The following is a 57,671-nucleotide window of genomic DNA, read 5'->3' on the forward strand; positions in this document are numbered from 1 at the left end:
ATGCGCGGAATCAACCTGACCATTCCCCATAAGGTCGAGGCGCTGCGCTATCTGGACGAGCTGTCGGAAGCGGCGGAATTGATTGGCGCCGTCAATATGGTCGTGAACACGGACGGCAAGCTGTGGGGAGAGAATACCGACGGCAAGGGCTTCCTGACTTCACTGAGCAATGAAGGAATCACGGTTGAGGGGAAAACGGTCACGGTGCTCGGGGCGGGCGGCGCGGCGCGGGCCATCAGCGTGGAATGCGCGCTGGACGGCGCGGCCAAGGTAAATATCGCCAATCGCGGCGCCGAGCGAGGAACCGAGCTGGCCGCACTTATTAATGAACGCACCGGTGCGGACGCGGAGTATCTCTCTTGGGATACGGCGCTCAAGGTGCCGGCGGACACCGATATCTTGATCAACGCCACTTCGGTGGGGCTGTATCCGAACGTCAACGACAAGCCCGATGTGGACTACAATACGATCAAGCCTGAAATGACGGTCAGCGACGTGATCTTTAACGATCCCCACACCTTGTTCTTGTGGGAGGCGGAGCGGCGCGGGGCGAAGACGATCAACGGATTGGGCATGCTGGTCAATCAGGGGGCGCTTAATTTCACCTTGTGGACCGGCGTGGAGGCTCCCATTGATGTCATGACGCAGACGCTGAAAAATGAGTTTGGACTAAAATAAAATCATCGTGCCTATTATGAAAAGTGAAAATTGATGAGAAACCCGAGCGAGCCTAAACCAGCCTGCCCGGGTTTTTTTGGATAAATTATTGCATGAAAACGATTTCTTTGATATATTGTTACCATGAAGTTTACTAGCTGTTAAGTAAAATTATTAGTAAATAAAAGGGGTTGATGAGCAGGATGACAAGGATTAAGGATGTAGCCGAGTTCGCCAATGTCTCAACGGCCACAGTATCCAGAATATTGAACAATGATCCTTCCCTTTCAGTTTCCGGTGAAACGAGGAAAAGAGTTCTGGAAGTGGTAAATGAATTAAACTACAAGCCCGGAAGAAGAAAGAGGACCAAAGCGGTTCAGGACAAAGACTCCTACAACGTAGGCCTTGTTTTGACAAATGATGAAGCCATAGATCCTTATTTCATGTCCATCAGACAAGGCGTCGAGAGCGCATGCGATGAATATTCGGTGAAAATCGCCTCGGTGTTCAATATCGGCAAAAGTAATTTTTCCTCCGACAGCATGGCCCAGCTTGATGGCCTTATCGTTCTGGGTGATGTGAACAGCGAGGAACTTCAAGGCGTGTACAGCCACAACCCTAACATTGTTTTTGTTGATTTTTTACCCGAGGAAGTGAATGTGGATGTCGTGATTTCCGATTTTGAAACCGCAACCCGTAAGATTTTGGACCACCTGTTTAGTAACGGTCACAGTCAAATTGCGTACATCGGCGGAAAGGGTTTAATCCGGAGCATCCATAACGGAAGAACGATTGAGAAAGATGATATCCGGCTGAAAACCTATGAGAGAGTGATGAAAGAGAAGGGGCTTTTTGAAGCGGATAATGTTCTGGTAGGGGAATTCGGACCAATGAGCGGATATACCCTGATGAAACAGCTGATCGGCCAAAAATCCTTTCCGAGCGCGGTTGTGATTGCCAGCGATCCCATGGCGATTGGCGCCATGAAGGCGCTGCATGAGGCGGGCCTAAAGGTTCCCGGCGATATTTCCATTTTCAGCTTTGACGATATCGTGGCTTCCGCCTTTTTGAATCCGACGCTGTCTACGGTTAAAGTCCACACGGAAGAGATGGGAAGGACCGCAGTCAAGCTTTTGGTTGACCGGATGAAGAACGGCAGGGAGCTGCCGCTCAAAGTCATTTTGCCGACCGAACTCGTTGTGAGAGAAAGCAGCGGCCCCTTATCATAAAAATCCATTAGGAGTGATCTAGTCAATGGGAGTACAATTTGATGCAGAGAACAGACTCTTTCATTTGCAAGCCAAAGATACCAGTTATGTAATCGGCATTGTTCGGGATGAATACCTGCTGCACCTGTATTGGGGAAGAAAAATCGCCGTATATCATCATTCCAACCGGATTCAGCTGCTCGATCGGGGATTTTCTGGAAATCCGTATAAAGAAGACCGCGCTTTCTCGCTCGATACGCTTCCGCAGGAGTACCCTCAGTACGGAAATACCGATTACCGCAAGCCCGCCTATCAGGTTCAGCTGGAGAACGGATCGACAGTTTCCGATTTGCGCTACCGGTCGCATACTATTTTTAAAGGAAAACATGGGCTGGAAGGCCTTCCCTCCATTTACACAGAGGATGATCAGGAAGCGGAAACGCTTGAAATTGTCATGGAAGATCAAGTATCCGGATTGCAGGTGCTGTTAAGCTACACCGTGTTTGAGCAGTTCAATGTAATTACCAGATCCGTTCGCTTCGTGAATAAAGGGTCCGAGTCCCTGAAGCTGCTGAGAGCCTTAAGCTTAAGCGTGGATTTTCAGGATGCCGACTTCGATTTCCTTCATTTGTACGGGGCCCACGTGAAAGAGAGGCATATCGCAAGACAGCCGCTCAGACATGGAATCCAGTCCATTGAAAGCACAAGAGGCGCCAGCAGCCACCAGCATAACCCGTTCGTAGCCCTGCTGAGACAAGGCGCGAATGAAACCTCCGGCGAGGTCTATGCTTTTAACTTTGTGTACAGCGGAAATTTCCTGGCCCAGGCCGAAGTGGATCAATTCCGTAATACCAGAGTGACGATGGGGATTAATCCCTTCGACTTTAGCTGGAAGCTTGATCCCGGCGAAGAATTTCAGGCGCCCGAGGCAGTTATGGTCTACTCTTCGGAGGGCCTTGGGGAAATGTCGAGAACCTTCCATGATTTATACCGCACCCGGTTAACGAGAGGAAGCTACCGCGACAAAGAACGCCCTGTGCTGGTTAACAACTGGGAAGCGACTTATTTCGATTTCAACGCGGATAAAATACTCGATATTGCAAGCGCCGGCAAGGAACTCGGGATCGAGCTGTTTGTTCTTGACGATGGCTGGTTTGAAAAAAGAAATGGCGACAAGTCCTCGCTCGGCGACTGGTTCGTGGACCGCGACAAGCTGCCGGAAGGGCTGGACCATCTGGCAGAACGGGTAAATGAAATGGGGCTGCAGTTCGGGCTTTGGTTTGAGCCTGAAATGATCTCGGTGGATAGCGATTTATACCGTGAGCATCCGGATTGGTGTCTGCATGTGCCGAATCGTCCAAGGTCCGAGAGCCGCAATCAGCTCATTCTTGATTTTTCCCGGGAAGATGTATGTGAAGAAATTACCAAGAGGGTAAGCGCGATTCTGGAGACGGTTCCGGTGTCTTATGTGAAGTGGGATATGAACCGTCATATGACGGAGATCGGCTCCGCATCTCTGCCGGCGGACAGACAGAGAGAAACGGCGCATCGCTATATGCTTGGACTGTACAAAGTTATGGATGCGATCACCTCCTCTTTTCCCGAAGTGCTGTTTGAAAGCTGCTCCGGCGGGGGAGGAAGATTCGATCCCGGTATTCTCTACTACATGCCGCAGACGTGGACAAGCGATAACACAGACGCCGTTTCCCGTTTAAAAATCCAGTACGGCACAAGCCTCGTGTACCCGATTATTACAATGGGCTCCCATGTATCCGCAGTTCCGAATCACCAGGTTCACCGGATTACTTCGATGGAGATGCGGGGCGACGTGGCGATGTCCGGGAATTTGGGCTATGAGCTCGATTTGACTAAGCTTTCTGATGAGGAAAAAGAGACGGTCAAGCAGCAGGTAGCCAAGTACAAGGAGATCCGCAGGCTGATTCAATTCGGTGACTTCTACCGCTTGCTTAGCCCGTTTGAGGGCAATGAAACCGCATGGCTGTTCGCGGACAAAGAGAAGAAAGAAGTCATGGCCTTCTTCTTCAATGTGGTGGCCGAACCGGCGGCCCCGTTAAAATACCTGAAGCTGAACGGAATCGACGTGACCAAGAAATACCGTCTGGCGGGCACGGATGAGGTATACGGCGGAGACGAGCTTGCCTACGTCGGGTTGAGTGTTCCTGCTGAGGCGGAGCGGGATTTCCATAGTTACGTTTGGCATTTTACTGAAGCATAAATCGCATAGCGAAATCAATCTGCGGCCTTTCCCTTCTTGCGGGAGAGGCCGTTTCACTTTCATCAGATTGGGTAATTTAGTTAATAAATCAGTAAAATAATCGATAAAGTTATCCGTTTTTCTGATAATTCGCTTTATTGTCAAAAAAACCATTAACATTTTATAAAAAATGGGAAAAATCTAATTATTCTATTGAATGTATGCGTTATCTTTGGTATACTCGGTTTAGTAAATTAATCGACTAATTAACTAGTTAACTTTCGGAAAGTGTTTTACCTGGTAAGAAAAAAAAGAGCAAGTTAAGGAGGAAAATGAATTGAGAACGCTTAACAGAAATTATTGGATTTTTGGTGTTTTCTTTATGCTGTATTTCTTCATTTGGGCTGCTTCTACCATGTTTTTATCCTTATGGCTGACACAAGAGGGAGGCCTCAATTCCACCAAGACGGGTATTATCTTTTCGGCTATTTCCATCGCGGCGATGTGCTTTCAGCCTTTTTTCGGAATCGTGTCGGATAAGCTGGGACTCAAAAAGAGCCTGCTCTGGCTGTTTATTGGACTGCTGGTATTCATCGGGCCGTTCTTTGTCTACTTGTTTCCGGCTTTGCTGAAGACGAATATCATTCTGGCGGCTGTAATTGGCGGCGCTTACCTGGGAGCAATTTTCAATGGCGGCGTCGGCGCGATCGAAGCTTATATCGAAAGAGTCAGCCATTTGAACGGGTTTGAGTACGGACGGGTCAGAGTATTCGGGAACATTGGCGCCGCGGCAAGCACTTTTGTTACCGGGCATTTGTTTAATACCAATCCGGATCTCGTCTTCTGGATCGGTACAGGGATGGCGCTGCTGCTGGCTGTTGTGTTCTCCTTCGCCAAGATGGGGAACGCCCAGCCTAATGAAGCGCATGCGGGAAAAGAAACAGCACCGCCCAAAGGGTCAACCGCCGCTCTCTTCAAGAATAAGAAGTTCTGGATGTTTATGCTGTATGTGCTTGGAGTCGGCTGCGTGTACGATGTTTATGATCAGCAGTTTGCCGTATACTTCACCCATTTCTTTACCACACCGGAGGCGGGCACCAAGATGTTCGGCAATCTCGTAACCTTCCAAATCTTTTTGGAAGCGATTGTAATGATTCTGGCGCCGTTTATCATCAATAAAATCGGAGCGAAGAATGCGCTGTTATATGCCGGGTTCATCATGTCCTTCCGGATTCTGGGCTCCAGCCTGGCGGACGGACCGGTCGCGATCAGCTTGTTGAAATTAATGCACGCCCTGGAAGTTCCGATCCTGCTTGTGGCCATCTTCAAGTACATCTCGGCGAATTTCGATATGAGATTGTCGGCGACGATCTATCTGATCGGCTTCCAGTTCACGAAGCAGGTAGGAGCGATCTTCCTGTCGACCATCGCGGGGAATATGTATGATACGGTTGGATTTAAAAGCGCATACTTGCTGCTTGGCTCCATTGCTCTCATCTTTACCATGATTTCAATCTTTACATTATCCGGTAAAAAGTTGTTTGTTGTGAAAAATGTAAGCGCTCAAGAGGCGAGTTGAAAGAAAGACATGCGAGGCAATAGGAAGGTATAAAATGAAAGAACCCGGACAATCATTGTTCGGGTTCTTTGCTTTGCAGTGGAGGACATCTTTCGGCGAAAATGACTTTGAAGTTGCTGCAGCTATTCTATTTTTGCCGATTCAGCCTCACCCGACTTGCTGTTTGAGACTCAAGGTTACCTTATCGTATAACCGGAACGGCAGGGAGGAAATAACCTCCAGATGATCGGAGCCGCTACGGATATGATAGTGAAACTCACGGCCTTGGAACTGAATATTTACGATTTCTCCGCTTATTCCGGCTTGACTTTCCTGTGAAATAAGAAATTGATCGGGCCGGACCGGATAGATCCGATTGAGTTTAAAGCTGCTGCCCGCCCCTTCACCCGACCAGGAGGTATTGATGCTGTTTTCCGGAATAAACCGGTTGTTGATCCAGCGGCCTTTGACCAGATTGGCTTTCGAAACAAATTTGGCGACAAAAATGGTCTGCGGATGCAAATAAACCTCAGACGGAGTGCCGACCTGCTCAATCTTTCCATCCTTCATGACGATAATGCGGTCAGCCATAGCCAATGCCTCTCCCTGGTCATGGGTTACATATACAATCGATGAAGAGGTCCGGCGGTGAACATGCTGTATTTCACGGCGCATGTCCATGCGGAGCATGGCATCCAGGCTGCTGAGCGGTTCGTCCATGAGCAGCAGGGAAGGCTCCGAAGCAATGGCTCGCGCAATGGATACCCGCTGCTTCTGTCCGCCAGACAGCTCATGCGGCATACGGGAAGCAAGCGGGGCAAGACCAGCGAGATCAAGCACCTGCTCTACGCGTTCCCGCTCATTTCGTTTAATATGCTCGGGCGTTTCTTTATGCGCGCGAATCGGAAACCGGATATGCTCGGCTACGTTCATATGAGGCCATAAGGCGAAGGATTGAAAGACCATCCCGACTCTCCGTTTCTCCGGTGGCACCATGACGCCGCTGCCGGCAACAACGCGTCCATCGATGAGGATTTGCCCGGAGGTAGGCTGCTCAAATCCGGCCAGCATGCGCAGAAGTGTTGTTTTACCGCAGCCGGAAGGCCCTAGAATCGCCACAAACTCGCCTTCGCCAATGGTGAGATCGATGGAACGAACCGCTTCGAAGCTGCCGAACGATTTGCTGACTGCATTCAGTTCAATACTCATGTAATTGGCCCTCCTTGGCGCGAAGTCCATTTGTGGATGAGCAGCAGTACAGCTCCCCCCGCCCCGATGAGCGCGACGATCAGACTGGACAACGCGGTAGAATAAAGGGTATCCCCTGCCTGCTCAAAACTAAAAATCGTTACACCGATCGTCTGTGAGCCGGATGCGTACAGCAGCGCCGATACCGTGAGCTCCGTAAGCGCCGTAAGAAAGACCAGGATTCCTCCAGTCAGTAAACCCGGAAATACGAGCGGAAGCAGTATCGCTGTCCATCTTCGCCGGATGCCCGCTCCGGATACCCGGGCCGCCTCCTCTATGGAAGAATCAATCTGCATAAATGCAGTTACCCCCGAACGGATTTGCAGAATGAGGAACCTGCAGATATAAGCGATGAACAAGATCGACATGGTGCCGTAGATGCCGGGATTCCATCCGGGTATGGGCTCCATCCAGACGAGAATCATCGACAGAGCGAATACGATGCCCGGCAGAGTGTAGGGAACGGAAGCGGCAATTTCCACTGCTTTATTCAGGCCAGACGGCTTGCGGACACGAAGATAAGCGAATAAGGAGCCGGCAACGAGACAGACCAGCATGGTAACGAGTGAGAGTACAAGACTGTTCCGGATGGCCATCCACACCTGCGGATTCTCAAACAGAACGTAACGGTAGTTGTCGAAGGTTATATTGGAAGCCGTCAGGCCGAGGCCGTAGGCTCTCTTTAACGACATGGTTATCATTGAGGACAAAGGCACAACCGTTATCAGCAGCAAAAATATCCACAATGCGGCGGATACCGCTTTGCCGAATCTTCCAAGCGTGTAGCGCGGGACAAAGTCCGGTTGAACCGTATCCGACGCATGGTTTTTACGGAGCAGCATCCATTGAATCAAACTTCCCAACACCGCGGCTGCCCCAAGCAGTACGGAAAGGCAAGCGCCTCTAGCGAATGCCGATGGCCCGAATCCGATGATTTCTTCATAAATTAGCGTGCTAAGAACGGAAATATTCACTGGAGTTCCCAGAAAAGCCGGTATACCGAAGTTGTCCAGCGATGCAAGGAAGACCAGAAGACCGCCGGCGGTCAGACCCGGCAGCGCCAAAGGCAGCGTTATCCGGCAAAACGTTCTGAATGCTCCGGAACCTCCGGCTCTGGCCGCCCATTCCAGATCACGCGGGATTTTTCGGAACACTTCCAGCGTAAACATATAGACCAGCGGGAAGTGATGAATCCCCATAACGAAAATAATCCCGCCCATGCTGTACATGCTCCATGGAGCCAGTTCGGGATTAACCCATTGAAGAAGCTTGGCCGCCCAGCCCTGAGGCCCAATAAAAGAAGACCACGATAGGGTCAGTACATAAGAAGGCAAAATAAAGCACAATAAAATGGCCAGATGAAGCATTCTTTTTCGGCCGATATCCGTATAGGCGACCACCCAGGCGAACACGGTTCCGAGCAGCAGAGAAAGCGAAGTAGACCCTGCAACTACGGTGCCGGTATTGCGAAGCGTAGTCCAAAAACGTTCCTGATGCATCAGTTCGCGGTAATGCGCCAGCGTTAAGCCCGAATCGCTCTGGAAGCTGAGCAATATTAATTTGATAACCGGGAATACAAAGAGAAGCAGAACCGCCAGCATTCCCAGAAGCCCTGCGGCTCTGCTTCCCCGGAACCTGCGGAAAAACGGAGAAAGGATCTTTCGATCCTTTCCGTTTTGCGGTATGGAAATGGAATGCGGTCTTACTTCACTCATTTCAGTAGGCTCCAATCATTTATTTTCCGAACACGTCAATGAATTTCTGTTTGTCCGCTTCGCGTTCATCGGTCAGCTTGGCGAGGTCTCCGGAAATGATCTTCATCTCCGAAATGCTTTTTAGCCCTTCCGGAGCGGAAATTCCTTTGCGGATCGGAGAATATCCGATCTCTGCGGCAAGCTTCTGGCCGTCCTCGGAGAGGACGAAATCGACAAATGCCTGAGCTGCCGCCGTATTTTGCGCATCCTTCATAATGCCAATCGGCTCGGTAATAATCGGCACGCCCTCCTCCGGATAAGTCAGCTCCACAGGCGAGCCTTTGGCTTTTTCACGGGCAACCATGTAGTCGACGACCATACCGTAAGATTTTTCACCGCTGGCCACCGCCTTCATCACCGCTCCGTTGCCCTTGATGACGGCCATGCCGTTATCCTTCACGGCCTGCAGGAAATTCCATCCGAAGCCGTCAGTACGGCTGAATACGCCGATGTTATAGGCTGCCGCCCCCGAATAAAGCGGACTGGGCATGATTCCGGCATCCTTGGCTGCTGACTCCGTCAACACTTTCCACGAGGCAGGGGCAGTTTTCACCTTCCCGGTGTTGGTTGCAAGCACGGTCGCCATGACCTTCGTACCCGCATACATCCCGTCCGGGTCTGCCAGCTCGGCAGGGATTTGCCCAAGTTCCGGAGATTTGTACGCCTGCAGGAGATTCTGTCTCTTCAAGTTTTCGAAGGTGACCGAATCGGCGAGCAGCAGCACATCCGCCTGAATCTGGCCGGCCTGCTTCTCCGCTTGGAGCTTGGCCATCACTTCCTCGGTACCCGAACGATAGATCGCGACATTGACATCCGGATACTTCTTATTGAACGCAGCCGCGAGTTTGGTCGCATCCTCTTCAGGCTGTGAAGTATAGAAGGAGAGCTTCCCGGAAATTTTGGCACTGTTCTCACTGCCGTTCTCCACCGGCGAGGCCTGTCCTTTAGTGGAGCATCCGCTGAACACCAGCATGGCCGCCAGAGCGGAGAAGATTAAACCCTTCCTAACCGTTCTCAAAACTCATCTCTCCCTTTGTGTAATAATGATCCAGCCTAATTTGTTGGCAGCTTGTCGCGCCGCTGAAAAGAAATCCGAACAGTTACCATTGTGATTAATCTATGTTATTTGTGTGTCGGAATAATGTTAAAAGCCCATAAAAATGAGGAAGGCAATTTATGGTAATTGTTAGTTGTCTATTAAATTTACAATCTGATGATTTAGAAATAATAGAGTTTTTACAGTGTATTGTTACTTTAATAATTAGTGTTTGGAAAAAGGTGGGCATATGTTGGGCAGTTCATCATTGAAATACTATCAAGATTAATATGGAGAACGGAGAGTGCAAAGCCATTGAAAAGAAGAATGTTGAAAAAGCTGGCGTTACATGCGTCAATTGCCGGTTTGCTGTCTGGCTTGCTAACACCATACGGTGCGGGCAAGGTGAGTGCCAACGCGTTGGGGGAAGGGCTCGATTATACGAAAGTTCCCAAGCTGTTGATCACGGAGCTGGTGCCGGACAGTTCGAACGTTGCAGGTTCCGACGCTTATGAATTCATTGAAGTCTACAACAATTCAAGCCGGCCGGTTTCGCTGAAGGATTACAGTCTGGATTACCACTATCTGAATGCGAGCGGCTCAGATGTTGATGCGGTCTGGTCGTTGACTTCATTGGCCGACAATCCGGTAATCCCATCCAAACAATCGGTTGTGTTATGGGTGATGAACAGCGTAAATACGGGGCTTACCGCCGCCGATTTTAACGGCAATTACGGTACCTCGCTGGTTGAAGGAGGAAACCTGTTCCGTGTTTCAGGTGGAAATGGCATGCACAACAGCGCCGTACGGGATTTTTTTCTTAAAGACAGCTACGGGAAGGTCGTCGTTTCGGCGTCCTATCAGAATGATGATCAGACTAAGCCGGACAAAGGAATTTTTTATGCCTATCCGATGGGCGGAAGTACGGCTATGACGATGGTGGGAACGGGCGATTATGCGGCCGGACTGCATGGGGCGACGCCGGGAACGGTTGAAAGCCAATTTATGCCGGAACGCACATCCGATGATTCCGCCACTGAACTTGCCATTCAGCACGTCCCCGTTACTGAAGCTATCGATGACATCGATCTGAAGCTTACGGCCGGTGTGACGGCCAATGTATACGGCGACCCGACGAACGTAACCGCGGCCGTATACTACAAGCTGGACTCCGAGGCTGCGTATACCCGGCTTCCGATGAGCATTAACGCGGAGAGATCGGCGAACGATAATTTTGCTTTTGAGGCTTCGATTCCGAAGGAACGGCTGACGGAGGACAAGCTGCAGTATTACATAGAGGCTAACGACGGATGGGTCACGAAGAAGACCGAAGTCTACACCGTCCAGGTTAAAGTGCTCGACTTCGATCCGGCCAAGGTGCCTCCGCTGCTGGTCACCGAGCTGACTCCGAATACGACCAATGTCAACGGCGCGGACGGGTACGAATTTATCGAAATCTATAACAATACGGACAAGACCATCAATCTGAAGGATTACAAAATTTATTACCGGTACACGGACTCGGGACCGGATGCGGATCTCGTCTGGCGGACCGACCGGGAAGAGATGATGATTGGCCCGGGCAAGACGCTTGTCTTTTGGGTCATTAACAACGGCAATGGAAGCAAGAAGGTCGCCGACTTCAACGCGAATTTCCATACCCATCTGACAGAAAATCAGGATATCTATAAAATCTATTCGGACGGTATGGCCAATGGCTCCAAGCGCGGTGTAGCGATCGGCACCAACACGCATGCGGATATATCCGCAGCGTACTACGACGGAGCTTTGACCAATGAAACGCCCGATAACAAGGGGATTCAGTATAAGTATCCGGCCAACGGCAGCACGAACATGATTAAGTTGAGCTCCGGAACGGAACAAGCGTCCCCGGGCAGCGTTAATCCGGCTCAAGTGCCTCAAATCCTGGTATCGGTACCGGATGACAACGAGCCGCCGACGATTGCGGATATGACGGGAACGAGCAGCATCGACCAGTCTCAGAACCTTGCGATCGTGGGCGACGCCGGGGATAATCAAAGCGTCAAATCGGTGAAGCTCTATTATAAATCGGACCAGCTGAGTGAATATTCCAGCCGCTACCTGTACGTGGATTACAATGACACAATGTATCATTTTACCCTCTATTCTCCGGACTTGATCGGCAAGTCCTCCGTGCAATACTATTACGTGGTATCGGACGGAACACAGGAGGTCACCTCGGATATTTATAAAGTAAATATCACCGGCGGGCCGGACCGGAGTGCGCTTCGGCTCAATATCAAGGACGGCGATTTGATCCGCGGAACCAAGACGGTCAAGGGAACAGCGGAGCAGGCCGGGCCGGATACCCTTCGGCTTGACATCGACGGCAAGCCGCTGACAAGCGGAACGTATCATGCAGCCGAGAAGGACGCGTTCTTTGCTTTTGACGCCAATTCGGTCAACTATTATTTCAAGAACGGCGTAACGATCGGCAATGAAATTTTATATACGTTCATGGACCCGATCAACGCCTATACAACACTCTCCGTGCCGATTGCCGATACCCGGTTGAAGGCGGGCGACAATGTGATCTCGGTCCGCGCGGGAACGAAATCCTCGCCTTTCGATGATCGTCCGGAAGAGAATAAAGATGATTTTACCGTGAAGAATATCCGGCTTGTTTTTGCGGATGGAACGGTTGTTTATGATCCGGGATACGCAAATCCGGTTAAAGAAATCAAAATGGGAGACAGCGCAGGGAGATTCCCGGTTGTTGATTTCCATTTCAATCTGCCGGATGAACAGCTCAAATCCAAAGCCTATGACTGGGATACGACCAAGCTGCCGGATGGTCCGCATCAAGTAGCCGTGCAGAGCGCCGAATATGGGCAAAAGACCGTTGATATTACGGTAGATAATACAGCTCCAGCCATTGTTGCGAGTGTCGAGGAAGGCAAAACGTATCGCGGCGAATTTACGCTGAACGCCAAAATCACGGATGCCCTCGCGGGCGTCGAATCTTCGGAAGCGGCTCTGGACGGGGAAACGATCGAACTGCCCTATGCAACCTCTTCGTCCAAGCTGAAACCGGGCAATCACACCTTGACCATTAAGGCGGCCGACAAAATCGGCAATGCCGCGGACAAGAACATTACCTTCAATGTACCCAATGAAAATCCGCTGAAGCCGGATCTTGTATTTCCTGCCAATGAGCAGTCCGGCGCCGCAGGCGACCTGACGGTTAAGGTGCAGGACCCGACGGGCGATCCAATGAAGGTGAGCTTTTATAAAGGCTATCTCTTCGATGCTTCGCATCAAGCCGGATTCATGGCTTACAAGAACGCATCGGAGGTGGAGCCTCCAGGGATGCTGAAGCCGGAAGGCGAGCAGGCCTTTACGCAGGAAGAGTACAGCCTGATCGGCACCGCCGACGAGCAATATCTCAATAACGATTCCGACGAGAAATTCCCATATCACCGGTTTGAGGTGAAGCTTGATCCTTCCGTCAAAGCCACGGATTCGGTGGTGATCGATTGGCAGGGTAAATCGCTGGGAGGACGCCAGGTCAGCATGTATGCCTGGAGCCCGGCATCGAAGGTGTGGAACAAGCTGGACGGAAGGGTTGCCGGGAATGAGGATTTCACGTTAACCGCGGAAGTGCCGGCAGGCGACTATGCGGTGGATGGAACGATTCATGTCATTGTTCAGGACCAAATTCCGGTTAGCCAGGACCCTTACGATTTCAGCTTTGTCTGGATGTCGGATACGCAGTATTACTCTGAGAGTTATCCTGAAATATATAGAGGCAATGTGAAGTGGATTGTGGACCATAAAGATGATATGAACATCAAATATGTAATTCATACCGGAGACGTCGTCGACGAGGCCGATAAGGAATATCAATGGCAGGAAGCCGACAAGGATATGAAGGTTTTGGAGGATGCCAAAGTTCCTTATGGGGTGCTTGCAGGCAACCATGATGTATCGCATCAGAATTCGGATTACACTAAATTTTACCAATATTTCGGGGATCAGCGTTTCAAGAGCCAGCCTACCTTTGGCGGTTCCTATCTCAATAACAGGGGCCACTACGATCTGATTTCGGCAGGCGGGAATGATTTTGTCGTTGTCTATATGGGCTGGGATATCCGCGACGAAGACATTCAATGGGTGGATGAGGTTGTAAAAAAATTCCCGGACCGCAAGGCGATCCTCAATTTCCACGAGTATCTGCTTGTATCCGGGAACCGTGCTCCGATTGCGGACAAGATTTATGAACGTGTCGTTGTGCCTAACCCGAATGTCATCGCAGTGCTGAGCGGACATTATCACGACGCCGAAGAATTAGTCGATCAAATTGATGACAACGGCGACGGCGTGGCGGACCGCAAGGTGTACCAAATGCTGGCCGACTATCAAGGAGCTGAAATGGGCGGCCTCGGCTATATCCGGCTGCTGCAGTTCGATGTCAAGAACAACAAGATTCATGTGAAGACCTACTCGCCTTATCTGGACGATTATAATTTCTATGAACCCGGTGAACATCCGGGCAAGGATGAATTCGATCTGGATGTGGACCTTCAGCCGATGAAGAAAAGGGTGGCCACCGACTATTTCGGTGTGAAGGTGTACACCGGCGAACAGATTGACGAAAAGACTGGCGTAGCCAGCGGCAGTAACGCGAGCATACATTGGGAAGGCTTAAAGGCAGGAGGCTACTATCAATGGTATGCAGTCGCTCAAGACGCATACAGCGGTTCGGCCCGCTCCGACATTTGGGGATTCACGGCCGGCAAAGTCTCGGAGGCACCGGTGCCGACCCAAACGCCGGCAGCTGCCTTGCCTGCTCCGACGCCTACGCCTACGCCAACACCGACGCCGAGCGCAACTCCGGCGCCGACTGTTCCTCCAACGGCTGTTCCATTCAATGACGTAGGCAGTAAATACGATTGGGCCAAGGAAGCAATTGATACACTTACGGAGAAAGGTATCTTTAAAGGAACTTCGGATACAACCTTTGACCCGGCCAAAAACATGACGAGAGCCGACTTCATGGTGCTGCTGGTCCGGATGCTTGATCTGAAGGCCGATTTCAATTCCAACTTCAGCGATGTTCGCGCTACCGATTATTATTATGAAGCTGCGGGCATTGTACGGCAGCTTGGCATCGCCACCGGTGTGGGCGGAGGAAAGTTTAATCCTAAAGAGGCCATTTCAAGACAGGATCTGATGGTGCTGCTGATGCGTGCCCTGGAGGTAAACGGCAAGCTGAAGCTGTCGGGAACTGAAACCGATCTTAGCCGGTTCCGGGATAAATCACAGGTGGCTTCTTACGCCAAGGATGCTGTGGCCGCTATGATTAATGCCGGAATCGTACAAGGAAGCGGTTCGGGCTTGAACCCTGCCGGTACTGCAACAAGAGCGGAAACCGCACAAATCCTCTACCGGGTATACAATAAAGTGAAGTAACATCTGGAATATCACTACTTCTGCAAAAAGAAAGCCATGCTGCGCAGCCGCTTCCCGCCTTGGGGAGCGGCTGTTTCATTCGACACCGGATGGAGAGGTTAAGCTAGAAGTTCATTGAATATATCACTGTCTTTCAGTAATGTTATTTATATACAAAACAGGGGAGGACGTCCGAATTGCAATCCATAACTCCACAAGCTTACTGGAATCAAGTGTTTAATCGGATACAAGGTAAAGAGTTTGAGAATGCTTCATCCTGGCTGCGGAGGTACCAACCGTATCTTAATGAGATACATGGTAAGCCGGTTCTCGAAATCGGCTGTGGAAGCGGAAGCGATACGCGGGTTCTTGTGGAAGATGGCTATCAAGTGACCGCCACCGACTTCTCGCAAGCGGCACTTGCCCTAGTCAGGGATAAGCTGCCGGAAGCGACCCTTGTCTTGCATGACACACGGTACCCGTTTCCTTTTGCGGACAAGTCCTTTGATGCGGTTATTTCGAGTCTGTCCTTGCACTATTTTAAAAAGGATTCGATGACCCGGATCATCGGAGAAATCGGACGTATGCTGCAGCCTGGAGGTTTGTTTTTCGTTCGCCTGAACTCGGTTAACGATACCGAAGCGCCGAAACAGCATCCGATTGAACGTTATTATTACAGCCTGGAATCCTGCAGAGAACTGTTTACGGATTGGAATGAAAGGAGTCTGCAGGAAGTTATCGAGGATTACCATGGAAAACCGAAAGTAATAATTGAAGGAATGTTCGAGCAAGTCCGTTAATTTTAGTTCAGTATGGAAGGTGACGGTATTTTTTTAAAGGAGAGTCATCGACATGTTAAGCAAGCTGCTGGCGTTATTTAAACAAGATCAGCCCCGGAAGAGACAGGGGAACACCAACGTTTCGAAGAAAAACGCTCCAACCAAAACACACTCAGGAAAAGTTGAATCCACGCGCATAGGAGAACTGGGCGAGCATAAAATTAACATTCAACTCGATCAGTTGCCCAAGGACTGCAGGCATTTAAGCGATCTCCTGCTGCCGAATCACAAATCCGGGAGAGGGTACTCCCAAATTGACCACTTTGTCATTTCGCCGTACGGATTATTTGTCATCGAAACCAAGAATTATAACGGCGAAATCAAGGGCGGGCGCAAAGATAAATATTGGAGCGTCAGCAACCGTTATAAAATGTATAATCCTCTAATGCAAAATTATGGACACATCAAGGCACTTGAAGCTCATTTAGGCGAATTTATAGCGGCCAAATATATTTCGATGATTTCTTTTACGATGAGATGCCGATTTAGCATCGATCCGGAGCTCCGCAAGATCGGTTCGGATGAGCTTATTGTTTACGATGTGGAATTATACGATTTTCTTCAGCGAAAAATAGCCCGATTAAAATCGGAGCTTTCCACACCGATCTTCACACCTGAACATGTGGATGCCATCCACGCAAAAGTGAATGCCTTGAACATTACAGATCCCAAAGCCAGAGCGGAGCATGTTCGGCTTGTTCAAGGGAGGAAATATAACGGATAACAAGGAAAGGAGCCGCCATGAACGATCACAAGAAGGAACTTGAGGGACTTAAGCGGCTGGAATCGCAGGAGCGGTTAGGCGGAATGCCTCCGGAACGGCTGCTCGACCTTGCAGGGGTAAGGAACCATGACGATGTGCTGGATATCGGCGCGGGTGGAGGCTATTTTACCTTCTCTGCCGCGGGGCGGACGAAGGGGCGTGTGTATGCGGTAGATTCTTCGTCTGTGATGCTCGATGTGCTGCGCAGCCGGGCTCGTGATTTGGAAAAAGCCAATGTTGAGGTAGCAGAAGGCTCGGCGGAGCATCTTCCGCTGGCGGATGGCTCGGTCGATGTGGCTATCGCGTCGCTTCTTTTGCATATTTTGCAGTCTCCCGAAGAAGGGATACGGGAAATGTGCCGGGTCCTGAAGCCCGGTGGCAGAGGACTTGTCGTGGAGTGGCTGCATCCCCGGGAAGACGGCAAGCCGGGCCACCGTATCCCCCTTGAGACGATGAAGCTTTATTTGGATGCCTGTGGTGCGGAAAGGGTCCATGAGGATATCTGGACAGATACGTACTATTCGATTGTATTTCAGAAGGGTTCCCGCAAGTGAATGCGGTAAGCAGTAATTCCGTAATTTTTCCATAAACGTATTGGCAGGTACGAGATTTACCTGTATCGTAAAGAAGGATGCTTGATTTCCTTAACTTGGATTTTTATAAACGAATGCATAATAGTTCCAAGAATCTACTGCCCAGCAAGTCAGGCCATCAGTGTCAATGTTACTTGTACGCGTTTGGCAGAAAACGGAGTTGATGAAGATGTCTTTCGAACATTTGTCGGGTAAAAAAGTGAAATTTGACATTGTGAACAAAAATGGCGCGGTATTGGTGCCTGCCGACTCGGTCCTCAATCCGGCTACTCTCCGTTTACTTCAGCAGCATGAAATCAACCCCTTCGATGTCGTCGTACAAGCTGTAAAAGAGGAGCAGCATACACCTGACTCTCCTTCAAAGTTGATCCAAGAGGCTGCTCATTATTCCAAATATTTATTTGACCGGCTTAATTTCGACCGCAAGGTGCCCCTAATCGAAATCAAGAACCAGTTTATCCCCGTGGTGCGCCAAATCTCCAGGCACCCTGATCTATTTGAACTGTTCGAGTCCGTTAAAGCCAAGGATGAATACACGCATCAGCATAATATCGGCGTAGGCGTGCTATCCACGATGATTGGGCAGTGGCTGAATCTGGAGGAATCGGAACTGGCATTGCTGTCGCTGGCGGCCACCCTTCACGATATTGGCAAGGTTAGGATTCCACAAGAGCTTCTGCTGAGGCCCGGAAAGCTGACAAAAGAAGAGTTCGATGAAATGAAGCGGCATACCATCTACGGATATGAAATACTCAAAGGCACCATCGGGTTAAGTCCGCGTGTCATGCTTGTCGCGTTGCAGCATCATGAACGGCTGGACGGCTCCGGGTATCCTTTGCATTTGAAAAAAGGGGAGATCGATTTTTTCAGCCAGATCGTCGCGGTTGCGGATGTGTTCCACGCGATTTCGTCCAAGCGGCCGCACCAGGATTCCATGCCTTTTTATCATGTCGTAACCCTGATGCGTCAAGGCTCGTTTGGAGAACTGAATCCGGAAATCGTCTCGCTTCTTCTGGATAAATTCATTTATGCCATGCTGGGAAGACAAGTGCTGCTTTCAGACGGCCGTGTGGCGGAAGTGATTCATATTAACTCTTTTGACGACTTGCATCCCCTGGTTAAGATTGATGATTCCCTGCTTGATCTTAGCCGGAACCGGGACATTCAAATCGTACAAATCCTGGGATGAGGAATCAGCGGGGCGAATAATGGGTGATAGATAATGAGCGCGTAAATCCGCAATTGCCGCAGGGCGGCGGAAAAGCGCGCGGCTCAACCTTTTGGGAAAGGAGCATCTGTTGCGCCATGATCAAGACATTGGAATGTCCATACTGCGGACAGTTGAATAATGTGGAGACGGATCGGTTCGGCGAAGCTCTATGCGGGGCGTGCAAGCGCAGCTTCGGCAGCGCAGCTCTGCCGCCGTCATCATCCATTGCGGAGATTGCTTCCGGTTCGGAGAACGCTTCGGAGACTCCCGGGAAGGCGGCGCCGGATATCGGCCGCTGGCTCTCCAGGATTGGCGGCGAGGCCAAGCAAGAGGAGTATGTGAAGCAAGGCTTTTTGCAGAAGATCAAGAAGAATGCGGCGAAAATCCCCTTTGCGGGTGAGGCGGTTGCCATGTACTATTGCGCGATGGACCGGCAGACTCCGATTACGGCCAAGCTTACGGCAATCGGAGCGCTTGCCTACATTGTTCTTCCGGTTGATATCATTCCGGACTTCATCGCCGTATTGGGATTCACGGACGACGCGGCCGCGTTCTGGGCGGCTTATAAAAGCATCAGCATGCATGTGAAAGACGAACACCGCGAGAAGGCAAGGGAATGGTTCGAACAGTGAAAAATATGAAAGTGTATACGGGAAACGGCTGCCGTTCTTGGGAAGAGGCGCAGCCGTTTCTTTCTGCATACGGCGCCTGCCTTGGCGATGGCTTTCCTTCAAGCATCATGGTATAGTGGACACGAAAAAGCGAAGAGGATGGAGAACCTTCATGAATGAACACAAGCGTCCCTCCAAGGGAACATCATCATATAAGGAACAGCCGGGGGGCGTACGCGCCGGGTCCGGTAAAGACCGCATGAGAAGTGATAAGGGCCGTGCCGTAACGGGTAAAGCACAGGAAGAGCGAAGCCGGCGGCAGAATCCGGACAAGCTCTTTGCCGGACGCAAGCAGGCAGGGGATTCCCGGCCAGCTGCAGCCACGGGACGGGAGCATGCCGAGGAGCTTCGCCCCGGGGATCGTATCGTTGTAACGGTCAAGCGGCTCGGCATTAACGGCGAAGGCATCGGATATTACCGGCGCAAGGCCGTGTTTATTGACGGGGCGCTGCCGGATGAAGTAGTGAAAGCCGAGGTAACGCAGCTTCAGCCGAAGTTCATCAAGGCCCGGCTGCTGGAGGTGGAGAAAAGGTCTCCCGACCGGATCGAACCTCCTTGCCCGGTATTCGGAATCTGCGGCGGCTGCCAGATTCAGCATATCTCCTACGAAGGCCAGCTTCGGGCCAAGACGGAGCTCGTTCGCGAGGCGTTCTCACGCTATGCCGGTCTGGAAGAAGTCAAAATCAAACCGATGCTCGGAATGGAACATCCCTGGGATTACCGCAATAAGGCTCAGCTTCAATTGAAGCGGAAGGGGAATGAAGTCATCGCCGGTCTATATGAGGCGGGAAGCCACGATATTGTCGACATCAGCGGCTGTCCAATTCAGCATCCGCAGGTCAACAGCGCGGTGGAGAAAGTAAAATCCGTACTGGAAGAGATGCGGATTCCGCTGCATAAGGAGAACGGCGCCAAAGACGGCGTGCGGACCATCGTGGTCCGGCACGGATTTCAGTCCGGCCATCTGCAGGTGACGCTTGTCGCGGCCAGCGCCAGACTGCCCCGCCAGGACGACCTGATCCGCCTTCTTCGCTTAACGCTGCCGGAAGTAACCGGCATCGCCCTGAATGTCAATCCGAAGAAGACCCCGCTAATCTTCGGAGAGCGGACGATTACCTTGTGGGGCGAAGACACGATGGAAGAATCGCTGGGTGATTTGCAATTTTCGCTGTCGCCGCGCGCCTTCTTCCAGCTGAATCCGCAGCAGACGGTCAAGCTGTACGAATCGGTGCGCGCGGCTGCCGGGCTGACCGGCAGGGAGACGGTAGTCGATGCCTACTGCGGCACCGGTACGATCGGGCTATGGCTTGCGCCGTATGCCAAAGTAGTGCGCGGCATCGAGACGATCCCGGAAGCGGTGGAGGATGCGAAGCAGAATGCGGCCCGCAATGGCCGCGCCAACGTCAGCTTCCATACCGGAGCCGCCGAGGAGCTGCTGCCGCGCTGGGCCAAGGCCGGTCTGACCCCGGACGTCATCGTCGCCGATCCTCCCCGGACGGGGCTTGACCCCCGGTTTCTGGAGGCGGTGCTGCGCACCAAGCCGAACCGGTTCGTCTATGTCTCCTGCAACCCTTCGACCTTGGCGAAGGACTGCAAGGTGCTGCTGGACGGCGGCTATGCCATCCAGTGGGTCCAGCCTGTCGATATGTTCCCGCAGACGAGCCATGTGGAGTGCTGTGTGTTGCTGGTGAGGGAGTAGCATATTTGAAGGGAGAAATTAATATGACAACGAGTCCCATGAGCAGTAACAAGGAGTTATCTCCGGAACAACATGAAGGACTACTCAAAATATTGAAAGCACGTTTTGAGAAAAACATGAACCGCCATCAAGGTCTTGAATGGGCTAATGTACAAGCAAAGCTCGAAGCTCAAACAGATAAATTATGGTCGCTCTATGAAATGGAGAGAACTGGCGGCGAACCGGATGTCGTTGGTCATGACAATAAGACGGACGATTACATTTTTTACGATTGTTCAGCGGAAAGTCCTAAGGGTCGCAGAAGTGTTTGTTACGACCGTGAAGCGCTGGAGTCACGGAAAGAACATAAGCCGCAAAACAATGCGATAGAAATGGCAGCTGCCATGGATATTGAACTTTTAACAGAAGAACAATACCGGGAGCTGCAGAAACTTGGAAACTTCGATTTGAAAACTTCGAGCTGGGTGAAAACACCCGCTAGTATTAGAAAACTCGGCGGGGCCATCTTTTGCGATCGTCGCTATGACACTGTCTTCATGTACCACAATGGAGCAGAATCCTATTATGCTGCTAGAGGGTTCCGTGGCTCGCTAAGGGTCTAAATACTGGTGGATGCTGTTAAGCAATCGAATACTGCCACATCGGGAGTTGTCTATATTGTGTTATCCACAAATGTGGAGTGCTGCACACTGTTGGTTTGGAACGGGAAGTAAAGATGTCTTGCTTGCTTTCTGCCTAAAGTTAGGAGGTAGTGTCAAACCATGAATTTAGAAGTAGTCATGCAGGAGCTTGAAGCTCTCGGCAAGGAACGACTCAAAAAAATGTACTTGTCCAATGGAGCGCACGAACCGCTTTTTGGCGTGGCGACAGGCGCTATGAAGCCTATAGCCAGGAAAATCAAAATCAATCAACCTTTGGCTGAGCAGCTTTACGCCACAGGCAACTACGACGCCATGTACTTTGCTGGCATCATTGCGGATCCGAAAGCGATGACCGAGGCGGATTTTGAGCGTTGGATGGATGGGGCTTATTTTTACATGCTGTCCGATTTCGTGGTTGCGGTAACCTTGGCGGAAACTGGTATTGCGCAAGAAGTTGCCGATAAATGGATCGCAAGCGGCGAAGAGCTAAGAATGTCAGCGGGATGGAGTTGTTATTGCTGGCTTTTGGGCAGTCGGCCGGACGCTCAGTTTGCCGAAAGCAAAATCGCTAACATGCTGGAGATTGTGGGAAAGACGATCCACGATTCTCCCGAACGAACGAAATCTTCGATGAATAATTTTATGTACACAGTAGGGGTATCCTATCTGCCGCTCCATGATAAGGCGGTCGAGACCGCTAAGGCAGTAGGCCCAGTAGAAGTTAAACGGGACAAGAAGAAAAGCAGTATCTTGCTCGCTTCCGAAAGTATTCAAAAGGCGGTAGAAAAAGGGCAGCTTGGTTTCAAACGCAAGCATGTAAGATGTTAATCGCTTTGCATGAGTACAATCATATTTATATGTTCCCACAGACAAGGGAAGGCACGAGAGAGCAGGATTGCTCTCTCGTTTATTTTATATTTTATGAATCATGGAACAATTTCAAAAATAGTACCTTGGTTTAAATCAGTCACGTTCATAGAGCCATAAACCCCTAAATATAGTCTGGTTTGATCCAGATTCGTTCCCAAACTAGCATAATAAGCTGATTGAGACCCAAAATTATAATCGGTTTCAATAACACTAAAATCACTTAGTTTACAATCTGGTCTTACCCTGGTATAAGCTAAAACCCCTCGATTCGGAGGTTGAGATTCTTCATTCCGGGCAAAATCGGTAAACACAACGCTTCCAGTTAAATTGGGAATTCCATTTCCCATATATGACTGGACTCCCGTAAGTGCAGTTCCTCCAAACTTATCCGGCCTTGGATCTTTATGAAAATAACTAGTTAGAGGCTGAATACGCTGCACTGAAGTTTTTACTGCATCATTGTAATAGGCAATTGTTTTCTCTTCTAAAGTTGGATTTGCAGAGCAGCCGGTTATAATCGAAGTGGGAAAAGCACCTTCCCACCCTCGCCAGCCAAAATTAATAAATCCTTCTTGGTCAGGTTCAGATTTCATTAAAGAAGCTTGAATAAGCTGAGGAACCGGTATTGATTTATAATGAACGAATGAAAAAATCGACTCTACCAGATCCTGTCCGACAATTCCTACATATTTGATATACTGGTTATAAAACCTTTGAAATGAAATGCCCGGTATATTGCGAACCCCTTTGGCAATTACCGTAAGCGTTTCCTGAATAGGTGCGGGAAGTTCATTAAAACGTGTGACTACCGGTGGATTATTGATATATGTATTCTTAGCTACATCAATTTCAATTATTTTACCGGCGATTTCCATATCATCCTGGCTTAAATTAAATGGATCATAGCCTGATCCACCATCTCCGGTTGTTAAAACAAGTTTTCTTGTTTCAGGTGAAAAGTTCAGGCTATTGACACCATTATGATTAAAAAATGGTCTTCTTAAATGAAGTAATGTCCGCCGTTTTTGAGGTTGACCATTCGATTGTAAAATCCATTCTTCAACTGTATCAATATGATCATATTGAATTTCTCTATTTATCCACTTTAAGTTTAAGGTTCTGGGGTCACACGGGTTAGGCTTGAAAAATTCAGGAAGACCTTGTCTTGAAACTTCTGAACTAGGAAGAGCACCTGGACCTTGTGTTCCAACTACTGAATAATGAAGATAAAACAGACCGTTATAATAAAATTCGGGATGAAACGCTAGCCCTAGCAATCCCCGTTCATCATATCTACCACCAGAAAAACCTAGTTTTATGATTCGCGGGCGAATATCTAAAAAAGTCCTTATAACTCCGTTTCTAATGTAAAAGATCTCTCCTACCTGTGTTGCAATAAATAATCTTTCCATTGAGTCACCCGGAAGTATAGCTGTTTTCAAAACAGTAGGTAAATTTATCTTACCAACAATGGGCCGTAAACTAACTTTAACTTTTGTCAACTAACTTAACCTCCTTCTTATGGTTTTCTTTTATAAAAATATGATTAGGACTGTTCTATTAGTACCAAATCAGTTGCATGCCTAACAGACCCGAGGAGGTGGCTATATCGTACCCGTGTCTGTGTTGCAGTTCGCTGTTTTTTGGCCTCACTGATAAAGACAAAAACTATTGCATAAGGCCGATTTTTGTGTCTTCCGTTTTCATGGCGGAGCTTTTTTGCACAAGCCGCGGCATACGGCAGCATGATAGATTCATAACTCCATCCGTGATAGCCACACAACACATGTGGAGTGCTCAGTGTTACTTAAATGGAAAGGGGCTTCCGATTAAGCCCCCTGAAATAAATCGCCCAATCCCTGAGGGTGGGCGATATTATAATGAATCTTGATAGAGCCATCTTGATGGGCTTCTATCTTTTCAATTACCTGATGGAGCAATTGTTTTTAGAACTTGCTCATCCTCAATGTCAAGCTGTGCAAACAACGCAATTTGCTTCTGAAAGGCACGGAATTGCTCTTCCGTGACGTTACTGCCTATCAGTGCTCAAAATTGTAAGGGTGGACAGCCGGGCGGAAATAACAATCGATCCCAAGGAAAATATTATCATCGAAGCCAATCGTACTTTATAATCAGGGAGGTTTCGGTGTTCAGGCTTCCTGTCCGGCTTCCTTTCTCCATTCCCTCGGTGTCATTCCCGTCAGCTTGCCGAAGATCTTGCTGAAGTACCGCCCGTCCTGATAGCCCACCATTTCGGCGACGGAAGACACTTTGTACTGTCCGTTCGCAAGCAGAAGCTTGGCCTGCTCGATCCGGACCTGCTCCAGGTAATCCGAAAGATTCTCGTTGTACACCTGCTTGAACCTCCGCGAAACATACTCCCGGCTTAAGAAGAACTGTCCCGCGATATCCTGAAGCGACAGGTTCTCCCTGTAATTGGCGTCGATATACTGCTTGATCGAATGGATCACGTCGTATTCCCTGAGGCTGGCTTCCTTCAGCGCTTTGGCGATTTCGCACAAGTCGTCGGTCCACTCCCGGCGCCAGTCCTCCAGCGACAGCCGGCTGTCCGGACTGATCGGGAACAGTCCGGGAGACGATGCGTGGGCCGGCGTATCCGCCGTCCGGTCCGTGTCCTTGAGCAGACGGCCGCGAAGCAGCTCATACTCATACCGCCAGTATTTCAGCTGCTCCCAGGTAACCGCCTCCAGCTCCCCTACCGTCTGTATCCACTTGGCGACCGCGCTTCCGATCCGGCTCGGCTCACCTCTGTGGACCGCGGCCGTAAGGGGATTGGCGAAGTCGGCGAGAGCGATCCTTTGGGCCGGGACCGGGGGAGGCGTATCGCCCTCGTAATGAATCCGGTCCGTATTCTTCAGGAAGGACACGCCGCGAGCCGCCTGCAGCATCTGCTCAAATCCGTCGTGAAGCCGATGCGGGAACGCCGTCGTGCTGCTGCAAGCACAGTGAAAACGGGCGCGCAACACCTTGTACAAGGCGTCATTCATGGCTCTCAGCTTCCCGTCCGCCGCCGTGAGGTCCCCGGTCAGAAGGAGGATTAGTCCATAATTGGGATCGGCGTGCTTAAAGGCATAACCGTTCTCCGGAGGGCCGATCACCTCGTTGCAGATATTGCCCATCAGAAAATACAGCAGATCCAGGTTGCCGCCGAATTTATCCAGCACGACTCTGGGCAGCGGATCGGTAATCATCATGGCGACCCGGCATTCCCGGACCGCGGACCACCCGAAGGAAGCGTGAAGCTCGTTGGCGACGGTCGGATAGAATCCGGGCTGCGAAACGGCGTTTGAGAGTATTTTATCCCAATACATCGGCATGGTCTTGTTGATTTCGACATCCTTTCGGATATTCAGCCTGCGCGATTCTTCGTCTTTCAGCCAAGTGTCAACCGCGCGGCGAAGCGCATCGAGCAGTTCGCTGCGCTTGATCGGCTTCAGCAGATAATCCAGCCCGCCATGCATCATCGTTTTGCGGATATAGGCATAATCGTCATAGCCGCTGATGACGATGCGCTTCGAATCGGGAGCGTTGTCCTCTATCCATTGAAGCAGCGTCATTCCGTCCACATTGGGCATTTTCACATCCGTGAAAATAATCTCCGGCTGCTCGCTTTCAATCAGCGTCATCGCCGACGACCCGTCCGAAGCTTCCAGGACATCGGTGATCCGATAGTCCTCCCAATCCACAAGAAGCCGGATGGAATCCCGTACATCCGTCTCGTCGTCAACAATCAGAACTTTCATGAAGGCAACCGCTCCTTTCGTACAGGGATGATAATTACGACGGACAGCCCCGAAGGCTGAGCGTTGCTGATGGACACCTCGGCCTCTCCGTTAAAGAAGAGACGCAGTCTGGATATTACGTTGACCAAGCCTATGCTGCCCTCTGGGGTACGCCCCGATGCCTCCCGCCCGATCCTCCGGTTGAGCTCCAAGAGGCGATCCAGTGAAATACCGGGCCCGTTATCCAGAACCGACAGAGTCAGCCGGTCTTCGCCGGCCTGGGCGGCAACCGTAATTTCAGCCTGCGCGGCGTCTTCAAAGCCGTGCTTGAAGCAGTTCTCGACAATGGGCTGTAGAATCATTTTGGGAACCTGCAGCTCGAGATTGGCGTTCTCCGCGATGTCCAGGGTATACGACAGCCTATCCTTGAAACGCTGCTTCTGCAGTTCGAGATATGCCTCCACATGGGCGATTTCCTTGGAGACCGGAACGACGGATTCTTCCGTGTTCATGTTATAGCGCATCATCAGACCCAGCGAGGAGGTCAGCTCATAGATCTTGGGCACCTTGTGGTGGAGCGCGACGGACCCGATGGACTGCAGCGTATTAAAGATAAAATGCGGATTGATCTGGGCCTGGAGCGCCTTCAACTGGTTGTCCTTGTTGGCCAGTTCAAGCTTCAGCTCCCGCATAATCAGGTTGTCGATCGTATCCACCATATTCTTTATCGCGCTGCCGAGAACCCCGACTTCATCGCTGCGTTCCAGATCCGGATCGAAATGCAGCTTGCCCAGCTTGATCCGTCGGATCGACTCGGTTAGCTTCTTGATCGGCGCGGTAACCCAGACCGAAACACACAGCGTCGCCGCGATGGCGACGAGCAGAAATGACATCAGGACTACCATATTGATCCTAAGCACGCGGGAAGCATTGCTATAGAGATAGCTGTCCGGTATTTCCTTGGCGACGATCCAGACCCGGCCGATCAGCTCGAATTTCTCGAAGACGACGATGCCGTGAAAGCCGTTGTCTTCTTTCCAGTCGAAGTGCCCCGACCTGTCGAAGGTGTAGCGCGCATGCTGCAGCCAGGCGTAGGAAGGCTTTTGTCCGATAAGATCGTCTTCGGAGCTGTATATCGCGGTGCCGGTATCGTCCAGCAAGTAGATGTTCTCATTACCTTTGTCGTACAGCATGTTCATAATGCCCCGAAATCCGTCCAGTTTGAAATCGATAGACAGAATGCCGATCCGCTCTTTCAAGGGCGCGCGGTAGATCGGTCGATGAACGGTGAAGACTGTATTAGATGGACTGTAGGGGAACTCCTCCATCCCGTAGTTGTGCGAGAGGTGGGGGGGCTCCAGATAAGGATCGTTCTTGTCTATAGGCTGAATGTAGTGGCCGTTCAAGCCCACGCTGCCGGCCTCCCGCTTCAAATAGCCGTTGATGAGCAGCCAGGACTGATCGGTCAAATCGGAATAGAGATATACCTGCTGGATATCCTTAGCGGATTGCTCGATGGCGTGAAGACCGGTATAGATATTGTTCTCGACCATGAAATCGTTGTGATACTGAACGAGAATGTTATACAGGCTCCCCGGCATCTGGATGTTGTTATAGGCGTACAGCGAAATGCTGTTCATCCCGCCCAACAAACTGGCGAGGCTGGTCGCTCCTTGACGGACCGATGTTGAGTTCTCCCGGATGGCGTCCTCCTTCAGCGAATGTTTGGTATAAATATATGAGATGAGAATGGATGCCGCTATGGGCAGAAGGATGGCGGCCATAAGGAATACACTCAGCTTGTAACGGATGCTGCTGCGGTATTTCATGGCGGTCCTCCTTTTTTGCGAAAATGCAAAGGTTTAGGTATATCATGCGGCGGGAGATTCATGGAGCGATCGCTCCGGCTCCCGGGTCAGGTCACAATCTTACACATTTTTGATCAACAGCGGCTGTATTTTCGTCTCCGGTACACCTAGTATACTGAGTGTGTGAAACGCTTACAAGATATTCAAACAGGGAGGTTATGGTATGAAGAAATTTTCGTCAGTCATCTTGGCAGGCTTCCTCGCTCTATCCGCAGTGCTTGCAGGCTGCTCCGGATCAGTCTCGGAGACGGGAAGTCCGGCTGCCGGAACGGAGCCGGCGCAAGCCTCCGGCAAAGATGAGATTACCCTGTACACCATCCAATCTACGAACCCCAACTTTCAGGAATGGCTGAAGGAGACGGAGGAGAAGAGCGGCGTGAAGATCAATTGGGTCGCCGCGCCGACCGACTCGGACACCCGCCAGCAGAAGCTCTCCACGATCCTGTCCTCCGGCGACAGCTCCGTGGATATTCTCGAGATCAATGATGAGATGGCGACGTCTTTCAAGAATGCCGGATGGCTGGAGCCGCTTCAGGACAAGGTGCTGACGGCGGACATTCTGAAGCAGCTGCCGCAGGGCTATATGAAGGATATGCTGACCTCGAATAAGGGGGATGTCATCGGCGTGCCGACTTATACGGGCTATCTCGCGCTGTGGGTGGATCAGAAGAAGCTCGACGAAGCAGGCATGACCTCGATCGACACCGAGGAGGATTTCGTGAACTTCCTGAAGGCGACGACTAAGGACGGCCATTACGGATACGGCGGCTCCTGGGAGAAGACTTACGTATTCAATGAAGTCGCCACTTTCGTTCAACTGTTCGGCGGAGACTATCTGGACTGGACGAACGAGAACAGCCGGAAGGCGGTCAAGTTCATGTACGATATGGCGAACACCTGGAAGGTAACGCCGATAGATCAGATTGCGGACAAATATGAGCAGATGAACCAGAAGTTCATCGACGGGAAGTACGCGGCCGTGTTCATGTGGGGAACGGGAACGGATTACAAGCAGGCGAACCGGTACGGTCCGGATCAGATTCACATGATCAACATGCCCAAATTCGAGAAGCGGAGCATCTTCACCGATTCCTGGAGCTATGTGCTGAATTCGGCGTCCAAGAATAAAGAGGCGGCCATCAAGTTCCTTCAGTACGCGGCCAGCGAAGACGGCGAACTGAATGGCTGGAAGAATTTCGACCGTTATCCGGCCAGAGCGGATGTGGCGTCCAATGAAGCGGTCTCCGGCGATATCAAGGGGATTTACACCGAGATCCAGCAGACCAACGAGGTTCATGGACGCCCGATGCTTCCGCAAACCATGGAGTTCATCTCCGAGATGGGCACGCTGTTCCAGAACTACATTCAGGACAAAATCACATTGGACGATTTCTGCAAAAAGGCGCAGGAAGCGGTCGAGCGCTATAAATAACCGGCGTCCGCGTCAGTCTACGATACAAAAGGTCCTTGCCCGGCATAGGGACAGCCGACGGAGTTTTGGCTATGCCGGGCATCCCGTCCGAAGGAAGGTGTATTCATATGTATGCAGGCAAAAAGTATTTGACCATCGCCTGGATTCTCGTGCTTCCGGCGCTGATTATCCGGATCTTCACGACGATCTATCCCATTCTCGAAACCTTTCGCATCAGCTTCTTCGAGGTCAGGCTGCTTCAGGGGATACGGAAATTCGTAGGTCTGGAGAATTATATCCAGATCTTCCACGATTCCAAAATGATCACCTCGATCCAATTTACGCTCATCTTTGTGGTCGGCTCGATGATCGGACATATCATTCTGGGAATCGCCCTTGCCTTGATACTCAATATGAAATTCGGCGGGCAGAAGATGCTCCGCACCATTGTGCTGCTCCCGTGGGCGATGCCTATGGTCGTCATTGCGATGGCTTCCAAGTGGGCGTTTAACAACGAGTACGGCTTGATCAACGATTTCATCCGCTGGTTCAGCTCGTCGTTTAACCTGGACTGGCTGATCTATACGAATACGGCCCGGATTGCGGTTATCGGCGTGGATTTGTGGAAGGACATTCCCTTCTTTGCGATTCTGATTCTGGCCGGCCTTCAGTTCATTTCGGCCGATATGTACGAGGCGGCTAAGATCGACGGTGCCGGAGCGCTCGGTTCGTTCTTCCGAATCACGCTGCCGCTGCTGTCCCGAAACATTCTGATTCTCAGTATTTTCTTCACGATGTGGCGCATCACGTCGTTCGACGTGGTGTATGCGATGACAAGCGGAGGGCCGGGCGAAAGCACGGCGCTGATCGCGTACCGCGTAACGACCGAGGCGTTCACGAATCTGAATACCGGCTATGCCGCTTCGATCGCGGTCGTGCTGTTCCTGGTCATGGCTCTTCTAAGCTGGCTCAGCATGTCCGCGGCCAAGCGCTTGGACTACTAAGGAGGGACCCGTACAATGGCTGACAAAATCTCAAGGCCTCTGCCGCTGATCCTTCTGATGTGGGGGCTGGCGGCGATCGTCGCTTTCCTGATTCTGTTTCCGCTGTGGTGGATTTTCGTCTCATCCATTACGCCCGCCGGAGAATTGTTCTCCAAACCGATCAAATATTGGCCGGCTCATCCGACGCTGGACAGCTACCGCTACCTGATCAATAATGTCGGACTGCTTCCGAAGATTACGGACACGGCGATTATTGTAGGCTTGTCGATTCTGATCGGCATGATAGTATCCGTCATGGCCGCTTTCAGCTTCGCGAGGTTCCGCAGCAGAGGCTTAACGATCGCCGTCGGCTTCCTGCTGGCGTCCATGCTTATTCCAGACGTCGTTACGGCTCGGCCGCTCTACGACTTCCTGCGAAGCGTACATTTATACGATACGTACACGGGGCTTATTCTGCTGTATATCAGCGGCCTGCTGCCGTTCTCCATTCTGATTCTGCAAAATTACCTGGGCGATATCCCCGTCTCCATCGAGGAATCGGCCGCCATCGACGGCTGCGGCTTCTTCCAGTCGATGTACTACGTCACGGTGCCGCTTCTGCGGCCTGCGCTGGCGACAGTCTGCATCGTCAACTTCATTACATGCCTGAACAACTTCTTCACGCCGCTCTTCTACTCGAACGGCATCTCGGTTCTGTCCACGGCCATCACGCAGCTACCGCTTCGGGACAATATGTACGCCGTTCCCTGGGACCTGGTAAGCGCCATGGGCTGGATCATTATTCTGCCCATCATTATCTTCGTCGCCGTCTTTCAGCGGCAGATCATGGAGGGCATTATGGCTGGAGGCGTGAAGGGCTGATATGCTGGAGATGCCTCTATATGGAAAGGAGCTTTTGACAAATGAATTTGAATCCGTTTATGGGAGGACTTACGGCTCTCCCCATGCTCAAATCCGGCCGAAGCCGGGCAATTAACGCGGAGAATCCGCGCGGGGACAAAGGAAAAGGGGGAATGGCGGCCAGCCATCTCGGCCCCTCCCGCAAAGGCTCGCCCTGTATCCGGGACGTCGCGCCCGGAGCCACGGTTACGCTGGCAGAAATCGACGGTCCCGGCGTCATTGAACACATCTGGATCACGGTGACCGATCATACCGAGACGGATATCTTCGTGCTGCGGGATCTGGTGCTGCGGATGTATTGGGACGATGAAACCGAGCCTTCCGTCGAAAGTCCGCTCGGCGATTTCTTCTGCTGCGGCTTCGGAAGAGGCTGTACCGTCAATTCCCAGGCCATCGTCGTAAATCCGACCCGGGGCTTCAACTGCTATTTTCCGATGCCTTTTCGCAAGAAGGCCGTAATTGTGATCGAGAATCAGCATGAGGCCCAGATACCGGCTTTGTTCTATCAAATCGATTACTGCCTGCATGACGAGCTGCCGGAGGATACCGCGTATTTCCATGCCCGGTGGAAGCGGCAGCGGGTGACGAACAAAGCGGAGGATTACGTCATTCTGGACAACGTCAGAGGACGCGGCCATTATGTGGGCACCTATATGGCGCTGACGACCCTGGAGCGGTACTGGTGGGGTGAAGGGGAAATCAAGATGTATATCGACGGCGATAAGGAGTTTCCCACCATCTGCGGCACCGGTACCGAAGATTATTTCGGAGGCGCCTGGAGCTTCGCGACCCAGAAGGAAGGAAGAACCGTCGAGAACACCTACTGCACGCCGTATATGGGCTACCCTTATTACTCTAGCCATGACGAGGCTGTTCATAATCTCTACCATAACGACGACGCGCCGCCGATGCGGGGCTTCTACCGGTGGCATATTCCGGACCCGATCCGGTTCTATGAGGATTTGAAAGTGACGATCCAGCAGATCGGCGTGTATAAGAAAGGGCTGTTCGAACGTCGGGACGATGTCGCGTCGGTTGCCTACTGGTATCAGACTGAGCCTCATCAGGCTTTTGAGCCCCTGATGTCCAAGGAGGAGCGCTGGCCGAGGTAAACCGTAGAGAATTTAGGCCGTATCGGGAAGAGGAATCCGGGGGGATTTCGCCTTTGAAGGAGTGGCGTATATACTAAACGTACAGCCATCCTGACCCACAAAGGAGAGTATTTGATGATGCTTAAACGGAGACTGATGCTTGCGATCCTGCTTCTTGCCGCTTTCCTCGTGACGTCATGCGGCGGAAATGAAGTCGGGACCGAACCGGGTTCGGCGGAGAGCGGAGCGGAGCCTGCCCGGACGCTCAAAATTTTTAATTTCAAGGTCGAAATGGCGGAGCAACTGGACGCGCTCGTCAGGCGCTATGAAGAAGAGACCGGTATCCGCATCGAGTTGGATACCTGCGGCGGCGGCTGCGATTACAGCGCCGAACTGAAGACCCGTTTCAATTCCGGCGACAAGCCCGATATTTTCTTTGTGGCGGGGTATACGGATCTTGATCTGTGGCAGGAATATCTGGAGGACTTGTCCGACGAGCCCTGGGTAGAGGACATGCTTGATCTGGCGAAGCCCGCGATTACCAAAGACGGCAAGATATATGGAATGCCTTTGGCCTTGGAAGGCTGGGGCTTCATTTACAACAAGGATCTCTTCCGCCGGGCCGGCGTCGACTCGAAGCCGGTCACCCTGAGCGGACTGCGGGAGGCGACGCGAAAGCTGCAGGCCGCGGGAATCGTTCCGTTCGAGAACGGTTATGCCGAATGGTGGCTACTGGGCAATCATCTCGTGAACACCGCGTTCGCCCTGCAGCCGGACCCCATCGGGTTCATTGAACGATTGAATAAAGGCAGCGCCAAGCTTACAGGCAACCGGACAATGGAAGAATGGATAAATCTGGTGGATACCACCGTCGAATACGGCCAGCCAAGTTCGCTTCAGACGGATTATTACTCCCAGGTCACCAGTTTCGCGAACGGAAAGGCCGCTATGATGCAGCAGGGCGGATGGACGCAGCTGCAGCTTGATAAGCTGAATCCGGATCTTCGGATCGGATTTCTTCCCATACCCGTGAATGACGATGCCGGGTCCATGGATAAGCTTCAGGTGGGCGTGGCGAACTATTGGGCGGTTCTTAAGAATTCGAGAGTCAAGGGGGAGGCCAAGGCCTTTCTGCGATGGCTCGTGTCTTCCGATACCGGCAGATCGTTCATCGTGGACGAGGCCAAGCTCATTCCGGCGTTCAAGAGCATTCCAGTGGATATCAGCCGGCTTGGCCCGCTTGCGGCCGATTTGATGTCCTATATCGAAGCGGGCAAGACGCTTCCCTGGCTGTGGCAGCGATTTCCGGGATACGAGGCGACCACCTCGCGGATGGCGTCACGGCTGCAGGCTTATATCGGCGGACAGATCGGGAGAGATAGGCTGCTGGAGGAGTTTCAGAGCATTTGGGAAGAGACTTCGGTCAGATAGCGGACCGGGTCGCTATAGTAACGGTTGGCGGGCCGCCAAGCAGGCAGACCGGTCGGGGACAGCTCCGGCCGGTCTGTTCAGATGGATGCCGGAGAGTAGGGATTTCGACTAGTATCAGTGTGAGATCCGCCGATATCGCATACAATGTCCCGGACAAGCCAACTGTAAAAGCCAACCGTAAAAGCCCCCGGCTTACAGCCTAGGGCTTTTTTCAGTTTCTATAAAAGGGGGTTTGACCAGTTCAGATAAGAGTCTGTTTAATTCATCGGCAGAATAAATAGAAAGAGCATGTCGAACAAAATAAAGATTCGTAATCAACGAGGTCACCTACCAATCCATTTAATTTGCATCCAAAAACGCCTGAACATATTTAACAATTTTTCTCGCTGCCGGGGACATGGATTTCAAGGATGGGGCCGCGATGCCGATGGAGCGGTAATGGTCTCCTTCCAAGTCAAGAATTCGGATATGGCTCGGAACTTGATGCAGCACCATTTCAGGAAGGATGCTGATCCCCATACCATTTTGAACCATGGAGATAATCGCCTGGTCATCTTCCAGCTCGAATTTAATGTTGGGGGACACATGGTTTTCTTTGAGTATCCGCCTTGCATCGTTATCGCAGCTTTTCTTGGGCAGGATGAACTGTTCTTCTTTGATTTGTTCAAAACGAACCTCATGTTGTGCAGCAAAAGGGTGTTTCTCGGGAACGATCAAGACCATTCGGTCTTTTTTCAATGGAATCACTTCAAATGACTTCGGTGCGGGCAGAGAGAGAAAGCCAAAATCAACGGCACCGCTTGCAATCCAGTGCTCGATATCTTCATAGCTTCCTTCCAGCAGTTTCATTTCTATGGAGGGGTGGCTTTCTGCAAAATAACTCATGATTCTTGGCAGCCACCGGATGGATACGCTCGCAAACGTGCCGATACGTACCGTTCCGGCTTCCAGCCCGTTGATATTTGCAATTTGCTGCTTCAACAGCTCATTCCCTTTTAAAATTTCACGAATGTAGGGCAGGATAAGCTCTCCGCTGCTCGTCAAGTGGACTCCTGCACGCCCCCTGCTCAGTATAGAAAATCCCCACTCCGATTCCAGACTGGCAATGGCATGGCTGACTGCAGATTGGGTAAAACCAAGTTCCGCCGCAGCTTGAGACAAGCTCCCCAACTCTACAACCGTATGAAAGATCTCAAACTTGGCAAGTGACATCATCATCGCTCCATTGCATTATTTTTTTTCAACTAAGGCATTAATAACATTCATTTTCTTTATATAAAATGTACACGTATACTTCGAAGTAAGCAATATCTCATGCCGAAAGGAAGTATTTATGAACACTCAGCTCAAAGCTAATCTTATGCTGTTGATCGTGACCATGTTTTGGGGCTCGTCCTACTTGTTTATGAAGATGGGGCTTACAGATGTACAGGAATTCAACCTGATTGCCTTGCGTTTTGGACTGGCTTTTATTTTATCCGGACTGGTATTCCACAGGCGGCTGATTCATGCCGATTTTAAAACGGTGAAATATGCCTTTTGGCAGGGCACGATTTTATTTCTCGTATTCGCCTCGATCACGTTTGGCGTAAAATCCACATCGGCTTCCAATGCCGGATTTCTGGTTAGTTTAACGGTCGTATTTGTGCCGCTGCTGCTGGCTGTACGGTATAGAAAGATGCCCGAAAATAGAGTTATTCTCGGAGTGTTCTTAGCTTTGACAGGTATAGGTTTCTTAACTTTAAAAAATCAATTTATGATCAATGCCGGGGACTTTTTGTGCATCTTAGGCGCGTTGATTTATGCGATCTACATCGTCGTTACAGGGAAACTGACCAAGGGCGTGGATTCCATTACGCTTGGCGTTCTGCAGCTCGGGTTTGCGGGAGCATGGGGACTGCTATTCTCCGCTTGGCTGGAACAACCGCAGCTTCCAAACACGCCGGACGCCTGGGTTTCGGTTCTGGGGTTGAGTCTGTTTTGCAGCGCATTTGGCTTTATCGTCCAGACGGCTGCCCAAAAATATACGACTCCAACCCATACAGGGCTGCTCTTTTCACTTGAGCCCGTTTTTGCGGCATGGTTTGCGTTTGCTTTTGCGGGGGAAAGAATGACCATCCAAGGCTATGCGGGAGCCGGTCTGGTGCTGCTCAGTGTACTAGCCGCCCAGATCGATTTCAAAAAGATACGAAGAAAACAGGGATTTCATAAATCCAGTGCGGAGTCTAAAACCAACTCCATAGCAGGCTAAAAGGAGGCGAACCGTAATGAACGTACTCATTGTCTATGCCCACCCGGAACCGAAGTCATTCAACGGAGCATTGAAGGATCTGGCCGTTGCGGCTCTGACCGCGGAAGGTCATCAGGTTCAAGTGTCCGATTTGTATGCCATGAATTTCAAGGCTGCCGCAGACCGCGATGATTTTATGATGCCGGAGAACCCGGATTTTTTCAAATACCAGCTTGAGCAGGGACATGCTTCTAGAACAAACTCCTTTTCCCAAGATATTAAAGAAGAGCAGGAAAAGCTGCTTTGGGCCGATTTCGTCATTTTCCAGTTCCCCCTATGGTGGTACTCTGTCCCTGCGATTCTGAAAGGGTGGTTCGATCGGGTGTTTGCCTCGGGGTTTGTGTATGGCCAGGGAATCGGCAGATATGATCAGGGCGGACTTAAAGGCAGAAAAGCGATGGTATCCACGACAACCGGATCTCCCAGGCAGGCCTATACTCCTTACGGAATGGATGGGGATATTCATGAGAAGATTCTTTATCACATTCATCATGGGATGCTCTATTTTGCCGGTTTTGAGCCTGTCGAGCCTTTTATCGCCTGGACGCCCGCGCGCGATGAGGAGGCACGAAACCGGTACCTGGACGAATATAAGAAGCGTCTTCAAAATCTCTCCGCGATACCTTCGATTCCATATCATCCTACTGCTCATTATGACGAGCATCACCAGTTGAAAATAGAGTACAGGTAGCTGTTATCCGGTTAAAAGATTCTTGGAATTAGCCCAGCACACAAACCATCCTCTCCATGCCTGGCATGGGGGGACGGTCAGTTTTTTGTGAGGTTCTTTTCAGAAGCGGGGGTTATATGGCTTGTAAGGTCGGTCTGATCGTAATCTCATTAACTCCGCTGTCTATGAAGAAAGAACCTTAGACTGGGTATACGCATAGTATGAAAAGAATTTATGAAGCTTTTTTACGGAGGTTATATTCATGAGTGTTCAATATCCAGCCATGCAGCAGCAGGTTCTTTACCAGGCAGATCCGAGCAGCGTACAGACTTTAAAATCCATTAAGGATCGGACCCATCACATCTGCAGAACGTATGTCAATCGGCGCGTTCGTATTCAGACATTGTCAGGCCATGTCCATGAAGGCGTTATTGTAGGATGCGACGACCGGCAGCTATATTTAAGAGTTAAAAACCCGGGCTATCCTCGTTCCTTTTACGGACCCAGCGATGAAGCGATCCTCACTTTGGTTCTTTTTGAATTGCTGGTCATCGTTCTGCTCTCTTAGGGAGCAGCGAGCCGGAAACAAACGGTCAGTATGACTTCTGAGGCGCGCCGAAGATGGGGGAAGCATAGGCTCCCTCCATCTCCGGTGCTTGTTAACGTTTTGCGGGGTTACATATTTACGGTTGCCGTGTTCGAGTAAGCCGACATTCCTGCTGTATTTACGGCTGCTATCCGATAGGTGTATTTATGGCCAGGCAAGACAAATCTATCCGTGAAGCTGACGCTGCCCAAAAATCCCAGTCCAATTACGATGTAGGCTCCACCATTATCAGAGCGTTCGATTACAAAACCGGTCTCGTTATTGGCATTGTCCCTCCAGGTCAGACGAACTCGTAATCCGCTTAGCCGTATTGCCGTCAAATTGGATGGAGCCGCCGGCGGCTGAACCTGATTTGGAATAACCTTCACGACATTGGAAAAGCCGGAGTCGACTGTCATTGTTGGGAAGCCAGGAGTGGCGGTGTCGCCGACAGTGTTGGAGGCAACCACCCGGTAGTAGTAAGTCTTGATCATGATGCCGATTGAATCGGTGTATGAAGTTGAATCGGCGGGCAGCGTTGCTAAAGTAGTCCACGGGCCAGAACTGCTGGCTGCCCGCTGGACAGTGAAGTTAGTTTCGTTTGTGGAATTATCCGTCCAGGTTAAAACTACACGCTTGTTGAAGAAGGAACCGGTAAGATTGGCTGCGAGACTGGAAGGCGCTTTTGGCGGAACGGCAAACGCCATAGCATGCATCATATCCATCTCTTCGTGAGCTAGAATATGGCAGTGATACACGTATTCCCAACCAAAGTTCACATAATGATTAGTAATCTGGTTAATTGGATTTCCCAACGGATCAAACCATCCTACAGGCGGCGGCGGTGTCAGTACAGCGCCCTCGGGCATTGTCGGGTCGATCAGACGAACACTGTTCGGTACCTCGAAAGGTACCTGTTCAGGTGCGGGAATATTGGGTCTGAGCGCAATGATTGTGTGCTCAAGCGGGTTTACCCTGAAGGTTTCCTTCCAGCCCAGTTCATTGGGATCAGGCGGCAGCATAGCTCCGTCCCAGGCAACCCGGTTAATGAGCTGAGCAGAAAACAGGTGCGTGTGAATGGTATGGGTATCCACGCCGTTGTGAGTGATTTTCCAGATCTGAGTTCCATCATCAAGTGAGCCAATCGGAGTCGCATTAAGATTTGCTGTGCCTCTGATAATTTCAACAGGGGGACTGGCATAGCCATAGACTACAAATTGATTGAGGTTGGAGCTGGATACAGGAAATTCCAATCCAAGCATACCGCTCATCCGTCCATAGCCGGTGTCGTAGACTTCGCCCATCTCATCTTGTAAAGCCTTCGGTTCAATCTGAAGGGTAACAGGCGGCTGAAGAATTCCGCTCGCGTCTATCGGACGAAAGGTTTTGGAGAACTCTTGAAGCTGCACGTAGGCGCTGGCTGCGTCAGTGGGCAAGTTATTAACGTTATAGGCGGAGTTGTAGGCAGCCTGTGGGATAATGATCCGATCATGGGTTGCTTCAAAGACGCCTCTTTTTGTATCTGTTTTGGAAAAAGCTGCTTCTAACGCAGGAATGTCATACGCAGGTGCGGGAGCAGAAGCTGCCACTCTGATCTGCATGATCGTGCGGGTGTTGGGACCGTAGCCAGGCTGCGTGGACGGCACACCACCCTCGGCAGTCTGGTCCGGGTTGCCCGTGTAATAGTCATAGCGCGGATCGGCAGCTGGGAAAGCTGCGGGAGCATCATTGTAAAGAATGAGGGTTTTCCCGGCATACTTGGAAAAGTCAACAATGACATCTGCCCGTTCTGCGGCTCCCAGCAGGAGCGAGTGCTGATCGACATTTCCAAAGTTGAAGTTTGTCGCATTCAGGTTCCATGTGATCGGCTGACTGGGTATAACCACAGGTGCCGGCAGGAAACCGCCTTCGGTGCCGATCTGAATCCAGTCTGGCCCTTTTAAGGCAGGATCGGGCACGCCGCTTGGCCAGTCTGCAGGAATACCCGGTGTTCCACAAGCGGGTACCATCTTGACTTCTGTAGCATATCCCGTGTCGGGTGAGATATAGCCGGAAGGATCAGCTACATACATTTGCAAATTAAAGAAACGGTCATCGGCAGCATTCAGGATGCGGAAACGGTAAGCCTTGGGCTCCACTTGCAGGTAGGGGTAGGCCGTACCATTAACAAGCGGGGTGTCCATAAACGCTTCGCCCGGCATCGAAGGGTTAGGCGTCGCAGGCATCATTGGCGGCTGCTCGGGCGCATTTACAGGATTATAGTAAGGGTTCGGAACCGGCCCATGCTCGATATTCGTTGTCGGCGGCCAGAACCACGGGCCATACATCCATCGGCCAAACGCGTTTGCCCCGCTTGGGTCCCAGGGATTCTGGGCCGGGCTGTAGACATGAGGATACCAGAGGTCGCCGGTATTTGGTGTCCCTGCCGTTGTTCCCCATGCCCAAGTGGGATCCGTACTTAGGATGGTGTTGGCATCAACGAAAGTTTTGTCTTGGATAACCAGGGGGATTCCGAGCTCGGGAAGAAGCTTTTGCAAGCCCGGATTCACACCGGTTGTATTGGTGCCGTTAGTAAGATCCTGTTCGACCTTGTCTGTCAATAGATAAGCTGCGGCTTCTCCGGCGTAGACATTAAGGCGAGTGATGCCATAGGAGTGATCATGATAGAACATCAGCCGTGCACATTGTGCATTGGTGTAGTACAAGGTCTGTATACCATCGCGCGGGTCGTCTGCATCCTCCATATCAGGGACGTTTACTACACTGACACCCTGAGGATAGGGAGTGTCTTCTCCGGCCGGGGTAATCCACTGATGAGGCGTCCCATCGCTAATCCAGATGGTATTATTGCCATGAAGATGGATGTTGGCGCGATTTTGTGTGTAATCCATAGGCATGGCATCATGTCCTAGAGGCCCATGCCCAGCTCCCATAACGGTTGTATCCACCGGTAGGAACAGATTGCCTTCGGCTCCGGTAGGAAGCAGATTATAGAACTTGATACGAACCGGTACATCACGGGTGGCGATAATGGCAGGCCCCATATAATGGGGAGCATCCACTCCATAAGCTTGAGTACCGTCTCCCTTCAAAATAGGCACACCTTTATGGGTCAAAGCAACATGCGCACCGGGAACGGCTGTTGTAGACAATTGTACATAGCCTCTGAGCGTGGTGGGTGGCAGATCAGAGTGCATCTGTTCTTTAAACTCGACCACAGCGATTTCATAGTAGTCAGAACCCGGATAAGTCGTCGTATCAGGGGCGGCAATCGGGATGTACTGACCTAAAGCGTTTGTACTGCCCTGTCCAAGCCCCGCCATTGCATCAACAAATTTTCTCAGCGGCGGACTAAAGGCCCAGTTGGCGGTACCGAAGTAGTCCGGAATCAGATACCCAGTAGCCGGATCGGGTACGAGAGCAGCCTGATTTATAGATTTTTTTGTCTGCATTTTTCTTCTCCTCATAAAGTTATTTATGAAGCAATGCTATATACCCGGCGAAAAATAAATTGAGTTGAGCGATCATGCACAACCCACAAAGAAATAAATTCCAGTATAATAGTCTTCAATACGATGATTATTGGAGACGATACAAATGAGTGTACGAGTTGGTGTGGCAGAAGAACACAAAGCAGCAGCCATTCTGGAAATCAAAGCCGCGATGAAAATAAACAAAGATTTACGGATGCACGAAAGGTATCAGACGATCCTCCTGCTGTTACTTGGCGAATCCTACGAACGAATTTCCGAAGTGACAGGACGAACGGTTGCGACCTTATATAACTACAGCAAAGCTTACCGAGAGCAAGGGATGCAGGGGCTACAAATCGGACGTCCTCCAGGACGACATCGCTTGTTAACTGCTGAACAAGAGCAACAAGTGTATGAAGTGATAACGAATCAAACGCCCGAGGATCAAGGATTTCCTTCCCAGATGAACTGGACTTCTCCACTCGTTCGGAAATGGATCGAACAAAAGTGGAATATTCGGTATTCGGATCGAGGGACACGAGACCTTTTGTACCGTTTGAAGCTTAGCTTTACGAAGCCGACCTACACACTGGCTAAAGCAGACCCACAGAAACAAGAAGAATTCAAAGAACACTTTCAGGAGTTAAAAAAAACTCCTCGCTGGGCGCATCGACCGGATTCTGTTTGAAGATGAGTCCATGATCCGGGATTACCAAGCGCTTTCTCGTACCTGGTTTCCCAAGGGGCAGCAAAAAATCATTCCCACCTACGGCAAGCATTGGGGAGCGAAGCTGATCGGGACGCTGGATTATGAATCCGGCGAAGTGTTTTGCGTACAAGAAGAACAGTATACCGCCAAAGAATTCTTGTCCTTTCTGGAACGCGTCTTGGAAAAGTATGAAGGCGACCGAATCGTGATGATTTTGGACAATGCACGAATTCATCACGCAGACCTCATCCAGCCTTTTTTAAAAGAACATCAAGCCAAACTCACCTTGGTTTATTTGCCTCCGTATAGTCCGAATTTGAACATGATTGAAGAATTGTGGGGCTGGTTAAAATCATCCGTAATTCATAATGTCTTCTTCGACTCGGTACAAAAAATTCGCAAAGTTGTTCAAGGATTTATCCGTTTGATTAATGAAACGCCCGCTGCCACAGTTGAACGCTTATGTCTTCAATTCTAAATATTAAATGCCGAATATATAGCAATAATCTTTTACTTCTCTATATATTATTCATTGCTTGAACTAGGGTTTGTGCGTGAATCATCATACATGATAATTGGTTCACTAACTCGATTTGAAAGACGGAAATAGAAAAGAGGGGATTTGAACCCCTAATTTTTGTCGTCCAACACCGGGAAAGCTTATTGTCCGATTTCGCTCAAGGAGTATTCTACTTTGGTCGGAACCTGCGGATATGCCTTACGTTCAAATAATTGATGTGCTGCAGAATCTATACGATATCGCGCCACGCAGCGCAGCCTGGATTTTCCTGCGAAAATGCAGATTTATTTGGTGGATAGCGGCAGGAAAGATGAAGTCCCTGCGAAAGTGCGGGAATTTGAAGCCGAATCGTCAAGATGGATAGTTGGAGCCGAAGAGCCTGCATTTTTGCAGGAATACGGAGAAGGCCAAGCTTTTGCGGGGAAAAAGCTGTAGCGTTGCAGGTTTTCCCATTACGACAGGTTCCTCTGTCACATTTTGGTTGTTAAGGTTAAGTGTTCCTTAATAATTAGGGGGGGATTTATTTTGGAGTATACATTTTTGGGAAGAACCGCGCTACGAGTAAGCCGATTATGTTTAGGCACGATGAATTTTGGCGTCGATACGGACGAACAGACCGCATTTCGCATTATGGATGAAGCGCTCGATGCAGGCATCAACTTTTTCGATACAGCCAATATCTACGGGTGGGGAGCGAATGCGGGCGCTCGGGTTTGTATACTGGAAAGATATCTTTTTTCCGCATATCGAAAGCAATCAGGCCAATGCCCCGATCATATTCGTGCTGCAAACGACCCTTGTTCTATGGGGGGTCACGCAAATCGGCAAACGCTTCTATCACTTCATCGACCACAATAAAGAAATGCAGCAGCTGCTGCATGAGAATAGCAGCCAGCTTCATCTGATATCCGAGCAGAACAAGGCGCTTACGGATGTAACCTATATGATGTGGCATTTCCTTGGAATGATTCCGCTTGCGCTCGTTGTAGGCCTGATTTACATTAAGGCAAGAAGGCTTGTTCCCATCATGATCGTCCATTATATTATGGATGTAATGACTGTTGTAGGAGTGTTGACGCTTTCTTTGCAACCATCACCTTAGCACCGCGGAGTGCTGTTGAAAGGATGATTATTCCATGACTATAGAAAATCAAGTTCAGATTATTGATTTGCCGGAAATGCATTTCGTAGGCTTGTATCTCACTTCTCCGTTTAAGGACCACGACCCGGTTAGAGTGGAAGAGATGAAACGGGAATTTAATAACCGGAAAGGCGAAATCGAACACGTCATTCATCCGGAACGATATTACTGCCCGAGTTATTCATCCGAGGTTCTGTTCACTTACTTGATCTGTATGGAAGTCGAATCTCTTTCAAACATACCCAAAGGCATGATAGGGTTTACCATTCCTCCTCACCGCTACGCAAAAGTAAAATCCAAAGAGGACCCCTATCAATGCATTCACGACCATTTGAACAGAAACGGACTGCACAATGACCGGCGTGCCCTCGCTTTGGAAATCTACCCGATTGATCATCCGGTGTGGCCGGACGAAGCCGAGGTCTATATTCCATTAAGTGAGGGCCAACCCGAGAAAGGAGAATGATTCCCATGAAAGAACAAATCACTTACGGCTCGATCGATGAGTATATTTCAACCTGTACTCCTGAGGTTCAGGACATTCTGCAAACGTTAAGGAAAGTGATCCAAGAGTCGGCGCCGGACGCGAAGGAAAAGATCAGCTACCAGATGCCTACATTCGACCTCCATGGCAATCTTGTGCATTTTGCGGCGTTCAAAAAGCACATCGGTTTCTATCCGGCCCCGAGCGGAATCGAAGCGTTCAAGGAAGAATTAAAGGAATACCACAAGTCGAAGGGAACCTTGCAATTCCCGATTGATCAGCCGCTGCCCTATGACCTCATAAGCCGAATCGTGAAATACAGAGTTGCAAGCAACATGGAAAAAGCAGAAGCCAAATCGAAAAAGAAAAAATAACGGTTCGCACGGGCCTTCTTTAAATCTGAAATCAAATGAAAATGAATGAAAGAGGCTGAAAAACTCAATATAATACTAACCTTTATGGGCAAATTAATATCTGCAAAAATCGGAATAATGTAAGAGCCAGAAATAACCGGATAGAAACGATGGTGGTTATGAAAATTGAATTTGAAAATCATATAATAGAGTTTAATGTTCAATATGGAAACAGAAAGAAGCTCTCCCTTCATATAGATTTGTTAGGTCTCATAACTGTTAAAGTCCCCAAAGATACAAGTGAAGAGATGATTAAAAGTGCTGTGGGACGTCATGCTAAATTAATATTGGAGAAATTGCATATCCTTGCGAAGGCTCGGGAAACCCCTAAGCCCAGAGAGTATCAAGATGAAGGGAAGTTCCTGTATCTTGGGAAAGAGTATTTTCTGCATGAGTTAATAGAGACCAGAGGGTTAAATGAAGAAGAGCTTAAAAAAAATCTCAAGAAGTTCTATTTCTCAAGCTGTAAGAAGATCGTAGGAGAACGGATAAATGGTTATCAAATACAACTGAGAGTAAAGCCCAAGACCGTTGAGGTGGTAGAGTCCAGGACCAAGTGGGGCAGCTGCAGTTCGGATAAAAAAATAACCTTTAATTATCGTCTGGCAATGGCTCCAATGGAAGTTATAGATTATGTAATCATCCATGAACTATGTCATCTTATTCACATGAATCATGATAGATCATTTTGGAGACGTGTTGGAAGTATTATGCCGGATTATAAAGAAAAGCAGGAGTTTCTAACAAGGTATGGGCATGCTATGACGCTTTAATGGGCATTGGCACCGTTTTGGCCGGGAGCAGATCATCGAAGTAGCTAAAGCGGTACAGGCAGCAGAACGATTGGGACGGCAAGGGAAAGTGTTACTTACAAGTTCAAAAGTGCGTAATATTAGCAGTTAGTTGGAAGACAGTAGAAAGGAAAATTAATATGAGTATCCGATATGAATTGATTTCTGAAGATAATATCAGCTGCATTAAAGACTTGTGTAATGAATTAATGGCTTACCAACAATCTAAAGCGCATATCCGTCCCGAATTGTTTGACAGCATGTGCTTTGAAACGAGAATGATTCCATCCGTCCAGAGTGCCAAAGCCAACTTTATATTGGTGGCTAAAGACGGGAATGAAATGGTAGGATATGTGTACAGCAATATTTCACCAAAAGAGACTTATTCTAATGAATTTGCGACCTTTTTTGACCTGGATTCTGTAAAAAATGAGGATGTAGGTTGTCTTTCGCAGTTTTATTTAAAAGAGTGCTACCGGAATACGGGCATTGGCACCGTTTTGTTCGAAAGGTCCATGGATTGGTTGGATTCATTTGAGTCCATCGGCGACCGGTTTATCTTCGTCTCCAACGGGAATGATTCTGCGCTGAAGTTTTATCTGGGCAAAGGATTCAAAGTAAGTCACCAAATACTGGACGGGTTCATAACCGTGTTAAGGAATACATAATCTCTCGGAATTCAAAGGTGTCCTCGTCGCGTTGACCAATCTTTTTGACAAGGCGCTTTTTGAAGACACCCGTGAAGGATTTATAAAGATGAATGCGGCTCTTAAAGCGAGAGCAGAACAATAATCATGTGAGGATTGAAGGGGCGATGAGGATGGATAAACAATATAAAAATTGTCAAAGCTGCGGCATGCCGCTATCTCGCGACGAGCAGCAGGGCGGTACGGAAACAAACGGCGACAAAAGCAAAAAATATTGCAGCCACTGTTACCAGAATGGCGAGTTTACGCTGCCTGACCTGACGGCGGAACAAATGAAGGATAGAGTCAAGCAGAAGATGGTGGAGATGGGCTTTCCGAAATTTCTGACAGGCCTCTTTACCGGAAACATTCATAAGCTCGAACGATGGCGGCGGTCTTGATGGACGGGGGCGTTTCTCCGGAAAGCTCTTGAATCTTGGCAAGGCCCAGTTCGTTCAGGCCCCCCATTAAATGAATCAACCCATGAAGCGCCATAATCCCAAGGATAATCCAGACCATAACCCTCTTTTTCCTCTTTAGAATAGTTCCGGTTTATTGTACTCGATTTCCGTAATCTCGCACTGAAACCAGGTGAAATCTCCGGTCTTTTCCTTCCAAATGATATCCGACCTTGAAGGAATCCGTATTCCGTTAAACTCTTTAAACTCTCTATTAACTCCGCCCCAATCGCTCAAAATATACTGCCCGTCTACTTCCTTGTATCTTTTGGCGGTAAAGCTGGTTAGATCCCCCTTCTCATTGACAGTGAACACCCCGGAGGCGCCTACTCCCTGGCAGGTCATGGTAGCCCGTGCGGAGTTTTCGTCAATCGGCTCCCATGTGATATATGAATTTAAAGCCGCAGTCGGAAACCAGGGCATCTCGGCCAGATATCGGAGCAGTGTGCTAATGTCCATTTCAGGACCCTGTGCATCTACGACCGGAAATAAAGACAGAAGCTTTATGCTCATTTTGCCTTTGCCTTCCCGGTAGTGATCCAGTCCGGACAGATGTAGCAGAAGGGCCATTTGAACATCGGCTTGCCAGACGAATCCGGGTTCGTCCGCTCTGAAATATTGCACGGCCTTGGCCGGCATCCATCGCCCGCCTTCTTTTGTTCGCATCCGCCCGGTTTGTTTCAAGCGAACGGATGTGATTTTTTCTTTTCCGACAATCTGGGAGTTCTCCAGCCATCTTTGTACGGGAAGAGGCAGAACCGCCAAGTCTCCCTGCCGAATGATTTCGGTTGATTTGTTGGGACTTGCGCCGAGCAATTGTCTTGCTTGCTTCTTGGCATTTTGATTAAATCTCAGGCGGCCTGCCTTTATAACGGTGACAAGCGCGATAACAAAAACTGTGAGAATCGCAAACGTTGTTAATAACTGCAGAGGCATGTTCATGATTCCTTTCTTCATTGCTTTGGGGTTCGGATTATGAACACTGTTTATTTATTGAACAATGTTCAATGTCAAGTTACTACGTTGCCGGTTCGTTGTCAATATTTGTTTTATGAAGCTGTCTCACGGATGTTGACTATGCTGAAGCTCCGTTTTGATGAAGAACCTTTTCGGTTGTCGGCTCCTTTTTGCAAATTGATACCTGACATAAACGCAAGTTTAATCATGTACAGGCCGTTCGGATGAAAGGTTAACACCACCAGAGGAAACGAAATCAGGAATGTTAGCAAATGAACCGGATAGATTCTTGCCAATCTGGCGACATAGAAAGCTCTAATCGTGTTGCCGCTATGCTCACCTAGCTTGTCCTGATAATTGTAGGTTAATATAAAGCCGGATAAAATGAAGAAAAAGGAGACGCCGGCTGAGCCAAGCTGATAACCGGAGAACAAATTCTGGTGAAACAGGAATACCATTAATGCGGCGATGAACCGAAATGTAGTGAGTGATCGTAACATTGGAGTTCCTCCTCTTTTCGTTCTTTAAAAAGAACATAAATGTATCTTATAAAGAGAGAATGCTTTTTTCAAGCTTATTTATCATAGTTATGAGGTTTGTTGCCGGGGGCCTGAAAGCAGATAGGGTTATTTGTCGGTCGTATTGCTATTGGAAGATTAAGATGAATGGTGTCTGTGGTATAGTGGAAGCAGGAGTCACAGGACAAAGGGGGCTTACAATGACGATTTCAACAACGATGATTATCCGGCTGGATATCGAGAAGTCGGTCGCTTCTTTCGGAGATGTCGCTTCCGGAATTGCCGGGGTGGGCGGGGATATTATCGCCATAGACGTTATCCGCGCAGGCAGGGAGGTAACGACCCGGGACATTACGGTAAATGTGCAGGACGCCGGCAATGTGGAGATCATCCGCGTGCTGTCGGGCATGCCGGGGATTAAAGTTGTCAATGTATCCGACCGGACGTTCCTGGCCCATCTTGGCGGCAAAATCGAGGTCACCCCGAAGCTGCCGATCAAGAACCGCGAGGACCTGTCACAGGTCTATACGCCCGGGGTGGCGCGGGTCAGCATGGCTATCGCGGAGGATAAATCGAAAGCGTATACATTGACGATGAAACGCAACACGGTTGCGGTTGTGACGGATGGGACGGCGGTGCTTGGACTGGGAGATATCGGACCGGAAGCGGCCATGCCGGTAATGGAAGGCAAAGCGATGCTGTTCAAGCAGCTGGCCGGAATCGACGCTTTTCCGCTCTGTCTCGATACGAAAGATCCGGATGAAATCGTCAGAATCGTCAAGGCGGTCGCCCCCGGCTTCGGCGGCATCAACCTGGAGGATATCTCCTCGCCCCGCTGCTTCGACATTGAGCGGCGGCTGGCGGAGGCGCTTGATATCCCCGTCTTCCACGATGATCAGCACGGTACGGCGGTCGTCGTTCTGGCGGGCCTGCTGAACGCGCTCAAAGTGGTCGGCAAGCCGTTTGAGACGGCGCGAATCGTCGTTGCAGGAATCGGCGCGGCGGGCGTATCCATCTGCAATCTGCTGTTGTCCGCCGGGGCGGGGCATGTCTGCGCGGTGGACAAGGAGGGTATCCTCTGTAAAAACATACCCTACACCAACGAAGAATGGCGGCAGCTTGCCGAATCTACAAATCCGGAAGGGATTACAGGTCTGCTAGGAGAAGCGGTTAAGGGTGCGGATGTGTTCATCGGGGTGGCGGGCGCCGGCATCCTGACCGTCGAGCATGTCCAAAGCATGGCCCCGGAGAGCATCATCTTTGCGATGGCCAATCCGATTCCGGAAATTCAGCCGGAGCTGGCGGAGCCGCATGTGCGCGTTCTGGCGACGGGAAGAAGCGATTATCCGAATCAGATCAACAACGTGCTGTGTTTCCCCGGCATCTTCCGTGGCGCTCTCGACTGCCGGGCAAGGACCGTCAATCTGGAGATGAAGCTGGCGGCCGCCCAGGCAATCGCAGCGGTGGTTCAGCCCGATGAACTGAACGAGCTTTATATTATACCCAGCATTTTTAATGAAAAAGTGGTTGAGCACGTACGCGGCGCGGTCATCGAGGCGGCGATCCGGACCGGATCGGCTCGCAGAATACCGCCGGATTTTGCGGGATGGCACGAGAAATAAAAAGCGGAACAAATTTGCTTGCGTAAAGGAGATAGAGAATCCATGCACCAACCAGGTTTCTTTTTTTGGGGCGGGCTTGCGCCTCTCGTTTTTATCGGGTGGCTCGTATCCATTGGATTGGGGATCTATGCGTTTGTTCTGTTCGTTAAACTTGCCCGTAGAGGAATCGAAGCCTTGGATTTGTATATATACGCTAAAAACCGGGAAATACGCGATCATTATGAATCCGTGAATCGGAAGGATTGATGCCCGGAGCGCTATAAAGTGCTTTGGGGAAAAGAAAAAACAGTTAACCCCGTCAGACCAATGCCTGACGGGGTTAACTGTTTTAGAATTGAAAAACCAATCAGCAGGACTTACTCGCTCCCCGCGCGTTCCCGCGCCCGCAGCTCGACCCGGCGGATTTTGCCCGAGCTTGTCTTCGGGAGGTCGGAGATGAACTCGATTTTACGCGGATATTTGTAAGGAGCCGTCCATTCCTTGGTATGGGCCTGCAGCTCTTTCACCAGCTCCGGCGAAGCGGCGCTCTCATCCCGCAGAACGATAAAGGCTTTGACTACATGGCCCCGGACTTCGTCGGGACTGGCTACGACCGCACATTCTTTGACCAAGGGATGCTTCATGAGCGCTTCCTCCACCTCAAAGGGTCCGATCGTGTAGCCGGAGCTGATAATAATATCGTCGCCGCGGCCCTCGAACCAGAAATAGCCGTCCTCGTCCTTGGATGCCCGGTCGCCGGTAATAAAGTAATCGCCGTGAATGCAGCTCGCTTTGCGTTCCGGGTCTTTATAGTAGGTCTGGAACAGAGCCGGCATGTTCACATGAACGGCAATGTCGCCGACCTCTCCTGGAGGAAGCGGGATGCCTTGCTCGTCCACCACTTCGATCATGCCCTGCGCGGTCGCCCGGCCCATCGAGCCGATCCGAATCGGCATGTCCTTCAGCGTACCGATCAGCAGCGTGCTTTCCGTCTGTCCGTAGCCGTCCCGGATCATGATGTCGAAGTGGCGCTTGAACTCGTTGATGACCTCCTGATTTAGAGGCTCCCCGGCAGATACCGCGCAGCGGAGGCGGGAAAGGTCATACCGGCCGAGTCCGTCAATTTTGGCCATCAGCCGGTACTCCGTCGGCGTACAGCACAGGACGTGGATATCCCGGTCCTGAATCAACTGCAAATACCGGTTCGGATGAAAAGCCCCGTTGTAGATAAATCCGGTGGCACCGTTGCCGAGCACGGACAGGAACGGGCTCCAGATCCACTTTTGCCAGCCGGGAGCGGCCGTGGCCCATACCGTATCCGATTCCTGGATGTCGAGCCACAGCGAGGTGATGCGCAAATGCGCGTAGCCCCATCCGTGGGTATGAACGACCGCCTTCGGGTTGCCGGTGGTGCCAGAAGTGTAGGCGAGGATCGCCATATCGTCCCGGCCGGTGGGAGCGGCGGCATAGGTATCCGGCCGTCCTTCCATCAGTTCCTCCAGGTTCAGCCAGCCGTCTTCGGCTTCGCCGGCGCCATCGGATACCGAGAGGCGGAAATCGAGAGCCGGAAGATCCTCCGCAATTTTATTCACTTCTCCCGTAACCTCCGACCAGCAGATCACCGCTCTGGCTTCGGAGTGGCGGAGGCGGTAGGCCAGATCCTTCGCGCGCAGCATTTCGGAAGAAGGAATGATGACGAGCCCGAGCTTCAGGCACGCCAGATAGATCACATAGGCGATGATTCGGCGCGGAACCATAACGAGAACCCGGTCGCCCTGGCGCAGTCCAAGCTCAGCCAGACCTCCGGCCAGCCGATTGGCCCGCTTCAGCAGTTCGCCATACGTAATTTCCACATACTCGCCTTTGTCGCTTAACCATTTCAGCGCAAGCTTGCCGGAAGGATGGCGTTCCATCTCCGACGTCATATTGTAACGCTCCGGAGCTATCCATTGCTCATTATCCAATACCAACATCTCCTTTATAGGCACAAGGCGTCTTCACTCATCAAAGTATATTTGTTCTCTCCTATTGTAGCATGAACTCTTAGTACCAGATGCTAAATTTGATGTCAATATAAAAAAATTCTTGGTGCAGCTATCCTAGATTCGGACTTTATAAATAACGAATGTTGTTCTTTATAAAGTAAATCAAAGGTGATAAATTAGATACAAGTCCGAATAATCCATTGTGCATTGGGGGCACGGATCATGGAGAATACGCAAGAGTTCAACAGGGATACAGTTTTCGAATTGCTTAAGAAGCGGGCGGCCTATGCCCCCCGCGATATTGCCTACAGTTTCCCGGAATGGGAGCAGCATTATACCTGGTCCGACATGTGGGAGAACGCCGCCGTTCTGGCAAAAGGCTTTTTGCGCCTGGGAGTGAAAAAGGGCGACCGGATCGCGCTGCTCATGCAGGGAAGGATTGAAATGATCCTTGCCATGTTCGGAGCGGCTTGTATCGGCGCCATTGTCGTTCCGCTTAACGCTTATTCCAAAAAAGATGAGCTTCAGGGCTATCTGGACGATTCAAAGCCTGAACTGCTGATTATTGGAACAGAAGGGCATGGCCACCACTATCCCACGCTTGTCCGGGAAATGTTCGCGGAATCGGATAAGGAACGCCCGTGGATTCCCGCCCATGTGTTCGTGGTGGGCCGCGAAGAGGAGGCCGAACTCCCTTTTCTTCCTTTTTCGGATCTGTATGCGCTGGCCGGCCAGATACGGGAAGAAGAGTTTGTGGAAGTGTGTGCAGCCGTGCGATGCAAAGATCCGCTTATTCTTCTGTATACCTCGGGAACGACCGGACGGCCCAAGGGGGTTCTTCGTTCGACCTCCTCCTTCCTGGTATCGGACGGCGGCTCCGCACAGCGCGGCAAAATGGCTGAATGGCTTACCCGTCTAAGCGACCGCATGATCCGGAGATTTTCGCTCATGAACCTGCTTCCGCTGTACCATCTGGGCGGCTTTGCCTCCATATTTACCGGGCTTAAAGCCTGCAATATCCGGATTGTCATGCTCAGCCACTTTAATCCTGTGAGCGCTTTATCGGCGGTGGAGCGGGAGAGGTGCTCGATCCTGTCGGGAACTCCATTTATGATTCAGCACATGCTTGCCGTCCCGGGACGGGAGGGATACAATTTGTCGTCACTACTGGGCGTCGTGTTTACGTCGTCGGCGGTAAATGGCTCTTTGCTGAAAAATATGATCCATGATCCTCAACTGAAGCTGGTCTTCTTCATGGTCAGCTACGGTTCGTCCGAAGCGGGATCGGTATCCAACGGCGTCTGCTTTGTGAACCGCAGAAAGAATGCGGCGTGGTCCATGTTGTTCAGACTGTTGAATTACTCCAATCTGCTCAGCGGGCGCATCGATCCCGGCGAATTTGAAGACGGAGACTGCAGCCTCGGGGGAAAGGTCGACCGCGGGGTTCAAGTTCGGATCGTGCATCCGGAGACGGGGGCCGTTCTTTCCTGCCTCGAACAAGGCGAAATTCAAATCCGGAGCCACCGGGTCATGCGCTATTTCAAGGAGAACCAAGCCTGCTGTTCTTTCACGGAGGACGGCTGGTACAAATCCGGGGATTTGGGCTTTTTGGATGACAGGGGCCATCTGAAAATCACCGCCAGAATGAAACGCATCATCTCGCGGGGCGGGGAAAAAATATGTCCGGTTGAAATCGAAAACGTCCTCATGAATCATAAGGACGTAAGCGCGGCTATGGTGGTCGGCATTCCCGATGAGCTGTACGGGGAACTCGTCTGCGCCTGCGTAATCGGGAAAAAAGGGGCGAATCTGACCGAGGAACGGCTGCGGATGGAGATTACGCCGCATTTGTCGGCCTTCAAGATTCCCCGGTATTTTGTGTTCCTTGACGAGCTCCCGCTGTCGCCGACAGGGAAGCTTGCGGTTCCCGCCATTCAGGGACTTGCTCTGGAACGGATAGGAGAGCTTAGGAAAAATGCGTAGATACTACCCCGGGATCACGATATTCAAGCTCGCCGGCTCGCTGATAGTGCTGATCGCGCATGTAATGTTGTTCCGGTATTTCGGTGAGATGCCGAATGGGCAGATGAATTATATTTTTAACGCCATGAAAGTCATTGTGCCCTGCTTTTATATGATTTCCGGGTTTTTGGCTTATCGGGGGTGGTCCGGGGCCGAAAATCCAGCCGCCTATGTACGCAAGTACCTGACCCGGATTTTAGTGGTCTACGGTTTCTTTTGTCTCATCTTTGCCGGGGAGTTTGTCGTTCCGGCTTTGATCAGGGGAGGTTTAACGGCGTCCAACCTTTTTTTGCAGGCCAAAATAATGGCGGCGATGTTCCTGCTGAACGGACCCTTTATCCAGCTGTGGTTTATTCCGCCGCTTATGTTCGGGATGCTGCTGGCTTACTTTCTATTCCGAAGAACATCTCTTCGGGCTGCGGCCGTCCTGACCTTGCTTGGATTTCTGCTCGCTCAAACGTTATTCGGTACGCTCCGTGCGATTCTGGACGCTATAACGGGCGGCATCCCCTTTTTGGACACGGATTACGGCGGGTATTTGGAGCTCTTCGCCGAGCGTTATCTGGGCTACGGTCTTACGTTCGTAACGGCGGGAGCTTTCATCGCCAAATATGAAGAACGGTTTTTGCGGCTGGGTGCAAGGTTCTTTCTCGTTCCGGCTGCAGTGCTTACTCTTATTGAAACGCTGCTTCTTATGCTTGGAGCCAAGTGGACCCCTGATTATTCTTTGGCCTTTTGCATGATTCCGAATACCGTCCTGTTCTTTTATGGAGTGCTTCGCATCAAGAGCCGCTCTATCCAGGCCTATCACTCGACTATCAATCTATTCAGTATGGTGACCTTTTTCGGCCATATTCCTTTCATTCAGATCAACCTTTTGCTGTTGAAATGGGATGTCGCCAGATTGGAGATTACCCGGGGATGGATCGTGCTGCTGATTACGCTGCTGGAATGTCTGGCAGGAACGCTGATACTGGCATTAAGCAAGAGACAAGCGGCCTGGAGCCGTCAAAGAGACCCGTACTCTTAATATTTTTGAAGAGTTTGTTCTTTATTAAGCACGGAAAAGATGGTAAATTAAAAACAAATCTAAGCTGCTTGCAGCCTGCGCTGCCGGCATCATTTACATGCAGGAGCATTAAGATGAGATTTGGAGGGACAGGATGGGTGCGATCAGCGGGATTTACATGTTTGGAAGCGATACGAATGCCGCCCCGGCCGGCTCGTCCATTTTCGGGAAATTGAAAGCCTACTCCTTTAACCGGACAGGAGAATGGGTGGATCAATCCGTGCATCTGGGCTGCGGAATTCTATACAACACGCCTGAATCGAAAATGGAAGAGCTGCCGCGCTGCAATGACAATGGCGCCTTGGTCATTACGGCGGATGCAATTATTGACAACCGGGCTGAGCTGCTGGAACAATTCAACCTGCAACCTGGTGACCCGGCAGTTGTGACCGACAGCGAACTGATTATCCGGGCATACGAAACTTGGGGACATGCCTGTCCCGGGCATCTTATCGGCGATTACGCATTTGCGATTTGGGATATCGGCAAGCAGGAGCTGTTTATCGCGCGTGACGCCATGGGATCAAGGACCTTGTACTATACCTGTGAGGACGGTTATTTTTCCTTTTGCACAGTAGAGAAGCCATTATTGGGTCTGTTCGGCAAGCGGGCCGAGTTGGATGAGAAATGGATTACCGATTTTTTATCGATAGACGGAATTCAACATGAACTGGAATGCGAAGGAACTGTTTACCGGGGGATCAGCCAGCTGCCGCCCGCCCATTATGGAATAGTCAATGCTATGGGTTTGGTCAAAAAGCGGTATTGGGAGCCGTTAAGGGACATTAAGCCGATCGTTTTTGGCAGTGATGAAGAGTATGTTGAAGCCTTTAACCGGTGTTTCTCGGAAGCGGTATCGTGCCGGCTGAGAAGCCTGGGCGAGACGGGGATTTTTCTGAGCGGCGGGATGGATTCCGGTTCGATTGCCTCTGTTGCTGCTCCCCAATTAGCCGATAAGGGGAAAAAGCTGTATGGATTCACATCCGTTCCGGTGCCCGGGTTCAGCGAGCAGCCGTCCGGAACGGCAATCTATAATGAATCCCGTGAAGTCGAGCTTATCGCACAGGCTTACCCTAACATTGATATCACTTACGGGAGCTTTGCTGAAAAAAATTGCCTGACCGATGCCGATGAATTGCTTCGAATCTTTGAGCAGCCTTATAAAATTTTTCAAAACATGACATGGTATCATTCGTTCTTAAAGATGGCCGCCAAAAGAAATTGTACGGTGATGCTGAACGGCCAGACTGGGAACAGTACCATCTCGTATGGCAATTTCGGGGTTCAATTGGCGACGCTGTATAGAAAAGGGAGAATCGCCGCGGCGGCCAGGGAAATTTATGAATTCAGCAAATTGGCGAATGCGCCGGTGAGGAAAGTGCTGAAAAGCGCGATTCCCGTAGTCATGCCGTACCGTTTGAAAGTTTGGAAGAACCGGAGGCAGCTTCGGGAGTTTGACCGTTTTGAGAATATGGTGGTGAAAAGGTCGCTGATCCAAAAATGGGATGTAATCAGCGGGCTCGACCGGATTGGAGCCAATACGCCGATCAGCCGTTTTCCGGATTATGAGGAGGATCGAAAGTCGAGAACCAGTCCTCTGCCGTTTGCGCACATCGGAGCGGTGGAGACCAAATTATCGCTGGCTAATGGAATTACGATCCGTGATCCCTCCCGGGATAAACGCGTCTTCGAATTCTGCATGGCCATTCCATCCGAACAATTTGTGCGGAATGGTCAGGATAGATATTTGCTGCGGCGGGCCATGAAAGGGATACTTCCGGACCCGATCCGGCTGAATATCCGGACCAAAGGGCTTCAAAGCGCGGATTGGATCTATAGGCTGGCTCCGCAGTGGCCCGAGGTTCTCGACGAAGCCGAGAGGGTCCTGGAGCAAGGCGATCTAGAGCCATACGTGGACAAGGATAAGCTGAGGGAGAAGCTTGCCAAGGCCAGCCGGGACATAAACAAGAATGAGGAAAATCTAATCCGGTCTATAGTGATTACCGTCATTTTCTCCAGATTTATAGCAGCATTTAATCCGACACCCGAGGTGGTAAAATGAGCGGTCCTGATTTCCGGTTTCGTTATAAAGCGTTTGGATTGAATATCGCTTCCAATTTCCTGATCGAAGGCCTGCTGCCGGCGGACGGCGAACCTGAAGTCTATATCAAGGAGGGAAAGGTGCCCGTCGACTTGCCCGGTCCTCCGAATTCTTATGGATACACTAGAGTCGGCACAGACGGATTTGCTTTCCGCGTCAAGGACATCGGCACATTTCTCGTTACGGACGGCACACAGATCATCGCAGAACGAAGTGAAGGCTGCGAACCGGGAGCCCATGTTCTATTCATCCTTGGAACCTGTATAGGAGTGCTCTTGTTCCAGCGCGGCCTGCTTCCGGTCCACGGCGGCGCATTGGCGCTGGAAGGGAAGCATATCATCGTAACCGGGCATTCCGGTGCGGGCAAATCTACGCTGACAGCGGCATTGACCAAGCGCGGCTGCGCTTTTTTAGCCGATGATATCGCGGCGCTCCAAGAGGACGAAAGGGGAGAGCCGTGGATTGTGCCCTCTTTCCCAAGACAAAAGCTGTGGCGGGATACGGCCGAGCAGATTTATGGCAGTGTTGATTCATTGGACCGGATTCCGGGTATACGGGATAAGTATCATGTTTCGATGGACGGCGGATTTATTGAGGTTCCCCAAAGGCTGGACGCCCTCTTTGAATTGTCCACGCATCCGGGTTCCGAGGTGATCGTCTCCGAGGTGAAAGGTCCGGAAAAGCTGATGGTTATACTACGGAATATCTATCGCTCCGAGTTCATCGAGCTTATGGGGAAACAGGGTGAGCATTTTATGCGATGTTCCGCGCTTGCCGCAGCGATTCGTGTTTTTCATATCGAACGACCAGAGAATGGTTTTACAGTGGATGAACAAATCAAGGGCATAATTCATAAATTAAACGGAATTTTATAGGGTGATGGAGGATTTTTATGGCATTTTAATGATATTATGACAATAGTTATGCCAAGAATGTTCTCAATAACGACCGAATGATCTTGATTTTTTGAAATATCTATTGTATTGTTATATCAAATATTGCCAGCGGCATCTTGGTTAAACGGGGAATAAGCGGGGCAACGGCGATATTTAAATATCAGGAGGTGGAGTATATGATTAAAAAAGTATGGGAAAAGCCGGAAGTGAAGGAACTGAAAGTGAGCGGCACAGAGTTTGGTACGAAGATTACACCTAAGGTTGATGCCACCTACACTGACGGCACGCATATCTTCTACTCTTTCAGCTAATTCATTTAAAACGGAAGAGACCTCAAACGGGTTCAAGGTTTGAGGTCTCTTTTAATGCGGTTTGATATGAAGAGCTTGTTACTTGCTTTGAGTAACAAGCTCTTGTTGTTCAAATATAAGACTGTATAAGCGGAGCGCTTAACATTT

At 50.4% G+C, this 57,671-nt stretch carries 47 protein-coding genes and 1 pseudogene (1 of these 48 running past the window's edge); 36 read left to right on the plus strand and 12 right to left on the minus strand.

What is annotated here, in order from left to right; translation table 11 throughout:
* From aroE to PUR_RS04045, 4 genes are all read left to right on the plus strand, one after another.
* Window positions 1-678, plus strand: the 3' portion of a protein-coding gene (aroE, locus tag PUR_RS04030) for a shikimate dehydrogenase (RefSeq protein ID WP_179034134.1). Its footprint begins 180 nt before the window's first position; 678 of the gene's 858 nt are visible here — the last part of the coding sequence; its start codon lies beyond the left edge, outside the window; it ends in the stop codon at window positions 676-678.
* Between the two features lie 182 nt (window positions 679-860).
* Window positions 861-1,886 (plus strand): LacI family DNA-binding transcriptional regulator, encoded by a 1,026-nt coding sequence (locus PUR_RS04035; protein ID WP_179034135.1) that lies wholly within the window; start codon window positions 861-863, stop codon window positions 1,884-1,886.
* Between the two features lie 25 nt (window positions 1,887-1,911).
* On the plus strand, window positions 1,912-4,101 hold the full coding sequence (locus PUR_RS04040) for an alpha-galactosidase (protein WP_179034136.1): 2,190 nt from the start codon (window positions 1,912-1,914) through the stop codon (window positions 4,099-4,101).
* A gap of 316 nt (window positions 4,102-4,417) precedes the next feature.
* Window positions 4,418-5,659: an MFS transporter gene (locus tag PUR_RS04045; RefSeq protein ID WP_232101708.1), complete on the plus strand. Its 1,242-nt coding sequence runs from the start codon at window positions 4,418-4,420 to the stop codon at window positions 5,657-5,659.
* Between the two features lie 147 nt (window positions 5,660-5,806).
* On the opposite strand, the gene PUR_RS04050 is transcribed toward PUR_RS04045, so the two are convergent.
* The 3 genes from PUR_RS04050 to PUR_RS04060 are packed head-to-tail and all read right to left on the minus strand — an operon-like array spanning window position 5,807 to window position 9,613.
* Window positions 5,807-6,847: an ABC transporter ATP-binding protein gene (locus tag PUR_RS04050; RefSeq protein ID WP_179034137.1), complete on the minus strand. Its 1,041-nt coding sequence runs from the start codon at window positions 6,845-6,847 to the stop codon at window positions 5,807-5,809.
* Entirely contained in the window at window positions 6,844-8,601 is a 1,758-nt protein-coding gene (locus tag PUR_RS04055) for an ABC transporter permease (RefSeq protein ID WP_179034138.1), read from the minus strand. Before PUR_RS04055 ends, PUR_RS04050 begins: the two co-directional genes overlap by 4 nt.
* Before the next feature lie 19 nt (window positions 8,602-8,620).
* Window positions 8,621-9,613, minus strand: coding sequence for an ABC transporter substrate-binding protein (locus PUR_RS04060; RefSeq protein WP_179037737.1), 993 nt, complete (start codon window positions 9,611-9,613; stop codon window positions 8,621-8,623).
* Window positions 9,614-9,991: 378 nt separating this feature from the next.
* Between PUR_RS04060 and PUR_RS04065 the strand changes: the two genes are divergently transcribed.
* The 9 genes from PUR_RS04065 to PUR_RS04105 all read left to right on the plus strand — a co-directional run bounded on the left by PUR_RS04065 (window position 9,992) and on the right by PUR_RS04105 (window position 22,353).
* Window positions 9,992-15,130 carry an S-layer homology domain-containing protein gene (locus PUR_RS04065; RefSeq protein ID WP_232101709.1) on the plus strand — a complete coding sequence of 1,713 codons (5,139 nt, stop codon included), beginning with the start codon at window positions 9,992-9,994 and terminating at the stop codon, window positions 15,128-15,130.
* A gap of 176 nt (window positions 15,131-15,306) precedes the next feature.
* On the plus strand, window positions 15,307-15,909 hold the full coding sequence (locus tag PUR_RS04070; protein WP_179034140.1) for a class I SAM-dependent methyltransferase: 603 nt from the start codon (window positions 15,307-15,309) through the stop codon (window positions 15,907-15,909).
* Window positions 15,910-15,961: 52 nt separating this feature from the next.
* A complete protein-coding gene (locus PUR_RS04075; RefSeq protein ID WP_179034141.1) occupies window positions 15,962-16,672 on the plus strand; it encodes a nuclease-related domain-containing protein in 711 nt (236 codons plus the stop codon).
* Between the two features lie 17 nt (window positions 16,673-16,689).
* Complete coding sequence (locus PUR_RS04080; protein WP_179034142.1) at window positions 16,690-17,265, plus strand: class I SAM-dependent methyltransferase; 576 nt, start codon at window positions 16,690-16,692, stop codon at window positions 17,263-17,265.
* Window positions 17,266-17,473: 208 nt separating this feature from the next.
* Complete coding sequence (locus PUR_RS04085) at window positions 17,474-18,493, plus strand: HD-GYP domain-containing protein (RefSeq protein WP_179034143.1); 1,020 nt, start codon at window positions 17,474-17,476, stop codon at window positions 18,491-18,493.
* Between the two features lie 116 nt (window positions 18,494-18,609).
* On the plus strand, window positions 18,610-19,146 hold the full coding sequence (locus tag PUR_RS04090; RefSeq protein ID WP_179034144.1) for a YkvA family protein: 537 nt from the start codon (window positions 18,610-18,612) through the stop codon (window positions 19,144-19,146).
* A gap of 151 nt (window positions 19,147-19,297) precedes the next feature.
* Window positions 19,298-20,884 (plus strand): 23S rRNA (uracil(1939)-C(5))-methyltransferase RlmD, encoded by a 1,587-nt coding sequence (gene rlmD / locus PUR_RS04095; protein ID WP_179034145.1) that lies wholly within the window; start codon window positions 19,298-19,300, stop codon window positions 20,882-20,884.
* A 23-nt stretch (window positions 20,885-20,907) separates the two neighbouring features.
* The gene (locus PUR_RS04100; RefSeq protein ID WP_232101710.1) at window positions 20,908-21,486 is read left to right on the plus strand and encodes a DUF4256 domain-containing protein; all 579 of its coding nucleotides are present in this window, start codon (window positions 20,908-20,910) and stop codon (window positions 21,484-21,486) included.
* Between the two features lie 159 nt (window positions 21,487-21,645).
* Window positions 21,646-22,353 (plus strand): DNA alkylation repair protein, encoded by a 708-nt coding sequence (locus PUR_RS04105; protein WP_179034147.1) that lies wholly within the window; start codon window positions 21,646-21,648, stop codon window positions 22,351-22,353.
* 98 nt (window positions 22,354-22,451) lie between these two features.
* Here PUR_RS04105 and PUR_RS04110 read toward each other — a convergent pair whose 3' ends face one another.
* From PUR_RS04110 to PUR_RS04120, 3 genes are all read right to left on the minus strand, one after another.
* The gene (locus PUR_RS04110; protein ID WP_179034148.1) at window positions 22,452-23,897 is read right to left on the minus strand and encodes a PQQ-dependent sugar dehydrogenase; all 1,446 of its coding nucleotides are present in this window, start codon (window positions 23,895-23,897) and stop codon (window positions 22,452-22,454) included.
* Between the two features lie 648 nt (window positions 23,898-24,545).
* Window positions 24,546-26,159, minus strand: a complete 1,614-nt coding sequence (locus tag PUR_RS04115) for a response regulator transcription factor (protein WP_179034149.1) — start codon at window positions 26,157-26,159, stop codon at window positions 24,546-24,548.
* Complete coding sequence (locus tag PUR_RS04120) at window positions 26,156-27,967, minus strand: cache domain-containing sensor histidine kinase (protein ID WP_179034150.1); 1,812 nt, start codon at window positions 27,965-27,967, stop codon at window positions 26,156-26,158. The genes PUR_RS04115 and PUR_RS04120 overlap by 4 nt, the downstream gene beginning before the upstream one ends.
* A 202-nt stretch (window positions 27,968-28,169) precedes the next feature.
* On the opposite strand from PUR_RS04120, the gene PUR_RS04125 reads away from it, so the two are divergent.
* The 5 genes from PUR_RS04125 (at window position 28,170) to PUR_RS04145 (ending at window position 33,843) form a co-directional block, all read left to right on the plus strand.
* A complete protein-coding gene (locus PUR_RS04125; protein WP_179034151.1) occupies window positions 28,170-29,438 on the plus strand; it encodes an ABC transporter substrate-binding protein in 1,269 nt (422 codons plus the stop codon).
* A 107-nt stretch (window positions 29,439-29,545) separates the two neighbouring features.
* Entirely contained in the window at window positions 29,546-30,421 is an 876-nt protein-coding gene (locus PUR_RS04130; RefSeq protein ID WP_179034152.1) for a carbohydrate ABC transporter permease, read from the plus strand.
* 15 nt (window positions 30,422-30,436) lie between these two features.
* A complete protein-coding gene (locus PUR_RS04135; protein ID WP_179034153.1) occupies window positions 30,437-31,282 on the plus strand; it encodes a carbohydrate ABC transporter permease in 846 nt (281 codons plus the stop codon).
* A 41-nt stretch (window positions 31,283-31,323) separates the two neighbouring features.
* Window positions 31,324-32,433: a glycoside hydrolase family 172 protein gene (locus PUR_RS04140; RefSeq protein WP_197970124.1), complete on the plus strand. Its 1,110-nt coding sequence runs from the start codon at window positions 31,324-31,326 to the stop codon at window positions 32,431-32,433.
* A 117-nt stretch (window positions 32,434-32,550) separates the two neighbouring features.
* Window positions 32,551-33,843, plus strand: a complete 1,293-nt coding sequence (locus PUR_RS04145) for an ABC transporter substrate-binding protein (protein ID WP_179037739.1) — start codon at window positions 32,551-32,553, stop codon at window positions 33,841-33,843.
* Between the two features lie 339 nt (window positions 33,844-34,182).
* On the opposite strand, the gene PUR_RS04150 is transcribed toward PUR_RS04145, so the two are convergent.
* A complete protein-coding gene (locus PUR_RS04150; protein ID WP_179037740.1) occupies window positions 34,183-35,055 on the minus strand; it encodes a LysR family transcriptional regulator in 873 nt (290 codons plus the stop codon).
* 121 nt (window positions 35,056-35,176) lie between these two features.
* Here PUR_RS04150 and PUR_RS04155 point away from each other — a divergent pair, with 121 nt between their 5' ends.
* From PUR_RS04155 to PUR_RS04165, 3 genes are all read left to right on the plus strand, one after another.
* Window positions 35,177-36,094, plus strand: coding sequence for a DMT family transporter (locus PUR_RS04155; RefSeq protein WP_179034154.1), 918 nt, complete (start codon window positions 35,177-35,179; stop codon window positions 36,092-36,094).
* A gap of 16 nt (window positions 36,095-36,110) precedes the next feature.
* Window positions 36,111-36,824 carry an NAD(P)H-dependent oxidoreductase gene (locus PUR_RS04160; RefSeq protein ID WP_179034155.1) on the plus strand — a complete coding sequence of 238 codons (714 nt, stop codon included), beginning with the start codon at window positions 36,111-36,113 and terminating at the stop codon, window positions 36,822-36,824.
* A gap of 241 nt (window positions 36,825-37,065) precedes the next feature.
* A complete protein-coding gene (locus tag PUR_RS04165; RefSeq protein WP_179034156.1) occupies window positions 37,066-37,371 on the plus strand; it encodes a hypothetical protein in 306 nt (101 codons plus the stop codon).
* A 107-nt stretch (window positions 37,372-37,478) separates the two neighbouring features.
* On the opposite strand, the gene PUR_RS04170 is transcribed toward PUR_RS04165, so the two are convergent.
* A complete protein-coding gene (locus PUR_RS04170; RefSeq protein ID WP_179034157.1) occupies window positions 37,479-40,841 on the minus strand; it encodes a hypothetical protein in 3,363 nt (1,120 codons plus the stop codon).
* A gap of 163 nt (window positions 40,842-41,004) precedes the next feature.
* Between PUR_RS04170 and PUR_RS04175 the strand changes: the two genes are divergently transcribed.
* Window positions 41,005-42,049 (plus strand): IS630 family transposase gene (locus PUR_RS04175; RefSeq protein ID WP_442953824.1). Its coding sequence is split into 2 segments (ribosomal slippage): window positions 41,005-41,508 and window positions 41,510-42,049, totalling 1,044 coding nucleotides; the frame shifts between segments, so codons are not numbered across the junction.
* A gap of 182 nt (window positions 42,050-42,231) precedes the next feature.
* Here the strand turns inward: PUR_RS04175 and PUR_RS25925 are convergent.
* Complete coding sequence (locus PUR_RS25925; RefSeq protein WP_232101712.1) at window positions 42,232-42,339, minus strand: winged helix-turn-helix transcriptional regulator; 108 nt, start codon at window positions 42,337-42,339, stop codon at window positions 42,232-42,234.
* Between the two features lie 28 nt (window positions 42,340-42,367).
* Between PUR_RS25925 and PUR_RS04185 the strand changes: the two genes are divergently transcribed.
* The 8 genes and pseudogenes from PUR_RS04185 to PUR_RS04220 all read left to right on the plus strand — a co-directional run bounded on the left by PUR_RS04185 (window position 42,368) and on the right by PUR_RS04220 (window position 46,007).
* On the plus strand, window positions 42,368-42,526 hold the full coding sequence (locus tag PUR_RS04185; RefSeq protein ID WP_179034158.1) for a hypothetical protein: 159 nt from the start codon (window positions 42,368-42,370) through the stop codon (window positions 42,524-42,526).
* A 90-nt stretch (window positions 42,527-42,616) separates the two neighbouring features.
* A pseudogene (locus tag PUR_RS04190) lies at window positions 42,617-42,823 on the plus strand (aldo/keto reductase); the annotation flags it as partial.
* Window positions 42,789-43,193: a DUF4077 domain-containing protein gene (locus PUR_RS04195; protein WP_179034159.1), complete on the plus strand. Its 405-nt coding sequence runs from the start codon at window positions 42,789-42,791 to the stop codon at window positions 43,191-43,193. The pseudogene PUR_RS04190 and the gene PUR_RS04195, both read left to right, overlap by 35 nt.
* Before the next feature lie 34 nt (window positions 43,194-43,227).
* Entirely contained in the window at window positions 43,228-43,698 is a 471-nt protein-coding gene (locus PUR_RS04200; RefSeq protein ID WP_179034160.1) for a GyrI-like domain-containing protein, read from the plus strand.
* A 5-nt stretch (window positions 43,699-43,703) separates the two neighbouring features.
* Complete coding sequence (locus tag PUR_RS04205; protein WP_179034161.1) at window positions 43,704-44,090, plus strand: iron chaperone; 387 nt, start codon at window positions 43,704-43,706, stop codon at window positions 44,088-44,090.
* A gap of 158 nt (window positions 44,091-44,248) precedes the next feature.
* Window positions 44,249-44,902 (plus strand): M48 family metallopeptidase, encoded by a 654-nt coding sequence (locus PUR_RS04210; RefSeq protein WP_179034162.1) that lies wholly within the window; start codon window positions 44,249-44,251, stop codon window positions 44,900-44,902.
* A 158-nt stretch (window positions 44,903-45,060) separates the two neighbouring features.
* Window positions 45,061-45,588, plus strand: a complete 528-nt coding sequence (locus PUR_RS04215; RefSeq protein ID WP_179034163.1) for a GNAT family N-acetyltransferase — start codon at window positions 45,061-45,063, stop codon at window positions 45,586-45,588.
* A 152-nt stretch (window positions 45,589-45,740) separates the two neighbouring features.
* Complete coding sequence (locus PUR_RS04220) at window positions 45,741-46,007, plus strand: zinc ribbon domain-containing protein (RefSeq protein WP_179034164.1); 267 nt, start codon at window positions 45,741-45,743, stop codon at window positions 46,005-46,007.
* Window positions 46,008-46,142: 135 nt separating this feature from the next.
* Here the strand turns inward: PUR_RS04220 and PUR_RS04225 are convergent, their stop codons facing one another.
* Both PUR_RS04225 and PUR_RS04230 read right to left on the minus strand, forming a co-directional pair.
* Window positions 46,143-47,006, minus strand: coding sequence for a DUF6544 family protein (locus PUR_RS04225; protein ID WP_197970125.1), 864 nt, complete (start codon window positions 47,004-47,006; stop codon window positions 46,143-46,145).
* A 107-nt stretch (window positions 47,007-47,113) separates the two neighbouring features.
* The gene (locus PUR_RS04230; RefSeq protein WP_179034165.1) at window positions 47,114-47,521 is read right to left on the minus strand and encodes an acyltransferase family protein; all 408 of its coding nucleotides are present in this window, start codon (window positions 47,519-47,521) and stop codon (window positions 47,114-47,116) included.
* Between the two features lie 218 nt (window positions 47,522-47,739).
* Between PUR_RS04230 and PUR_RS04235 the strand changes: the two genes are divergently transcribed.
* On the plus strand, window positions 47,740-49,161 hold the full coding sequence (locus PUR_RS04235) for an NAD-dependent malic enzyme (RefSeq protein WP_179034166.1): 1,422 nt from the start codon (window positions 47,740-47,742) through the stop codon (window positions 49,159-49,161).
* Window positions 49,162-49,517: 356 nt separating this feature from the next.
* On the opposite strand, the gene PUR_RS04240 is transcribed toward PUR_RS04235, so the two are convergent.
* Window positions 49,518-51,065, minus strand: a complete 1,548-nt coding sequence (locus PUR_RS04240) for an acetate--CoA ligase (RefSeq protein WP_442953826.1) — start codon at window positions 51,063-51,065, stop codon at window positions 49,518-49,520.
* 282 nt (window positions 51,066-51,347) lie between these two features.
* Between PUR_RS04240 and PUR_RS04245 the strand changes: the two genes are divergently transcribed.
* From PUR_RS04245 to PUR_RS26275, 5 genes are all read left to right on the plus strand, one after another.
* Window positions 51,348-53,108 carry a class I adenylate-forming enzyme family protein gene (locus PUR_RS04245; RefSeq protein ID WP_179034168.1) on the plus strand — a complete coding sequence of 587 codons (1,761 nt, stop codon included), beginning with the start codon at window positions 51,348-51,350 and terminating at the stop codon, window positions 53,106-53,108.
* Window positions 53,101-54,177 (plus strand): acyltransferase family protein, encoded by a 1,077-nt coding sequence (locus PUR_RS04250; protein WP_179034169.1) that lies wholly within the window; start codon window positions 53,101-53,103, stop codon window positions 54,175-54,177. Before PUR_RS04245 ends, PUR_RS04250 begins: the two co-directional genes overlap by 8 nt.
* A 133-nt stretch (window positions 54,178-54,310) precedes the next feature.
* The gene (locus PUR_RS04255) at window positions 54,311-56,278 is read left to right on the plus strand and encodes an asparagine synthetase B family protein (RefSeq protein ID WP_179034170.1); all 1,968 of its coding nucleotides are present in this window, start codon (window positions 54,311-54,313) and stop codon (window positions 56,276-56,278) included.
* A complete protein-coding gene (locus PUR_RS04260; RefSeq protein WP_179034171.1) occupies window positions 56,275-57,192 on the plus strand; it encodes a hypothetical protein in 918 nt (305 codons plus the stop codon). Before PUR_RS04255 ends, PUR_RS04260 begins: the two co-directional genes overlap by 4 nt.
* Before the next feature lie 197 nt (window positions 57,193-57,389).
* On the plus strand, window positions 57,390-57,524 hold the full coding sequence (locus PUR_RS26275) for a hypothetical protein (RefSeq protein ID WP_269474698.1): 135 nt from the start codon (window positions 57,390-57,392) through the stop codon (window positions 57,522-57,524).
* Window positions 57,525-57,671 lie beyond the last annotated feature (147 nt).

Source organism: Paenibacillus sp. URB8-2 (assembly GCF_013393385.1).
Classification (GTDB): Bacteria; Bacillota; Bacilli; order Paenibacillales; family Paenibacillaceae; genus Paenibacillus_AQ.

Excerpts from the sequence above, each read along its gene's own strand:
- PUR_RS04250 (WP_179034169.1), top strand. The coding sequence starts at position 53,101 with ATGCGTAGATACTACCCCGGGATCACGATATTCAAGCTCGCCGGCTCG.
- PUR_RS04210 (WP_179034162.1), top strand. The coding sequence starts at position 44,249 with ATGAAAATTGAATTTGAAAATCATATAATAGAGTTTAATGTTCAATAT.
- PUR_RS04120 (WP_179034150.1), bottom strand. The coding sequence starts at position 27,967 with ATGAAATACCGCAGCAGCATCCGTTACAAGCTGAGTGTATTCCTTATG.
- PUR_RS04165 (WP_179034156.1), top strand. The coding sequence starts at position 37,066 with ATGAGTGTTCAATATCCAGCCATGCAGCAGCAGGTTCTTTACCAGGCA.
- PUR_RS04205 (WP_179034161.1), top strand. The coding sequence starts at position 43,704 with ATGAAAGAACAAATCACTTACGGCTCGATCGATGAGTATATTTCAACC.
- PUR_RS04255 (WP_179034170.1), top strand. The coding sequence starts at position 54,311 with ATGGGTGCGATCAGCGGGATTTACATGTTTGGAAGCGATACGAATGCC.
- PUR_RS04150 (WP_179037740.1), bottom strand. The coding sequence starts at position 35,055 with ATGTCACTTGCCAAGTTTGAGATCTTTCATACGGTTGTAGAGTTGGGG.
- PUR_RS04135 (WP_179034153.1), top strand. The coding sequence starts at position 30,437 with ATGGCTGACAAAATCTCAAGGCCTCTGCCGCTGATCCTTCTGATGTGG.
- PUR_RS04105 (WP_179034147.1), top strand. The coding sequence starts at position 21,646 with ATGAATTTAGAAGTAGTCATGCAGGAGCTTGAAGCTCTCGGCAAGGAA.
- PUR_RS04040 (WP_179034136.1), top strand. The coding sequence starts at position 1,912 with ATGGGAGTACAATTTGATGCAGAGAACAGACTCTTTCATTTGCAAGCC.
- PUR_RS04245 (WP_179034168.1), top strand. The coding sequence starts at position 51,348 with ATGGAGAATACGCAAGAGTTCAACAGGGATACAGTTTTCGAATTGCTT.
- PUR_RS04145 (WP_179037739.1), top strand. The coding sequence starts at position 32,551 with ATGCTTAAACGGAGACTGATGCTTGCGATCCTGCTTCTTGCCGCTTTC.
- PUR_RS04195 (WP_179034159.1), top strand. The coding sequence starts at position 42,789 with ATGCGGGCGCTCGGGTTTGTATACTGGAAAGATATCTTTTTTCCGCAT.
- PUR_RS04155 (WP_179034154.1), top strand. The coding sequence starts at position 35,177 with ATGAACACTCAGCTCAAAGCTAATCTTATGCTGTTGATCGTGACCATG.
- PUR_RS04060 (WP_179037737.1), bottom strand. The coding sequence starts at position 9,613 with ATGCTGGTGTTCAGCGGATGCTCCACTAAAGGACAGGCCTCGCCGGTG.
- PUR_RS26275 (WP_269474698.1), top strand. The coding sequence starts at position 57,390 with ATGATTAAAAAAGTATGGGAAAAGCCGGAAGTGAAGGAACTGAAAGTG.
- PUR_RS04170 (WP_179034157.1), bottom strand. The coding sequence starts at position 40,841 with ATGCAGACAAAAAAATCTATAAATCAGGCTGCTCTCGTACCCGATCCG.
- PUR_RS04240 (WP_442953826.1), bottom strand. The coding sequence starts at position 51,065 with ATGACGTCGGAGATGGAACGCCATCCTTCCGGCAAGCTTGCGCTGAAA.
- PUR_RS04115 (WP_179034149.1), bottom strand. The coding sequence starts at position 26,159 with ATGAAAGTTCTGATTGTTGACGACGAGACGGATGTACGGGATTCCATC.
- PUR_RS04075 (WP_179034141.1), top strand. The coding sequence starts at position 15,962 with ATGTTAAGCAAGCTGCTGGCGTTATTTAAACAAGATCAGCCCCGGAAG.
- PUR_RS04035 (WP_179034135.1), top strand. The coding sequence starts at position 861 with ATGACAAGGATTAAGGATGTAGCCGAGTTCGCCAATGTCTCAACGGCC.
- PUR_RS04125 (WP_179034151.1), top strand. The coding sequence starts at position 28,170 with ATGAAGAAATTTTCGTCAGTCATCTTGGCAGGCTTCCTCGCTCTATCC.
- PUR_RS04055 (WP_179034138.1), bottom strand. The coding sequence starts at position 8,601 with ATGAGTGAAGTAAGACCGCATTCCATTTCCATACCGCAAAACGGAAAG.
- PUR_RS04090 (WP_179034144.1), top strand. The coding sequence starts at position 18,610 with ATGATCAAGACATTGGAATGTCCATACTGCGGACAGTTGAATAATGTG.
- PUR_RS04130 (WP_179034152.1), top strand. The coding sequence starts at position 29,546 with ATGTATGCAGGCAAAAAGTATTTGACCATCGCCTGGATTCTCGTGCTT.
- PUR_RS04215 (WP_179034163.1), top strand. The coding sequence starts at position 45,061 with ATGAGTATCCGATATGAATTGATTTCTGAAGATAATATCAGCTGCATT.
- PUR_RS04235 (WP_179034166.1), top strand. The coding sequence starts at position 47,740 with ATGACGATTTCAACAACGATGATTATCCGGCTGGATATCGAGAAGTCG.
- PUR_RS04080 (WP_179034142.1), top strand. The coding sequence starts at position 16,690 with ATGAACGATCACAAGAAGGAACTTGAGGGACTTAAGCGGCTGGAATCG.
- PUR_RS04200 (WP_179034160.1), top strand. The coding sequence starts at position 43,228 with ATGACTATAGAAAATCAAGTTCAGATTATTGATTTGCCGGAAATGCAT.
- PUR_RS04225 (WP_197970125.1), bottom strand. The coding sequence starts at position 47,006 with ATGAACATGCCTCTGCAGTTATTAACAACGTTTGCGATTCTCACAGTT.
- PUR_RS04260 (WP_179034171.1), top strand. The coding sequence starts at position 56,275 with ATGAGCGGTCCTGATTTCCGGTTTCGTTATAAAGCGTTTGGATTGAAT.
- PUR_RS04085 (WP_179034143.1), top strand. The coding sequence starts at position 17,474 with ATGTCTTTCGAACATTTGTCGGGTAAAAAAGTGAAATTTGACATTGTG.
- PUR_RS04220 (WP_179034164.1), top strand. The coding sequence starts at position 45,741 with ATGGATAAACAATATAAAAATTGTCAAAGCTGCGGCATGCCGCTATCT.
- PUR_RS04100 (WP_232101710.1), top strand. The coding sequence starts at position 20,908 with ATGACAACGAGTCCCATGAGCAGTAACAAGGAGTTATCTCCGGAACAA.
- PUR_RS04185 (WP_179034158.1), top strand. The coding sequence starts at position 42,368 with ATGCAGATTTATTTGGTGGATAGCGGCAGGAAAGATGAAGTCCCTGCG.
- PUR_RS04140 (WP_197970124.1), top strand. The coding sequence starts at position 31,324 with ATGAATTTGAATCCGTTTATGGGAGGACTTACGGCTCTCCCCATGCTC.
- PUR_RS04230 (WP_179034165.1), bottom strand. The coding sequence starts at position 47,521 with ATGTTACGATCACTCACTACATTTCGGTTCATCGCCGCATTAATGGTA.
- PUR_RS04160 (WP_179034155.1), top strand. The coding sequence starts at position 36,111 with ATGAACGTACTCATTGTCTATGCCCACCCGGAACCGAAGTCATTCAAC.
- rlmD (WP_179034145.1), top strand. The coding sequence starts at position 19,298 with ATGAATGAACACAAGCGTCCCTCCAAGGGAACATCATCATATAAGGAA.
- PUR_RS04050 (WP_179034137.1), bottom strand. The coding sequence starts at position 6,847 with ATGAGTATTGAACTGAATGCAGTCAGCAAATCGTTCGGCAGCTTCGAA.